Here is a 42,569-nt window from a genome sequence, read left to right as displayed (position 1 = left end):
CCCCCCCCCCCCCCCCCCCCCCCCCCCCCCCCGACTTTTTCATGTGGAAGCCTGTTTTGCAGCCGGCCGTGCGGTCAGGGATGATTCCCTTTGACCTCGCGAAGCCCTAGACTCCTGAAATGACCGAATCAAAATCCATGATCCTCGGCTGTGCCGGGAAAACGCTCACCCGCGAAGAAATCCGTTTCTATCGCAATGAGTGCCCGTGGGCCTTCATCCTGTTCGCCCGCAACATCGGCGAGGCCGAGCAGATCCGCGATCTCGTCGCCGAGATGCGCGATTGCATCGGGCGCCCGGACGCGCTGGTGTTCATCGACCAGGAAGGCGGCAGGGTGCAGCGCCTGCGACCGCCGCTGGCGCCGAACTATCCGGCCGGTGGCGCGCTGGGTGCGCTTTGGCGCGACGATCACGACGCCGGCGCGCGTGCCGCCTGGCTGATGGCGCGGCTGCATGCCTTCGACCTCCTGCGCTACGGCATATCGGCGGATTGCCTGCCGGTGCTCGACGTCCCGATCGAAGGGGCCAGCGATGTCATCGGCGCGCGCGCCTATGGCAAGGATCCGCGTCCGGTCATCGAACTCGGCCGCGCCGCGGCCGAAGGCCTGATGGCGGGCGGCGTGCTGCCCGTGATGAAGCATGTTCCGGGGCACGGCCGCGCGTTTGCCGACACGCATTTCGAGCTGCCTGTCGTCGACGCCTCGCTCAGCGATCTGCAACGGCACGACTTTGCCCCGTTCCGCGAACTCAACCATCTGCCGATGGCGATGACCGCGCATGTCGTCTACAGCGCGATCGATCCCAAGAACCCGGCGACCACCTCCGGCAAGGTCATCGACGAGATCATCCGCCGCGAGATCGGTTTCGACGGGCTCTTGATGAGCGACGACACCTCGATGAAGGCGCTTTCTGGGGATTTCCCGACAAAGGCCGCCTCGATCCTTGCGGCCGGCTGTGATCTGGTCCTTCACTGCAACGGCGTTTTCGAGGAGATGGCGGGGATCGCATCGCGCACTAAAGGGCTTGAAGGCAAGTCGCTGGAGCGCGCCAAGCGGGCAATGACCTATATAAAGACAAGCGACACGGTAGAAGAAACCGAGATACGCGCTGAATTCGCCACCTATTTCGACGCGGTGGCATAGCCAAGGGAAGTGACAGGGCAGTGGCGGAAGCATTGGAAAGCAAGGCTCCGAAGGCCGCACCGATGGATCGCCTGTGGGCCGAGAATGACGATTCACGCGTCACCGGCGATCCGTCGCTGGTCGTCGACGTGGCCGGCTTCGAGGGCCCGCTCGACCTTCTCCTGCATCTTGCCCGTACCCAGAAGGTCGATCTGGCGCGCATTTCGATCCTGGCACTGGTCGAGCAATATCTGACCTTTGTCGAGACGGCGAGGGCGCTGCGGCTCGAACTTGCCGCCGACTATCTGGTGATGGCGGCTTGGCTGGCCTTCCTCAAGTCGAAGCTGCTGATTCCCAAGCAGCCGGGCGAGGAGGGCGAAAGCGGTGAGGAACTGGCGGCGGTGCTGCAGTTCCGGCTGAAGCGGCTCGAAGCCATGCGCGACGCGTCTGCGCGTCTGGTCAACCGCAACCGGCTCGGTCGCGACGTGTTCGCGCGCGGCATGCCGGAAATGGTGATCATCGAGAAGCGCAACGCCTATTCAGCGTCGCTCTACGACTTGCTGACTGCCTATGCCCAGCAGCGGCAGAAGCAGGCGATCAACAACGTGACGATCGCCAGGCGCGGTGTCTGGTCGCTCAAGGACGCACGCGATATCCTGACCCGCCTTGTCGGGGCTGTAAGCGACTGGACGACACTGGAAAGTTTCCTGATCGTGTACATGACCAGCCCCGAGGAAAGGCGCACGGCGATCGCCAGTTCCTTCGCGGCAACGTTGGAACTGGTGCGCGACGGCACGATGGACGTGCGGCAGGATCAGACATTTGCCCCGATCTATTTGCGCGGCCGCACGCAAGCAATCAAGGCAGTCGAGGTGGCATCATGAGCGAACGCGCCAACGCTTCGGTTATCCCGTTCAAGGTCGAGGACGAGCCTGGGCAGGAGTTGTTCTCCGAGGACGTGGCCGAGCAGGTGCAGAACCCGGCCGAGCGTCTGCATATGGCGGAAGCCGTGCGCATGGCGGAGGCGATCGTGTTCGCCAGCGCCGAACCCGTCAGCGAAAAGCAGCTTGCCGCACGCCTTCCCGATGGCATCAATGTCGCGCTAGCCATGAAGGAGCTGCAGCAGATCTACGCCCGGCGCGGCGTCAATCTGGTGCGGGTCGGCGATGCCTGGGCCTTCCGAACCGCCGGCGACCTGGCCTTCCTGATGAGCCGCGATACGGTGCAGCAGCGCAAGCTGTCACGGGCGGCGCTCGAGGTGCTGGCGATCATAGCCTACCATCAGCCGGTGACGCGCGCCGAGATCGAGGACATCAGAGGTGTCGAAACCTCGAAGGGCACGCTCGACACGCTGCTCGAAACGGAATGGGTGCGCATGCGCGGCCGCCGCAAAACGCCCGGTCGCCCCGTTACCTATGGCACCACCGAAACCTTCCTCGACCATTTCGCACTCGAGGAAATCCGTGATCTTCCAGGCATGGAGGAACTGAAGGGCGCCGGCCTGCTTTCGGGCCGCATGCCTTCGAATTTCTCCATCCCGCAACCGCCGGCCGATCCCGACGCGCTGACCGAGGACGAGGATCCGCTGACCGACATCGACCTCGAGGAGCTCGGTCTGCTGACGCCGCGCGTCACGGAAGATTGACCACGAGCGCCTTTCAAAAGCTGCTTTGCGGCTTTACATGCGCCGTTTGGTAGCGGGCCGCATCGCCGAAAATGCGTGACATCCGTCGGCCTTTCATAAACTCTGTCGCGGTTGTGTTTGAATCCCAAAGCGAAAACGCATAGATCATCGCCAGGGAAAACATTCGAGAGAGATTTGGTTATGGGTTCATTTTCGATTTGGCACTGGATGATCGTGCTGGTGATCGTGCTGCTGGTGTTCGGCCGCGGCAAGATTCCCGAGCTGATGGGTGACATGGCCAAGGGCATCAAGAGCTTCAAGAAGGGCATGGCCGACGACGACGTTGCCGACGACAAGCGCACCGTCGAACACCGTGCCGATGAGACCGTTTCGGCCGCGAAGGAAAAGGCCAGCAAGAGCTGAGCCAAAAGTTCTAGTCGGAACAGATTGCCATGTTTGAAGTCGGCTGGACCGAAATGCTGGTGATCGCGATCGTCATGATCGTGGTCGTCGGGCCCAAGGATTTGCCCAACATGCTGCGCACATTCGGCCGCACGACGGCGAAGCTGCGCGCCATGGCCGCCGATTTCCAGAAGCAATTCAACGAGGCCTTGAAGGAAGCCGAGCTCGACGACGTCAAGAAGTCGGTCGACGAACTCCGGGGTCTCAGCCCAGTCGCCGAGATCAAGAAGCAGCTCAATCCGTTCGAGCAGGCGGCAGCCGATGTGCGCGCCGGCGTCGACGCGGCGATGAAGCCGAAGCCGGCCGCCGATCCATCGGCCCCTGCAGCGGCGACGCCCCAGGCGGCCGAGCCGTTGAAAAACGGTGCAACGACCATGCCTGGCGTCAATGGCCCGGAAGTCACGCCCCCAGCATCGATGTTCCCGGCGATGACCGATGAATCGGTGGTGGCGGCTTCCACGGAACCGAAGGCATCCAGGAAAACCGCCAAGGCGGTGCCGGCTTCAAAAGCGCCATCCATTAAGGTGGTGGCGGCAAAAGCCTCACCCGCGGGGGCGGCAAAAACCGCACCCACGCCCAAGGCGTCGACAAAGGCCACGACAGCGGCAGTTCCTGAAACCGCGGCTGTGACGAAGCCTGCCGTCGCCAAGGCGCCTGCAGCCAAGGCGCCTGCTGCCAAGGCGCCTGCGAAAACCGAACCGAAACCTGCTGGGGCCAAGAAGCCGGTAGCCAAAAAGACGGCTGGAGCCGCCAAGTGAGCGTTTCGGACAAGGAAAAGGACGAGATCGAAAAATCGTCGGCGCCTCTGATGGAGCATCTGATCGAGCTGCGCAGGCGGTTGATCTGGTCTCTCGGTGGCTTCTTCGTTGCCTTCCTGGTTTGCTTTTTCTTTGCCAAGAGGCTGTTCAACCTTCTGGTTGTCCCCTTCAAGTGGGCGACGAAATGGGCAGGGCTGGACCCGCACAAGGTCGAGCTGATCTATACCGCGCCGCAGGAATTCTTCTTCACGCAGGTCAAGCTCGCCATGTTCGGCGGCATGGTCATCGCCTTTCCGCTGATCGCCACGCAGATCTACAAATTCATTGCGCCCGGGCTCTACAAGAACGAGCGCAATGCCTTCCTGCCGTTCCTGATCGCATCGCCCATCCTGTTCCTGATGGGCGCCTCGCTGGTCTATTTCTTCTTCACGCCGATGGTGATGTGGTTCTTCCTCGCCATGCAGCAGGTCGGCACCGACGACCAGGTACAGATTTCGCTGCTGCCGAAAGTGTCGGAATATCTCAGCCTGATCATGACGCTGATCTTCTCCTTCGGCCTGGTGTTCCAGCTGCCGGTGGTAACCAGCCTGATGACGCGCGTCGGCATGCTGTCGTCCAAGGCGTTGGCCGAAAAACGCAAATGGGCGATCGTCATCGCCTTCATCGTTGCCGCGGTGCTGACACCTCCGGATCCGATGAGCCAGATCGGCTTGGCCATTCCGACCATCCTTCTCTACGAGGTTTCCATCTGGGCCGCGCGGTGGATCGAGCGCGACCAGGAGAAACAGCGGCTTGCGCGCGAGAAGCAGGAAGCCGGCGAGACCGTGGCCGACAAGGCGCCGGACGAGCCGCCAGCGCCGGCGGCCTCGTAGGGCATCGGCGGCGGCGGAAAACGACAACCGCCGCCCGGCCCATCTTGCATCGATCAAGGATGCGGTTTACGCCCCTCAAACCTAGCTTGAGGACGGATAACCATGCTTGACATCAAATGGATTCGCGACAACCCGAAGGCCCTTGTCGAGGCGCTCACCAAGCGCTCGTGGTCGGCGGATGAGGCGCAGTCCACGGTCGACGGGCTGATCGCCAAGGACGAGGCGCGGCGCGAACATGTCACCGAGCTGCAGACCAGGCAGGAGCGCCGCAACGCCGCCTCGAAGGAGATCGGCAACGCCATGCGTTCGGGCGATGCCGCCCTTGCCGAGAAACTCAAGGCCGAAGTCGGCGAGATCAAGACCTTCATCCAGAACGGCGAGGCGCGCGAGCGCGAGCTTGACAAGGCGCTGAACGATGCGCTGGCGGTGCTGCCGAATGTGCCGTTCGGCGACGTGCCGGTCGGCAAGGACGAGCACGACAATGTCGTCAAGCATGTCGTCGGCAAGGTGCCGACACGGCCGAACTGGGTGAAGGAGCATTTCGAGATCGGCGAAGCGCTCGGCATGATGGATTTCGAGCGCGCGGCGAAGCTGTCGGGCTCGCGCTTCACCGTGCTCAGGAGCGGCCTGGCGCGGATGGAACGCGCCATCGGCCAATTCATGCTCGACCTGCACACGACCGAGCACGGCTATGAGGAAGTGATCCCGCCGCTGATGGTGAAGGACGACGTTCTGTTCGGCACCAACCAGTTGCCGAAGTTCGAGGAGGATCTGTTCTTCACGCCACATGGGGAGGGCAGGCTTGGCCTGATCCCGACCGCCGAAGTGCCGCTCACCAACCTCGTGCGCGAAGAAATCACGGCGCATGAAAAGCTGCCGCTGCGCTTCACGGCGCTGACGCCCTGCTTTCGTTCCGAGGCAGGCTCGGCGGGACGCGATACGCGCGGCATGCTGCGCCAGCATCAATTCTACAAGGTCGAGCTGGTTTCGATCACCGACCAGGAATCCTCACTCGCCGAGCACGAGCGGATGACACAATGCGCCGAGGAAGTCTTGAAGCGGCTTGAGCTGCCGTTCCGGACCATGGTGCTGTGCACCGGCGACATGGGTTTTGGCGCGCGCAAGACCTATGACATCGAGGTCTGGTTGCCCGGCCAGAACGCCTATCGCGAAATCTCGTCCTGCTCTGTCTGCGGCGATTTCCAGGCGCGCCGCATGGATGCCCGTTACAAGGACAAGGATGGCAAGGGCAACCGCTTCGTCAATACGCTGAACGGTTCGGGCACCGCTGTCGGCCGCGCGCTCATAGCTGTCATCGAAAACTATCAGAATGAGGATGGCAGCGTAACCATTCCTGAAGTGCTGCGGCCTTACATGGGTGGGCTGGAAAAGATCGAATCGAAATAATGCGCATTCTTCTGACCAATGACGACGGCATCCATGCCGAGGGCCTGGCGTCGCTCGAGCGCGTCGCCCGCACCCTGTCCGACGATGTCTGGGTGGTGGCGCCGGAACAGGACCAGTCGGGCTATGCGCATTCGCTGTCGATTTCGGAGCCGCTGCGGTTGCGGAAAATCGGCGAAAGGCATTTTGCCGTGCGCGGCACGCCAACCGATTGCGTCATCATGGGCGTCAAGAAGATCCTGCCCGGTGCGCCCGACCTGATCCTGTCCGGTATCAATTCGGGCGCCAACATCGCCGACGACGTCACCTATTCCGGTACCGTCGCCGGCGCCATGGAAGGCGCGCTGCTCGGTATCCGGTCGATAGCGCTCAGCCAGGGCTACAGCACTGTCGGCGAGGATCGCGTCGTCCCCTATGAGACCACCGAAGCGCTGGCGCCGGCGCTGCTGAAGAAGCTCGTCGCGACGCCGCTGCCGGACGGCGTCCTGCTCAACGTCAATTTTCCCAACTGCCTTCCCGAGGAAGTGGCCGGCACGGTGGTCACCACGCAGGGCAAGCTGGTGCACAGCCTGTGGGTCGACGAGCGCCGCGACGGGCGCGGCCTGCCTTATTACTGGCTGCGCTTCGGCCGCGAGCCGGTCGAGGGCAAGCAGGGCACCGATCTCTTTGCCCTGCGCAACAGGCTGGTGTCGGTGACGCCGCTGCAGCTTGACCTTACCGCGCATGAGATCCGTGACCAGCTGAGCAAGGCGCTTGCATGAATCAGGGCTTTCCAATCGATGATCGCGAAGGATTTGCCGCTTTCCTGCTGCGCCTGCGCGGCAGGGGAACGGTGCCGAAGGCGCTGATCGCGGCTTTCGAGGCAACGCCGCGACGCGGCTTCCTGGCAGCGCAATACCACCAGATCGCCTGGTCGGACCGCATGCTGCCGATCGAATGCGGCGAAGCGATCGAAGGGGCGGATCTGCAGGCGGCGGTGATCGCCGCATTGGCCATTGAAACGGGAAACCGCGTGCTCGAGATCGGCACCGGTTCCGGCTACACATCGGCTGTCATGTCGCGGCTGGCGGCGCGGGTCGTGACCGTGGATCGGTACAAGACGCTGGTCGAGCAAGCCAGGCAGCGCTTCGAGGCACTCGGCATCAGCAATGCCATCGTGCGGCAGGCCGATGGTTCCAGCGGATTGCCCAATGAAGGGCCGTTTGACCGCATCGTCGCCTGGGCGGCATTCGACAGCCTGCCGCGCTTCCTGCTCGACCAATTGTCGAGCGGCGGCATCGTCATCGCGCCGATCGGGCCGGAGGAGGGCGAGCAGGTGCTGGCCAAGCTCACCAAGGTCGGCAGCCGTTTCGAGCGCGAGGATATCGGCCTCGTGCGGCTGCAGCCGATCCTGCGCAGCATTGCAGCGGTTATCTAGTTTCCGGCCGGCCGCCGGATCTCTTTCGGGCTCGCCATCGTGCCGCTGATCATCCCCAAATGTTTTAAGAAAATTTTCGTCGGATTCTAATGGGTTAACCGGCCAGTAACATTAACGCGCTTTAATCCTGTCCAGTTGGTGCAGCGTTTGTGCGGGTTAGTGCGATGCAACTCAGTGTTTTGAAGACAAATAGTCGCAATCTGGCGCGGGGCTGCGCTGTTCTGATGATTGCGGGCGCGGCGGCCGGGTGCAGTTCCCAGGCTTCGCGGTTCAACAGTGTCGACGACGTCTTCACGTCCTCGACCAACAATCAACGTGCCATCATCAACAAGCAGGATGCGGTGCAGCCTTATCCGGGCGACGTCTCGGCTGCTCCGCTTGATGGCAGCCACACGCAGTCGGTGAGCCGTTCCAGCCTCGATCCGGTTTCGAGCCGGCCTTTGCCGCCGCCGGCTTCCGCGCAAGCGCAGCCGGCTCCAGCGCTCGCGCCTGCCGCCAATCCGGTGCGTGTCGCATCGGCGCCGGCCTTGGTTCGGCCCGCTCCTCATGTCGACAGGACGACGACCGGCACTGTCGCGCCGGCCGCCAAGCCTTTCAAGAATGCCCAGCCCGACGAGCCGAGGATGGCCCAGGCAGGCACGCCGCACGCGACCGAAATCACCGTCAGGGACGGCGAGAGCATTTCCGGCCTGGCGGCGCATTACAAGGTGCCGGCCGATGTCATCATGAAGGTGAATGGCCTGAGCCCGACCAAGGGGCTGAAGACCGGCCAGAAGATCGTCATCCCGGCCTATGCCTATTCGAGCAAGGCCGAGCCGAAGGTCGCCGACGCAAAGCCGGCAAAGGACGGCAAGCATGATCTGCCGGCCAGCGCGCCGGACAAGGTGGCGGTGCTGCCGCAGCAGCCTAAGCTGAAGGAGGGCAAGTCCGCCGCCCAGGTCGATGCGTCGGCCACGGCGAACCAGCCCAAGGAACCCAAGCCGGCGCAGATGGCCAAGGCAACCGGCGCCGCCGGTACCTATACGGTTCAGTCGGGTGACACGATGTCCTCGATTGCCAGAAAGACCGGCGTCGGCGTGGTCGCGCTGAAGCAGGCCAACGGCATGAAGGACGGCATATTGAAAATCGGCCAGACCTTGAAGGTGCCGGGCGGCGGAACGGCGACGGTTGCCAGCGCCAAGCCGGCCAAGGTCGATCCGGTGACCACCGCGACAACGCAAGTCCCGGCAAAGGCCACGCCTTCGGAAACGCTGGCCTCCTACACGCCGCCGAAGAAGGACGCCAAGGTCATCCAGCAGGCCGAGGACGACGACGCGGTGGCACCCGATGCCACCGGCATCGGCAAGATGCGCTGGCCGGTGCGCGGCCGGGTGATCTCCGGTTTCGGATCCGGCAAGGACGGCGTCGATATCGCCGTGCCCACGGGCACGCCGGTCAAGGCGGCCGAGAACGGTGTTGTCATCTATGCCGGCGACGGCCTCAAGGAGTTCGGCAACACGGTGCTGGTGCGCCACGAGAACGGCCTGGTCACCGTCTATGGCCATGCCAGCTCGATCGAGGTCCAGCGCGGCCAGAAGGTCAAGCGCGGCCAGGAAATCGCGCTCTCGGGCATGAGCGGCACGACGGATTCGCCGAAGCTGCACTTTGAAGTGCGCAAGAACTCCGCCCCGGTCGATCCGTCAGGCTATCTCGAATAGAAGAAAAAAAGCGATATGCGGGCCGCCTGACCTCCAGTCCAGCCCGCCGGCTCAGCCCGTTCCGCAAGGAGCGGGCTTTTTCAGTTCTGTCGAAGGCCGGCCCTCAAGCGCGGAGATGATCACGCAGCGTGTCGGCGATCATGACCTCAAGGCTGCTGGCCTTGATACCGAGAAGCACCTCGGCGTCGGAAGAATCCACCAGCAAGGGGTTCTCGAAAAGATAGCTCATCTCGATGAGCTCATGCATACCCAATGCTTCCATCTCGGCAATCGAATAAGAACGGATTTCTGAGACCTCCTGTCGAAGCATCGCAGCGGTTTTCTGGATGAGCTCCCGGGGTGAGGCGTATTGCGAGGGGACGTGAAACGCCCGTCCCCATTTGCCCGTGTAGCGGGAAGCCGCGACCAGCGTCCTGGCGACGTCCTTGGTGAAGGCCCAGGCATGCGTCGCATCGAGGTTTCCAATGAAAGCGGTAGGCTTCCCTTCGATGATGGAGGGCAGGGCGACCAGCGAGAAGTAGCTGATCGCGCCGTGGCCGAGATAGTCGCTGGACCGCACTTCGATTGCCGGCACGTCGGCACGGGCGGCTCGCTGCCACATGATCGCCCTGGCCGTTCCCTTCTTCGAAGTAGGATCCAGGGACAGGTCGGAACGAAGCGGGCTATCGGCATTTTCCCCATAGCCATAGAGGTTGCCCAACACGATGAGTTTCGCGCCGACCGCTTCGGCCGCGCGCACGGTGCCGTCGATGATGGGGAAAAAATCGGTTGGCCACCTGTGATAGGTGGCCATGGCGCACATGAAGATGGCATCGGCGCCTTGGCAGACACGCGCGAGTTCCGACGCATCGGTAGCATCGGCCTGCATGGGCCGCACGTTCCGCAATGCGTTGGAGCCGACGCTTCGGCTGGTGAGAACGACATCATGTCCTTCCTCGCCAAGAAGGCGAGCGGTTTCGCGACCGACCGGGCCCGCTCCGACAACAACATAGAAACTCATGGTGTAACCTCTCGTCCAAGTTTGATGGAGAGGCGTGAGTACAGGTCGACGGCATTGAAAATCGCGCGGGAATTGCCAAATCTCGGACAGGTTTTGCCATGAATCGAGAGAGAGCATGCAGTCGCAATACGCTCCGGCTCAAGCCGTGTCCGATGTAACAATGGCCTCCCGGCATATCGAAGCCGGAGTCCACCGCCTGTCCCGGGCTCCACACCATCGCATCATGGTGCATGCCAGCGCGGCGACACGCTCCTACTGCGATCAGGTTGGGCGATATTTCGTCAGGCGCGCCGGGGATATCGACCTGGTGCCAGCCGGCCAGGAGGGCGGCTTCGAGGCCGAAACCCCGTTCGACACGATCGAGATTGCGTTGCAGCCAGCGCTGATGGAAAGGGTGGTGGCGGAGCTTGGCGGCAAGGGGCAAGCATTGCGGCTCGACACGCGCCACCTGCTTCGCGACCAGCGCATCGAACATCTCGCCCGGGCGCTCGGGAGCGAACTGAATGCAGATTCGCCGAGCGGCCCTTTGTTTGCCGACAGCATTGGCGCCGCACTGGCGGTGAGGCTGCTTGGCCTTGGTGAACCTGATATCCGCCGAACGAACCGGTTGTCGGATACCCAGCTCAAACGCGTGCTGGAGCACATCGAGGCGTCTCTTCACGAGCCGCTTTCGATTCATCGACTAAGCCGAATTGCCGGCGCGAGCAGCTCGCATTTGCGGACATGGTTCAAAGTGGCGACGGGCGTCACCCTGCACCGCTACGTGTTACGGCGTCGCGTTGAACGCGCACGCGTTCTGCTGCAGCGAGGCGACCTCAGCACAAGCGAAGTAGCTGAAATGACGGGCTTCGCGCACCAGTCACACCTGGCGCATTGGATGCGCCGCGAGATCGGTCAAACGCCGCGCGATTTGCGACGGACGCCGCCGCCCAAATGACGCTGTCGGTCGATCGGGTTGGCGACGCGATCCAACGCCTCAATCCTTCAATGGCTTGCCGAGCCTGCCGGCCAGATCCTGGGTGAACTGCCAGGCGACGCGGCCTGAGCGGCTGCCGCGTGTGGTGGCCCATTCAAGCGCTTCGGCGCGCAACTGCTCGGGGTCGATGTCGAGGCCATGGTGGCTGGCATAGCCGTTGACCATGTCGAGATATTCGTCCTGCGAGCACTTGTGGAAGCCGAGCCACAGGCCGAAACGGTCGGATAGCGAGACCTTTTCCTCGACCGCTTCCGATGGGTTGATGGCGGTCGAGCGCTCATTGTCGATCATGTCGCGCGGCAACAGGTGGCGGCGGTTCGAGGTCGCGTAGAAGATGACGTTGGCCGGACGGCCTTCGACGCCGCCTTCGAGTGCTGCTTTCAGCGACTTGTAGGACGTATCGTCATGGTCGAAGGACAGATCGTCGCAAAACAGGATGACGCGGAAGGGGGCCGCCTTCAGCAGGCCCATCAGCTTCGGCAGCGTGTCGATGTCCTCGCGGTGGATTTCTATCAGCTTGAGCGGCAGGCCGGGCTTCGCCCTGGCATTGATCTGCGCGTGTACGGCCTTGACCAGCGACGATTTGCCCATGCCGCGCGCACCCCACAACAGGACGTTGTTGGCGGCGAAACCGGCGGCGAAGCGCTCGGTGTTGTCGACGAGGATGTCGCGGACGCGGTCGACCCCGCGGATCAGGCCGATATCGACGCGGTTGACCTTGCACACCGGCTCCAGATAGCCCGGATCGGCCTGCCAGACGAAGCAGTCGGCCACGTTGAGGTCGGTTTGAGGCACCGGCGGCGACGCGAGGCGGCTGACCGCCTCGATCAGGCGGTCGAGTTTCTGGTTCAGGGCGTCGATGCTGGTATCGGTCATGTCGGGTCTTTTTTGCTTCGGTTTTTGCGGCGGCAGGTGGACCCGGTTCGATTTCGGCGGTTTCGAAACCGGTTGCAACCATTTGTTCGAGCGTGATCTTTTCCGAAAACCGGCTCGCGGTTTTCGCGATCCTGCTCTAACACGGCTAAACAGGCCGGAAAAGCAGCCGATTTGCCTGGTCGCGCAGTTGCATTGACAACTTTACCGACTATATTCCGGCCAAATTTCTAGGGGCCGCCAAATCCCGCTTGATCGTTTGGTGGCTGTTTTTCAAAATTCAGGAGTACCTCGATGTTCGTGACACCGGCATACGCCCAAGGCATCGGCGGCGCCTCTCCCGATATGTTCATCAGCATTTTGCCGTTTGTCCTGATTTTCGTGATCATGTATTTTCTGATCATCCGCCCGCAGCGCACGCAGCTGAAGAAGCGCGGCGAGATGCTGGCAGCGGTTCGTCGCGGCGACACTGTCGTCACCGGCGGCGGCTTTGTCGGCAAGGTGACGAAGGTGATCGACGACAGCGAGCTGGAGATCGATCTTGGCGGCGGCACCAAGGTGACGGCGCTGCGCTCGACGATCGCCGATGTGCGCGTCAAGGGCGAACCGGTGGCCAACCAGAACGCCAAGAAATAACCAGATTCAAGGCGGAGCGATCCGCGACACGCTCTGACGGACGACGCCCTATGCTTTATTTCTCGCGCTTCAAGATGATCCTGATCTGGCTGGCCGTGGCCGCCACAGTGATCCTCGCCGCGCCCAACCTGTTCCCCGCCAGCACGCTGGCTCAGCTGCCCAGTTGGGTGCCGAAGCGGCAGATGACGCTCGGCCTCGACCTGCAGGGCGGTTCGCACATCCTGCTGGAGATGAACCAGAACGATCTGATCAAGGATCGGTTGGAGACGACCCGCGACGAAATCCGCACACTGCTGCGCGATGCCAAGATCGGCTATACCGGTCTCGCCGGCACCGGCAAGACCCTGCAGGTCCGCATCACCGATCCCGCCCAGCTCGATGCCGCCAAGAAGGCATTGAAGACGTTGACCGATCCTGTCGCCGCCGGCTTGTTCACCGGCGGTTCCATCCAGGAAATGGCGCTGGATGATTCCGAGCCGGGCCTGCTTAAGTTCACCGTCACCGACGCCGGCATCAAATACCGCACGTCGACCGCGTTGGCGCAGTCGATCGAGGTGGTCGAGCGCCGCGTCAACGAACTCGGCACGACCGAGCCTATCGTGCAGCGGCAAGGCGAGGACCGCATCCTCGTCCAGGTGCCTGGCCTGCAGGATCCGCAGCGGCTGAAAGAGATTCTCGGTCAGACCGCGAAGCTGACCTTCCAGATGGTCGACCAGTCGATGCCGGTGCAGGACGCGCTCAAGGGGCGCCCGCCAGCCGGTTCGTCGGTGCTCTATTCCCAGGACGATCCGCCGGTTCCGTACCTGATCGAGAACCGCGTTATCGTATCGGGTGAAAACCTCGTCGACGCACAGGCGACGTACAATTCGCAGAACAACGAGCCGGTGGTTTCGTTCCGCTTCGATTCCAAGGGTGCCGCCCGCTTCGGCCAGGCCACCGCGCAGAACGTCGGCAAGCTGTTCGCCATCATCCTCGACAACCAGGTGATTTCGGCGCCGCAGATCCGTGAACCGATCCTTGGCGGCACCGGCCAGATCTCCGGCAATTTCACGGCGCAAAGCGCCAACGACCTCGCCGTGCTGCTGCGCGCCGGCGCGCTGCCCGCGACATTGACGGTCATCGAGGAGCGTACCGTGGGTCCGGGCCTCGGTCAGGATTCGATCCATGCCGGCAAGGTCGCCGGCATCATCGGTTCGATTCTCGTCGTGGCATTCATGTTCGTCGCCTACGGTTTCCTCGGCTTCCTCGCCAATATCGCGCTGGCGGTGCACGTGGCGATGATCGTCGGACTGCTGTCGCTGCTCGGCGCGACGCTGACCTTGCCGGGTATTGCCGGTATCGTGCTGACCATCGGCATGGCGGTCGATTCCAACGTGCTTATCTATGAGCGTATCCGCGAGGAGCGACGCGCCGGCCGCTCGGTGATCCAGGCGATCGACACGGGCTTCTCGAAGGCGCTGGCGACCATCGTCGATTCCAACGTCACCTCGCTGATTGCCACAGTGGTGCTGTTTTATCTCGGTACCGGACCGGTGAAGGGATTTGCCATCACCTATGCCATCGGCATCCTGACGACGGTCTTCACCGCTTTCACCTTCACCCGCCTGCTGGTGTCGATCTGGCTGCGCCGCGCACGTCCGAAGGAACTGCCGCGCGCGCCGGTGACCTTCGTTCCGCCCGGCACGAAAATTCCGTTCATGGGTATTCGCCGGTGGACGTTCGCGCTGTCGAGCACATTGTCGATACTGTCCGTCGTGTTGTTCATGAGCGTCGGCATCAATTACGGCATCGACTTCAAGGGCGGTTCCCTGATCGAGGTGCAGTCAAAGAGCGGCGATGCCAATATTGGTGACATCCGCAGCCGATTAACGGAACTGAACATCGGCGAAGTTCAGGTGCAGCAGTTCGGCGCACCCAACGACGTGTTGATCCGCGTCGGCACGCAGGATGCCGGTGAAAATGCCGAGCAGACCGTGATCGACAAGGTGCGTGGCGAACTGCAGGATCAGTATAATTTCCGTCGCGTCGAAGTGGTGGGCCCTACGGTTTCAGGCGAACTGGCCAAGCAAGGCACGATCGCCATGATTGTCGCGCTGGCCGGCATACTGATCTATGTCTGGTTCCGCTTCGAATGGCAGTTCGCGGTCGGCGCCATCGTCGCGACGGTGCACGATGTGGTCATGACGCTTGGTTTCTTCGTCATCAGCGGGCTCGAATTCAACCAGTCGTCACTGGCGGCGATCCTGACCATTATCGGTTATTCGCTGAACGACACGATCGTGGTCTATGACCGCGTCCGCGAGGATTTGCGAAAATACAAGCGAATGCCGTTGCCGCAGCTGTTGAACAACGCCATCAACGAGACGTTGTCGAGAACGACGCTGACGTCCGTGACGACCAGCTTGGCGCTGCTGGCGCTGGTGCTGTTCGGCGGCGAAGTGATCCGCTCCTTCACGCTGGCGATGCTGTTCGGCGTCGTGTTCGGCACGTATTCGTCGATCTTCATCGCGGCGCCGTTGCTGATCCTGTTCAAGCTGCGGCCGCAGGCTTCGACCGACGAGGAGAAGCCGGTCAGCGGCGGCAAGGCCGTCGCGACCTGACGCGCGGCCCCGGAGGGGTGACAGAGTGATGGCCGGCAAAGGCATCGTCATCCGCGAGGCGCATTTCCCCGGCCGCGCGCCGATCGAGGCTTATGGCAATGGCGGCTTCCGCTTTGCCGACATGTCGCATCGCGGCTCGCTCATGTGCCTGCCTACGGGCATCCATGGCTGGGAGCCGGCAAATCCCCTGGCGCTGACCGTGGCGGATTTCGACAGGCTCCTGGCCGAGGCCGACAAGGTCGAGATCCTGCTGGTTGGCATGGGTCGGGATCTCAGGCCGTTGCCGGCGGCGCTGCGGGCCGCGCTGAAGGATGCCGGCATAGCATCCGACCCGATGTCGACTGGGGCAGCAGTGCGGACCTACAATGTCCTTCTGGCTGAAAACCGCGCCGTGGCAGCCGCGCTCATCGCTGTCGATTGATATGTCGCAGAATACTGAAATCGTCATGGATGCGGTGCGCGTCGCCGACCATGATCGGTATCTCACCGCGCTCTACGCGCCGGCCGACAAGCGCGAGGCGCTGTTTTCGCTGTACGCCTTCAATGCCGAGATATCAGGCATTCGTGACCGCATCCATGAGCCTTTGCCGGGGGAGGTCCGGCTGCAATGGTGGCGCGATGTCATCGCCGCCGGCGGCGAGGCGGGCGCGGGCCATCCCGTTGCCGAAGCCTTGAACACTACCATTGCGGCGTTCAAGCTGCCGAAACTGGCCTTTGAGAACATGCTCGAAGCACGCATTTTCGATCTCTACGACGATCCGATGCCGTCGCGCACCGATCTGGAAGGCTATTGCGGCGAGACGGCAGCCGCGCTGATCCAGCTTGCGGCAATGGTGCTCGATCCTGTCGAGGCGCCAAGGTTCGCCGAACTGGCGGGCAGGGCGGGCTGCGCGCAGGCAATGACGGGCCTTTTGCTTCTGTTGCCGCTGCATCGCAGGCGCGGGCAGTGTTTTGTCCCGGCTGACATCTTGGCGGCGGCGGGCTCGTCGCCGGAAGAATTCGTTGCGGGCGATGGCGGTCCCGGTGCCCAGCGCGCCGTGGCCGCGATGATCTCGCTGGCGCGCGAACATCTTTCCGCCTTCGAACGGGGGGCTGCCGCGCTGCCGGGGTCGCTGCGTCCGGCATTCCTGCCGCTGGCGCTGTCACGCGCTTATCTCGACAAGATGGAAGGCTCGCGCCGAGCCCCGCTCGGGGGCGTGGCACGGCTGTCGGCGTTGCGCCGGCACTGGCTGCTGTTGCGCCATGCGGGCAAGGGCTGGCCGACACATTGACGTAAACGTCAATCGTGTTAAGAAGTCCGCCTGCCGAGAACTGTCGCCTAAGACGACAGGCTGGCCCGGAGGAGATTCCCGTTAATGAGCTTGCCCGTGCTGGTCGTGATCGTCGTTCTGGGCATCGCGCTGTCGGTAGCCGCCGTGCATTTCACCGGCGGCAGCAATATGGTCACTCTGACCGGCGCGGATCAAGCCACGGGCCGTTTCGCAGAGGACTTTCCCGACGAGATTGTGACCGCGGTTCGACTAACCGCGGACAGCCGATCCGCTTTTCTCGATCTTGCCCATGGCCGCACGGGCATCGTCCACGGTATCGGCGACTGCTTTCTGACCCGCGTCGTGACGCCTCGGGACGTCGTTGTGTCCAAAACTGACGAGACGGACACGATCCAGCTGCGGCTGACGGACTTCACCTGGAAGGGCGGCCGCTTCCGCTTCGCCAATGCCGCCGACGTGCAGGCCTTGCGGAACGCTCTTGGGCCGCGAGACACGAGTTCCGGGAAGGAGGCAGCGTGATGGACAGCTACGAGTTTCCGCAGGTCACCCAACTGGCCATTCCGTTTTTTGTCGCCGCGATCCTGATCGAGCTCTGGCTGGTGCGGACCGGTCGCGCCAAGGGCTCGTTCGAGACCCGCGACACGCTGACCAGCCTGATGATGGGCACCGGCAACGTCGTCGCCGGGCTGCTGCTCGGCGTCGTGTCCTACTGGGCGCTGTTGTGGCTATGGCAGTTCCGAGTCTTCAATCTCGGCCTGTCGGTTTGGGTGTTCCTGGCGGCCTTCCTTCTCGATGATCTGCGCTACTACGTCTACCACCGCATCGCGCACCGGGTGCGCTGGGTGTGGGCGGAGCACGTCAACCACCATTCCAGCCAGCACTACAATTTGTCGACGGCGCTCAGGCAAAGCTGGACCGGCCTGTTCACCTTCATGTTCGTGCTGCAGGCGCCGCTGGTGCTGCTCGGCTTCCATCCGGCGGTGATTGCCTTCACCTTCGGTTTCAACCTGGTCTGGCAGTTCTGGATCCACACCGAGACGATCGGCAAGATGTGGAACTGGTTCGAGTTCATCTTCAACACGCCCTCGCACCACCGCGTCCACCACGCCACCAACCCGCGCTATCTCGACGCCAACTATGCGGGCACGCTGATCATATGGGACCGCATGTTCGGCACCTTCGTCGAGGAGTTGGAAGAGGACCGGCCGCGCTACGGTATCGTGAAAAATCTCGGCACTTTCAATCCGCTGAAAGTGGCGTTCCACGAATGGATCGGCATGTTCAGGGATGCCTTCGCGCCGGGGCTGACAGTGAGCGAGCGACTGAACTACCTGATCAAGCCACCAGGCTGGAGCCATGACGGCTCACGCGAAACTTCGGAGACGCTGAAGGCTGCTTATGTCAGGCGAAATCCTGCGGAGGCGGGCAAGCCAGGCTTGCCGTTAGCGACCGCCGAGCCGGCCGAGTAGCTGTCCGGTCAAGAGGGTTTGTCGCTATCGCGCATCAGCGCTTCGTAGTCGCGGCCGCCGTAGAAGATGTTGACGATGTGAACGACATCGCTTTCGACCACGTAGGCTATAACAGCGGAGTGTTCGAAAGGAACCGTCCTCAGTCCCGGCGCGATGTCATCACGCGGGCGACCGCCACGAGGGACGTTTCCAACGCCCAGGCAGCGTTCCTTGATCCGGTCGACGAAACCGTTGGTGATGCTTTCGCTTCCGCTGCTCTCAAGCACATAGGCGGCGATAGCCTCGAGGTCGGATATAGCTCCTTCGCTAAGAACGACGGCGAGACGCTGAATCATCATTGTCTCGCGCCAGTTGCGAAATGCGGTTCTTTACTCTGTCGATTGCCTCATTGAGCGGAACGGCGGGTCTCGTATCCTCGATCGACGCCTTCACACGCGCCCTGATCGAGGCCATGCGCTCGGCGTGTTCCTCTTCTTCGCGTTGGAAAGCGCGAAGAGCTGCGCGGATAACCTCGCTGGCCGAGCCGAACGAACCGTCCTCGACTCTTTCGCGGATCATGCGTGCCATCGCGGGTGTGACGGTGACGGATAGTTTCTCGGCTGCTTCCATGGAACGGCTCCGCTCGGCGTAAAGTAGGATAGTATCCTACTTTACGCCGAGCGTCCAATCAGGCCGCGAGCTTATTCGGCAGCCTCAGCCGTCTGCGCCGGCACACCCAGCCATTCACGGCAGTCTTGCAGGGCACGCGAGGTGATGGCGTGGCGCTTGGCGACGGTCTTGTCCTTGCCGCGCATGCGCTTGCCCTCGCTCTTCGGCGCCTCGACCGGCGGGAACAGGCCGAAATTGACGTTCATCGGCTGGAAAGAGCGTTTGCCCGGCTCGTCGTCGGAAACGATGTGGCCACCGGTGATGTGGTTGAGCAGCGCGCCGAAGGCGGTGGTAAGCGGCGGTAGCGATGGTGCATGGCCGAGCCGCTCGGCCGCGGCGAAGCGCCCGGCGAGCAGGCCGATGGCGGCGCTCTCGACATAGCCTTCGCAGCCGGTGATCTGGCCGGCAAAGCGCAGGCCGGGTCGCGACTTCAGCTGCAGCGAGGCGTCCAGCAAGGTCGGCGAGTTGATGTAGGTGTTGCGGTGCAGGCCGCCAAGGCGGGCGAAGTCGGCGTTTTCGAGGCCCGGAATGGTGCGGAACACGCGCACCTGTTCGGCGTGCTTCAGCTTGGTCTGGAAGCCGACCATGTTGTAGAGCGTGCCCAGCGCATTGTCCTGCCGCAACTGGACGACCGCATAGGCCTTCACCGTCGGATTGTGCGCGTTGGTGAGGCCCATCGGCTTCATCGGTCCGTAGCGCAGCGTCTCGACGCCGCGTTCGGCCATGATCTCGATCGGCAGGCAACCGTCGAAATAGGGCGTGCCTTCCCATTGCTTGAACTCGGTCTTCTGGCCGTCGACCAGCGCCTGCACGAAGGCGAGGTACTGATCCTTGTCCATGGGACAGTTGATATAATCCTTGCCGGTGCCGCCAGGCCCGACCTTGTCGTAGCGCGACTGGAACCAGCAGGTATCCATGTCGATCGTGTCGAAATGGATGATCGGCGCGATGGCATCGAAGAAAGCGAGCGCATCGGCGCCGGTCGCTTCGGCGATCGACTGGGCAAGCGATGGCGCGGTCAGCGGCCCGGTGGCGATGATCGCCTGGTCCCACTCCGCCGGCGGCAGGCCGGGAACTTCCTCGCGCTCGATGGTGATCAGCGGATGTGCCTCGAGCTTTTTCGTCACCGCGTCGGAAAAACCATCGCGGTCGACGGCCAGCGCGCCGCCTGCCGGCACCTGGTTGGCGTCGCCGGCGCTCATGATCAGCGAGCCGGCCAGCCGCATTTCGGCATGCAGCAGGCCGACGGCGTTGTTTTCGGCGTCGTCGGAGCGGAAGGAATTGGAACAGACGAGTTCGGCCAGGCCATCGGTCTTGTGGGCATCGGTGCCGCGAACCGGGCGCATTTCATGCAGGATGACGGGAACACCGGCCTCGGCCGCCTGCCATGCCGCTTCGGAACCGGCGAGGCCGCCGCCGATGATATGGATTGGATTTTTGCTCATGGCCGCCGGAATAATCGCTTGCCGCGGCGATTGCAATTGTCGCGTGGCGGTAACGCGAAACGCCTGGTCGGGAACACCTGCCCCTGAATACAACAACACCCGCCGGGGGAGGAGGTCCGGCGGGTGTCGTTTTGGGGGTCGACCCTCGGGAGGAGGTGAAGGCCGACCGTATTCGTCATCGCCGGGGAGGAGATCGGCTCAGACGAAATTCTCTTCGCATTTTTAGAGAGGGCGAAACCTCTGGGGCAAAATTCGTTTGTCCCGGGGAAACAGCGCCCGCCGCGGGAGGAGGTGCGGCGGGCGCCGTTTGGGTGGCCAACCTTCGGGAGGAGGTGAAGGTTGGGCCTATTCGTCATCGCCGGGGAGGAGGTCGGCTCAGACGAAATTCTCTTCGCATTTTTACAGAGGGCGAAACCTCTGGGGCAAAATCCTTTTGCCCCGGGGAAACAACGCCCGCCGCGGGAGGAGGTGCGGCGGGCGCCGTTTTGATGGTCAACCCTTGGGAGGAGGTAAGGGCGGACCGAATTCGCTTGGGTCGGGGAGGAGGTCGACCCCAGCGAAATTCCTTGGTTACATCGCCTGGCGGGCGATGATCTTGATTTCGTCGCGGACGATGACGAGATCATGCAGCTGGCGGTTCGAAAGGCGACCCAGCTCGGTAACCGTCTCGCGATAAACGCGCCAGTTACGATAGTTGCGGATCAAGTTCATTGTCGTTCTCTTTTTCAAAACTGGTTCGGACCATTCGCGGCCCGAAGGATTAGACCGCCTTGCGAGCGACGTAAGGGATGTCGCTGCGGCTGATGCCGAGGTCGGTCAGTTCACGGTTGCTCAGGCGGCTCAGCTCGGAGACGGTGTCCCGGTAGCGGCGCCAGTTGCGGTAGTTGCGGATCAGGTTCATGGTAGTTCTCGTTTCGTCTTTCTTGCGGATCATTCCGTTTGTGTACGAACCATAAGTAGGGGGACCCATATCGATTTAAAAGCGCTATGGCTGCATGGCAGCAATGCAAATTGTGCAATGCAACATTAACGCGGCTTCACCGACCCGAGACAAAGAAGCCGAATCAGAAAGTGCCGTGACGTCAACGGTTTGGGCTGATCGGCTGAAAAAAGACCAACTGGGGGAGAAGGGGAATGGCGGGCTATTCATCACGATTAAGGTCCGATATCGCGCGGTGGCGGCAGGCAGGCCTGATCGACGCCGCCACAGCCGATTCCCTGGTCCGTGACGTCGACGCCAACGCCCGCCAGTCGCTCAGCTTCGGCTCGATCCTCGCGATGATGGCGGCCCTGCTCTTTGGAGCGGCCATCCTGATCTTCGTCGCCGCCAATTGGGAAGCGATCCCGCGGCTGGCGCGGGTGGCCGCGCTGTTCGCCGTTATCCTTGGCGGCTATGTCGGCGGGGCGGTGCTGAAGACGCGCGACCATGCGGCGATCGGCGAAGCCCTGTGGGTCGTGGCGGCGGCCGCGTTCGGCGCTTCGATCGCGCTGATCGGGCAGATGTACCATTTGTCCGGCGACGAGGCTTCCGCCCTGGTCACCTGGGGCGCCGGCACGGCATTGGCGGCGGTGGCGCTGCGCTCCAACGCGCTGACCGTGACAGCGATCGGCATCGCCGACGCCTGGCTGTTCCTGAAAGGGTTTGACTATTACAGCCGTAGCGAGTTTCCGCACGCCTTCATCGTCATGGCGGTGGTGCTGTTTGCCGTATCGTTCTGGACCCGCAGCCAGCCGGCGCGGCATCTGATCATCCTGTCGCTGCTTTTCTATGTGGTGCTCCTGGCCATGGATCACGCGACGCTGCCGGTAGCGATCCCTCTGGTCATCGTCTCCGTCGCGCTTTTCGCAGCTGCCGTTCTTGCGCCGGAACCGGTCGACAGGATCGTGCAACTCGGCGGTCGTTTGCCCCTGCACGCGCTGCTTGGCTTCCTCACCGGCCTGGCCATCATCCAGTTCGAACTGGCTGACGAGAGCACCTACAACAGCGGTTTCGCCATCGCTTCGGTCGTCGCATTGGCGGGGATCGTCGCGGCAGTCGTGTTCGCAGGCCGTGAGAGCCGTGGCCTGCGCTGGCTGGCCTATCTCGGCTTCGCCTTCGAACTCGCCATCATTTATGTCGTGACGCTTCAGTCGATGCTCGACACCGCCGGCTTCTTCCTTGCCGCCGCGCTGCTGCTGGGCGTGCTTGCGATCGTCATCATCCGCGTGGAAAAACGCATGAAGGGTCCGGCCATTGGGGGAGCCACGGCATGATGACCGGGAAGAGGCTTGTCATCTCGGCGCTGGTGCTGGCGCTCGTCCAACTCGGTTTTCTCAGTTGGATCATCGCCAGCCGGGCGGCGATCCTGCGTAATGGCAAGGAAGTGCTGCTGAAGATCCAACCAGTCGATCCGCGCGACTTGCTGCGCGGCGACTATATCGTCCTCGGCTATGACATCTCGCGCATACCGGTTAAAATGATCGCCAACATTGCGTCCGACAAACAGTCCAGCGACGACACCTCGATCGTGGTCCGGCTGAAGAAGGGCGCCGACGGCTACTGGACGCCGACCGCCGCCTGGTTCGGCACGGCGCCGACGCCGGCCGCCGCGGACGAAGCCGACATTTCGGGCCATGTCGCCGCAGGTTGGGATCTTCGCGGCGAAGGCATGACGATCGCGCCGGATTACGGCATCGAGCGCTTCTATCTGCCCGAAGGCGAGGGGATGGCGATCCAGAGCGACATGCGGGTGCGCCCGTTCGGGATCAAGCTGGCGCTCGCCGCCGACGGCACGGCGCAGATCAAGGCGCTGATGGATGGCGACAAGACGCTTTTCAAGGAGCCGCTCTATTAGGTCGTGGGACGCGCGATAACGACGCCGGTCCTCTTCGCCAGGTCTCGCAGGACGCTCCTTCGTCTAGCGAGCGTCGGGTGGCCTGCCACCCGACGCTCAAAGCGCGAAAAAGTGGTGCGGGTAGAGGGACTCGAACCCCCACGATCTCTCGCCAGAACCTAAATCTGGTGCGTCTACCAGTTCCGCCATACCCGCGTGGCCCGGCAATCCCATGTAGCCATCATTCTGTCAATGTCGGAGACAAGATGTCGGCTCAGGGCCGGAATGTTGGTTATTCGCCTAAACGCGAAGACTGTTGAAAATTAGGCTCGCCTGTGACAAAAGGCGTGTCAAATGTGACGGAACGCGACGATCCGCTTCTACAAGATGTGATAAGAAGTAGGAAAAACAAGAACTTATTCACATTTTGGAACGCAGTTTGGGAGAGTTTGAGCCGTATTTCCGGTCAAATCGCCAGGTTCCGTACCAAAAGCCATTCCCGGCAAGAATTACCGGCAGGCTGTGAACGGCAGGGAGCCGTTTGGCAGCCTCATTGGTGAAAACAAAGGTTTTACGATGCAGGTCACCGAAACTCTCAATTCCGGTCTCAAGCGCGAGATCAAGATCACCGTGCCGGCCGGTGATATGGAAGCCAAGCTGATGGCGCGGCTGTCGGACGCCCGCAACAAGGTCCGCATCAACGGCTTCCGTCCGGGCAAGGTGCCGGTGCAGCACCTGCGCAAGGTCTATGGCAAGTCGTTCATGGCCGAAGTGGTCAACGAGATCCTCAACGACTCGACCCGCTCGATCATCACCGGGCGCGGCGAAAAGGCCGCCATGCAGCCTGAGGTCATCATGACCGAGGACGAGAAGGAAGCCGAGAAGATCCTGGCCGGCGGCGCCGACTTCGAGTTCCGCCTCAACTATGAGGTCATTCCGGCGATCGAGATCAAGGATTTCTCCGACATCAAGGTGACGCGCCAGGTGTTCGACGTTCCGGATTCGGAAATCGACGACCAGGTCAAGCGCGTCGCCGAATCGGCGCGCAGCTACGAGCCGAAGACCGGCAAGGCCGCCGAAGGCGACCGCGTCACGATCGACTATGTCGGCAAGATCGACGGCGAGGCTTTCGCTGGCGGCGCCGGCAACGACCAGCCGCTGGTGCTGGGCTCCAAGGAGTTCATTCCGGGCTTCGAGGATCAACTGATCGGCGCCAAGGCCGGTGACGAGAAGCAGATCACCGTGACCTTCCCGGAAAACTACCAGGCGGCGCATCTGGCCGGCAAGGAAGCGACCTTCGAGGTCACCGTCAAGGAAGTGTCGAAGCCCGGCGAGCTCGAAATCAACGACGAGACCGCCAAGAACCTTGGCCTGGAATCGCTCGAGCGCCTGCGTGACATCGTGCGCGGCCAGATCGAGAACCAGTTCGGTTCGATGACGCGCCAGAAGGTCAAGCGCCAGCTGCTCGACCAGCTCGATGCGGCCTATTCGTTCGAAGCGCCGTCGAAGCTCGTCGAAGCCGAGTTCAACAACATCTGGGCGCAGGTCAACCGCGACCTGGAAGCCGCCGGCCGCACCTTCGCCGACGAAGAGACGACCGAGGAAGATGCGCGCGCCGAATACATGCGCCTTGCCGAGCGCCGCGTGCGCCTTGGCCTGGTGCTGGCCGAGATCGGCGAGAAGGCCGGCGTCACGGTTTCGGACGAGGAACTGCAACGCGGCCTGTTCGAGCAGGTTCGCCGCTTCCCGGCCAACCAGCAGCAGGAAGCCTTCGAGTTCTATCGCAGTAATCCCGAGGCGCTCAACGCGCTGAGGGCACCGATGTTCGAGGAGAAGGTTGTCGACCACCTGCTAGAACAGATCTCGGTCACTGACGTCAAGGTCAGCAAGGAAGAGCTGATGGCCGACGACGAGGAAGACGAGACCAAGGCCAAGGCGAAGCCGGCCAAGAAAGCCGCGTCGAAGAAGGCCGAAGCCAAGGCAAGCGATGCCGCTGACGAGACGGAAGAGCCGAAGAAAAAGGCCGCGCCGAAAAAGAAGGCCGCCAAGGACGCCGAATAGGCCGCTCATTGCAGCGAATTCCGAAAGGCCGCCTCCGGGCGGCCTTTTTTCGTTGCCAAACTGCAACATCGGATTCGTTCCTGATGGGCACCGGTGGCGATACGAAGCCTTGATCATTATCTGGTTGGTTGGAAGGCCAGAGGTAATTGGTGATGTCGTTGGGGGTGTTCGTGGGAACGAGGCGCGCTGCCGCCACGGTGCTTTTCCTTGCCTTGGCCTGCGGCGCTGCCGGGGCCGGTACGGAGAATTGGCGTTTTGACACGGCCAATGACGGCCTCGTCACGGCGTCGGTCTATGCCACCAACAAACTGATCACCGGAGGCGGCGCGCTGAGCTACAGCCCGGTGCTGACCATCGCTTGCCGGGCTGACGGCGAGCCGGCCTGGACCGAATGGCTGCAATTGAACGACGCGGTCTCCGCAAGCCGGAAAATCACCATGTCGGTGACCATCGACGGCGCCGGCAAATTTGACGAGAGCTGGTCCGTCGGCACGCGCGGCAGGCAGCTGATGCGCGACGGCGCCGATGGCATCAAGCGCCTCGTTCCGGCAAACCGCCTGCTGCTGTCATGGCGCTTCGGATTGTTGTCGGGGCGTGGCCAAGCCGATTTCGACCTCGCCGGCTTCGACGAGGCGGTCAGCCAGATTGCCGGCAGCTGCAAGACTGATCGGCCTTGATTTTAGAAGAGTGGCGATCTTTTGGGCTGTTGCCACTGGAAGATTGATCCGCGAGTGCGCGGCATCAGCATCGTTCTTTCCACAATTGAATGATTTCAAATTCCGGCCAGGATAATCGCCAGCGCCGTGGCGTTGCCGTCTCGCGAATACAAGACCTAGATCAGCAGCAGGCCCTTCATGCTGGAATAGCCCTTTCGCCCGATGATGATGTGGTCATGCACGGAAATGCCCAGCCGCTTGGCGGCTTCGATGATCTCTTTCGTCATCTCGATATCGGCACGCGACGGCGTCGGGTCGCCGGAGGGGTGATTGTGGACCAGGATGATCGCGGTGGCCGACAGTTCGAGCGCGCGCTTGACCACTTCCCTGGGATAGACGGGCGTGTGGTCGACCGTGCCTGTCTGCTGCACCTCGTCTGATATCAGCGCGTTCTTCTTGTCGAGGAAAAGGATGCGGAACTGCTCGCGCGCCTCGAACGCCATGGCCGAGCGGCAATAGTCGAGGAGCTGCTGCCATGACGAGAGGATTTCGCGGCCCTGAACCTCGCCGCGCGCCATGCGCTGGGCGGTCGCCGCGATGACCTTCAGCTCGAGCGCCACGGTCGGGCCGATGCCCGTGACCTCCTGCAATAGGCCGACGGGCGCGCCGAGCACTTCGGCCAACGTGCCGAAGCGGGCCAGCAGCGCCTTCGCGACCGGCTTGGTGTCGGCGCGCGGGATCAGGCGGAAAAGCAGGAGTTCCAGCAGTTCATAGTCGGGCAAGGCATCCGGGCCGGCCGAGGCAAAGCGCTCGCGCAGACGATCACGGTGGCCGAGATAGTGAGGCTTTTCGGCGGGAGCCTGTCTGGCCTTCGTGGCTTGCCGCACTGGCACCTCGGAGAAGAAACTCCGCTCGTCGTCATCGCCCTGTGTCGCCATGTGCCGCCCATCCAGCCCGAGCAATGATCGCTGATCCCCGCGAAACACTAGGACGGCGGGCGGGGGCGGTCGAGGTCTTTTCGGCGGCAAGGAATAAGTTAGCCACCGACCTCGACGCAATGTTGCGGCAATGGGGGTCGCGCAAGCTCACGGCATCGCCATTGATGGCCCCGCATCGGAGAACCAAGATGCCCAGCCTCGTTCGTATCCTGCTGTCCGCCGGGCTGCTTCTGAGCTTCAGCCCTGCAATGGCTGCCCTGGTGATCGATGCCGTACGCGCCGGTAGCCGCTCTGATCAGAACCTCCCGATCCATTTCATCCAATACGATGATCCCTGCACAGACGGCCGTTACAGCGACGGTAAGCCGCATAACTGCCGGGAGCTCCTGCGCATGCTGGACCGCCGGGAGCGTTATCGGGAACGGCACGACAATTACCGGCGCGAACGCTACGATCCCTGCATCAATGGCAGGGTTAGCGATGGCCGTCCGCGCAATTGCCGGGAAATAATGCGCTGGCTACGAGATATGAATGAGGACGAAGACTGGCGGCCGCGCAAACACTGGAAATAGGCCGCTATTCAAGACCCTCGCCACAGCGTCCTAAATCGGCAGGCCGGGGCGGTCGAGCTTTTTGGGCGACAGCGTGAAAATCTCGCAGCCGGTATCGGTCACGCCGATCGTGTGCTCATACTGCGCCGACAGCGAGCGATCGCGCGTCACCGCCGTCCAGCCGTCCGACAGGACTTTCACATGCGGCCGGCCAAGATTGATCATCGGTTCGATGGTGAAGATCATGCCGGCGCGCATTTCCACGCCTTCATTGGCGCTGCCATAATGCAGGATGTTTGGGGCATCATGGAACAGCTGGCCGACGCCGTGGCCGCAGAAATCGCGCACCACGGAGCAGCGCTCCGCTTCGGCGTAGGTCTGGATGGCGGCGCCGATGGCGCCGGTGCGCGCGCCCGGCCTGACCGCGGCGATGCCGCGCATCAGGCACTCATGGGTGACCTCGAGCAGGCGTTCGGCGGCGCGCTTGATCGTGCCGACCGGATACATGCGCGAGGAATCGCCGTGCCAGCCATCGAGGATGTAGGTCACGTCGATGTTAACGATATCGCCATCCTTCAGCGGCTTGTTGTCGGGAATGCCGTGACAGACGACATGGTTGATCGAGGTGCAGGACGATTTCGTGTAACCGCGATAGTTGAGTGTGGCCGGCAGCGCGCCGTTGTCCATGCCGAACTCGAAGACGAAACGGTCGATCGTGTCCGTGGTGACGCCGGGACCGACCATTGGCACCAGCTCGTCCAGGCAGCGCGCGGTGAGGTCGCATGCCTTGCGCATGCCGGCAAAGCCTTCCTCGCCATAGAGGCGGATCTGGCCGGTGTTTCTGAGCGGTGCAGTGGCGGCGTCGAGATAGGTGACCATTTTGTCCATATAGAAGGTGGCGCGCGGCAGGAGTGAGACGCGTAAGTGCCACCAGATTTGGCACTTGGGGGCGAAAGGTTCAAGGAAGAACTGCCTGATGCGGTCTCAGCCGCCCGGATATTCGCTTGCCGAGGCAATGCTTTCCCGTTTTTCGCGGCGTTGCTTTCCACTGCCGGGCCGCCTGGTGCCGGCAGGCTTTGCCTTTGCCGCTGCAGCAAAGCGGCGACTTTCCGCAGTGACGACACATTTCCGTGGCACAAAACGAACGAAGCAACTTTTGACGACGAACGGCGTTGCTTGGGCGATGCCGGTTCGGGAGATGTCGAATGGACAGATTGCAATTCGAGGTGCCGGTGCGCATCGCACCAGGCCCCGGCTTGCCCGTCGAGGAAATCTACAGCGTCGAGCAGGCGCTCGATTTTCTGCAGGATTGGCCGGCACGCCGGCAGGGGCCGGTGTATCAGAAAGCCTTCAATGCCTGTTTCGGTGCCACGGTGGATGTGGTCGAGACCGAAGACGCCTGCCGGGCGTTCATGGCGTTCTGCCGTGTCACCGGACTGATGGCCGGCGACATGATGGTGCCGCGCAAGCGCGGCGGCGAGGCGAGAGCACTGCCGGCCTGAGGGCCGCCGGGTGAACCAGTTCGGGTTCGAAAGTACATGACAATTCGCGTGCGCGACGCATCGGCCGGTCACCGTTAAGCTTCCGTTTCCACCTTCGCTGTTAGCCATTGCTTGTTCGGCAATGGTTGATTCGTTGCGTCAGTTTCATGGTTCGGAAGATGTACCCAGAAAAAGTCCGTGCGTTCCCGATCGATCGTCAGCTATTCTTGGTCAGGGAAGTTGCCGCCAAGCTCGGCAATCTGCATGGCGAGACCGCCACCTCGTTCTGGAAGGCAAAAGCGACGGAGTTGCTCGATCTCGTTGTCGGGACGGGCAGGGACAGAACGGCAGCCAGCGACGAAGTGCGCAGGTTCTTCCTGGCCGTGCAAAGAGAATTGTTGGCTGAGTCGAACAGTGAGTCCGTGCCAGTTCTTTCCGCCTGAAGCGGCGGACGCCGATCAGACGATGGCACCTCCGATCAAACAATGGCACCCCTGATCGAAAATGAGCCTAAGTTTTTAGCCATTCGTTCATATATGCGTGCTTTCTAATTGATCATGGTATTCAACTGCTTCACCCGGATACGGCTGACGGCGGCTGGCATAGGTCGCAGCAGAGCCGCGAACGTCGCCACCATCTTTGCCCTCACCCTGCCGATCGTTGTCGGTGCGGCGGGTTTTGGCGTGGAAACCTCCTATTGGTACTATAACAGCTTGAGACTGCAGGCCACGGCGGATGCCGCGGCCTATGCCGGCGCGCTGGAGCAGATCTCGGGTTCCGATACGCCGACGATCGTCGTGGCGGCGACCCAGTCGGCCGCGACGAATGGGCTTGGCGCAGGCACGATCGTCGTCAATACGCCGCCCGCGTCCGGACCGAACACGGCCAAGAAAGCGGTTGAGGTGATCGTCGGCCAAAAGCTCGATCGGATGTTCACCCTGATCTTCACTCAGACCCAGGTTCCAGAACAGGCGAGGGCCGTGGCCCTCATCACCAATGCTTCGAAGGCCTGCATACTCGCGCTCGATCCGACCGCCTCGCAGGCTGCCCTGTTTTCAGGCAACACCGGCGTGAAGTTCACCGGCTGCTCGGTGATGGCCAATTCGATCGCCTCGGATGCCATCAAGCTTCAGGGATCGGCGGGTCTCCAGGCCGATTGTCTGATAACGGCGGGCGGCGTCTCTCTCAGCAATCCCGTCACCACCGTTTGCGCGGCCCCGATCACCCAGGCGCTGCCTGCCGCGGATCCATTTGCCGGCTTGCCGGCCCCGGCGGTCTCGAACCCCTGCAAGAATATCAATGGCAACAAGACGACGCAAACGATCCAGCCGGGGACCTACTGCAGTGGACTCAGCCTCAGCGGCGATGTCACCCTTTCGCCTGGGGTCTACGTCGTCCAGGGGGGCGATTTCAAAGTGAATGCGAACGCCAACGTCTTCGGTGACGGCGTCACCATCTACCTCGCCGGCGCCTCGCGTGTGTCGATGAACGGCAACGCCACGGTCAATCTGAGCGCGCCGACGTCCGGCAGTTACTCGGGCGTGCTGATGTATGGCGACAGAACGGCCACCGGCGGACAGAGTACCTTTAACGGCACGGCAACCTCGCTGCTGACCGGCGCGCTCTACTTCCCCAGGCAGCAGGTAAACTATCTCGGGAATTTCTCCGGCAAAAGCGGGTGCACTCAGGTTGTCGCCGACATGATCCAATGGTCCGGCAACGCGACCATCAATCAGGATTGCACGAGCCTGGGAATGGGCGATATTTTCGCCGCGCAGTCCGTGATGCTGGTCGAGTAACCTTCCGTGGATCGCCGATCGTACTCAATTCTTAAAGATGAGGTAGGCGCTGCGGCCGTTGAGTTCGCGATGGTGCTGCCCTTCCTGTGCCTGGCGCTGCTCGGCATCGTCGACGGCTGGTCATACGTCACGAGCTCACTGTCGATGCGCGCCGGCGTCAAGACAGCGGCAAACCTGGTGCTGGCTGGGTCGACTGACGATGCGGCAACGCAGGCCGTTGCCCTTTCGAGCTGGGAGAAGCGGCCGGACGACGGACAGGTCACGCTGAGCCGGATCCACAAATGCGGGACGACGGTGGTCGACGCCTCGACGCTGTGCAGCGGACCGAAGTTGTCGGCGGTCTTTGTTCAGATCCAGGCATCGGCCACCTGGACCCCGCCCTTCACCTTCGGCGTCTTTTCCGCCCCCAGCACGATCGGCCACCAGGAGTTGATCCGTGTTCGGTAATGCGAGGGGCTTCAGGGCCGATCGATCGGGCGGAGCCGCGCTCGAATTCGCGCTGATCGCACCGTTCCTCATCATGCTGCTATTCGGAATCTTCGCCTTCGGCTGGTCGATGAATTCGGCCTCAAGCGTTCGGTACACGCTGGAGGCGTCCGCACGGTCCCTGCAGCTTAACAACACGCTGACTCAGGCCGACATCCAGGCGATCGCGACGCAGAAACTGCTTGCGCTGGGTCTGAAGGATGTCAACGTCACGATCGCCATCGATCCCGTGAGCGGCGGCTTTCGCATGGCGCACCTGACCGCTGCCTATGCGTTCGTCATAGACTTCCCGTACTTCAGTGCCTTTCCGATCAATTATGCGACGACCGTTACCGTGCCGCTGGTCGGCAGCTAGACGTGGGCTGTCCCTGCCATGTCGGCGAAGGACGTTTGGAACGGTTCCATTCCGCCCAGTAACAGGCTCTTTTGCCAGCGCGGGATTGTCGAAATTTTTATCCAAGACATCAAGAATCTTTAAACGTGTGCCCTTTACGAAAGCACGTATGGCCTCGTGGCGGAGCGGCTACGCTAGAGACTGCAAATCTCGGAAGCCTCGGTTCGATTCCGAGGCGAGGCCTCCAAAATCCCGATGCGGCTGGATCGTCGGTCCGGGACGGGATTGGAGCCGTCCCTGGTCCATTACGCATTACGCCGAGCGGTTCCGCTTGGGCGCAAAAAGCTCTAACGGAACAGATATCTCGACACCTCGGGGTTGCCGCGGCGCCACATCACGTTATCGAGGAAGTAGTGGTGTACGTTGATGAAAATCAACACGATGAAGAAGAACAGCGACGATCCAAGGACCTCCCGGTCATAGGGGACAATGGCGGTCAGCGCGGTCGGAATCAGCCAGAAGCCCAGACCACCGAGGAGGAGGCCAGCACTGATGAACTCCAGGAGCCGCACTCTGTAGGCCGGACCAAGAATCGACAGGATTCTGGATTGCGGAATTTTTTCGGCATCGCGCACATCACGCTCGACATTGCTCTGATAGCGCCAGACCACCGCCAGGTACTGCAAGGAATGGAGCGCCGGCACTACGAGCAACCAGAGCGGATTTGTCCTTACGATCAGAATCCAAAGATATAGCGACGCGCTGTAGGCGATGATGCCGTTATATGGCAGGCTGCCGCCATTCCTGGTCCAGCGATTGATCAGCATCACAACCGTGGCAGCCGTGGAAGCGGCCGCGGCCGAGAGTGCAATCGCATTGAGCCATGCAGGGGTGGCAAACGTGTAATATTCCAGCCCCAGGTATTTTCCCTGGCTGACCGCCGTGTTCGTCTGAAGCCACGCGAACAGCCAAACGGCATAGCTGTTGACCAGCAGGATTTTCTTGTCCGGATCGGTGAAGAACCGGCGCTTCAGGACGGCATCCACCATCAACATGCCGTAGCCTTGCTTGACGTAGTGCCAACCCACGAAAAAGAACATCGCGTTGGTTGCATTCCCCAAGAGCCGGGCGTTAGCCGTTATCGAGCCATAAGCGAAAAATGCGCCCATGAGCAGGGGAACGACGATGCCGGCGAAGATGTAGCGGATCTGCAGGTTCCTGTCGTATCCGTCGCCACGCAGCTTCCGCCCAAAATTGCGGTAGAAGAGTTGGTAGGAGTGGGCGAAGTGCGGATAGTTGATCAGATAAGCCAGGAAAAGCATCGTCGCCGCAACGAGCCCTTCGTATCTCAGCGGCACGAAATACAGCACCGGCAAAATCAGGAATGCGCTGCCGCCAAGCATCAGAAAGTCCGCGAGCGGACCAAAGAGATGTTTTGGAGGCGTTGCCGCAGGAGCGCGTGTATCCGCCGAAAGGTGAACTGCCATGTGAGCGCTCCCTTACGGTCCATTTAACCACCGGCCCGTTTGCTCGACAAGGTCGAGAATCCGAGCGGTCACCGCAACAGGCTTGAGCATCGGCCGCAACGGACGCCGTGATCCTCAAATTGTCGATTCGGTGCCGCCCTGCCAAATCTGCCGGGCATTCGCTGTGTAGAATCGGGAAGGAGAGACCGAGGCCTGAAAAATCTGGTACGCCCAAGGGGAATCGAACCCCTGTTACCGCCGTGAAAGGGCGGTGTCCTAACCGCTAGACGATGGGCGCGCTCAGACGAAGCGGCTTATACTGGCGTTGCGCGCAACCGGCAACCCGTTAGGTGCCGCCTTGGACAACTTTTTTCCAGCCTGCCAAATCAGCGTTTTCGCGGGGGCGGAAGAGCTTGCGATTTGCGGTGACGTCAGGCGCCCCGGCATCCTCGGGTGTCCGCGATGGAGCTTCGCTCCTGCTCTGCCGGTGGATGTCGAAGTCGGGGACTTCCGCTGGCAGGCTCCAGCCTGCCAAATCGCCGCTAGCCGTCGTCACCGCCGCTGCGCCGGCGGCAGCGCCAGTTCCAGTCACGCTCGGGGCCGACGTCGACATGAACCGATTCGGTGTGGCAGTAGGTGCCGACGCCGCCGCGGCCGGGCATGGTCCTGATGTAATTCGCAAGCTCCCACTTGGAGACGCCGGGCACCTGGATGTCGGCGGCGGCGCAATACATGTGCAGCGAATTCTTGGCGCCGTTGGCGCGACGGTTGCGGGCCGGATCGCGATAGCCCGAGGTCACCATCATCTTGCGGCCGTAATGGCCTTCGATCGTCTTCAGCACGCGCACAAGGGACGGCTTCAGGCAAGCCACGTCGACGCTCTCATTCTGCTTCAAGAGACCGTTGGGCGCGAGCCGAGCCATGCCGGCGGCGGAGGCGACCTGATAGGAGCCGCCCGAGCCTTCGTCCTCGTTGAGGTCGACGTCGCTTTCATCGTCGAGGCCGGATTTGCGCTTGATCTCGAACAGGGCCGTCTGGCGCACGCCGGGCAAGGCGTCACTGCCGGTGATGTGACCGGCATCGCCGCCGAGTGAAGCCAGTTGCAGTGGCTTCTGCGTGGAATCAGCAGAGGCCAAAGTGATGATCGGTTTTGCCGCAGGCGGAGCAGGCTTGGGCTGCACGGCAGGCTGTTCGCCCGATCGGGTGTTGACCAGCGGAGCAGGCGTCGCCGAAGCCGGGGTGGCGCCAAACATCGACGCCAGGAAGCCTTTTTTCTTCGGCGCGTCGGCTTGCGGTGCCTCGCCGGCGGTCACGTACACCGGATTGTTCATCACCGGTGCCGCGGCTGGCGTCGGCGCGGTGGCGGCGGCATCGGCGGCGGCGATCTTCTGGGCGACCGCGTCTGTCTGCTGCGCCGTCTGTACCGGCTGCTGCAAGGACTGCGGCGTCTGTCCCGCGATCGTTTCCGCGCCGGCCGGTATGGTGAGCGGGAAAGTGGCCCCAGGCTTGGCAATCGGTACGTAAGCAACCTTTTCGGGGAGTGCCGTGTCGCTTTCGCTCATCACGGTCGTCTGCTCTGTCGCCACTTGCGACGACGAATCAGCGGCGAGAGGCTTGCCCGCAGAGGCGGCGTGGAGGTCCGATTCGGAAGCATTATAGCCGGGCATTCCAACCGACATTGTCGGATCGCCAGCCGATGTGCAGGAGGCCAGAAGCATGGAGCAGAGCGCTGCCACAATGGCGCGGCGTTCTCCCTTTGCGAGGCTCCATCCTGCTGATTTCAAAGTCAAATTCCCCCTCGGTGTCCGATCGGTATATACCTGGCGCCGACTGGTATTTCCGCGTCAGGTGGACCTTTGTCTCCGATCCGGAAACGAGACCTGTGTCAAATCAGCAAGCCTGTAAGTATTTTTGCAGCGATTGCCGAATTGCGGCCGCTTGATGGTTGACGACACCATTTCGCCCGCTTTTGCGGGGGCGTCAACTCACCAGACATTACAGTCCGTTACACACGCACCTTGACATAGGTCCCGGGAGCATCGCCCAAGGTTTTCATATGCTTGCCGGGTTTGCGGGCAGGCACACGGGTGTTGTCCTTGGCCTCTATCCAGCCTTGCCAGTGCGGCCACCAGGATCCCGGATGGCCGGTGGCGGAGGCTATCCACTGGTCGAAGTCGCCCTTCGGCGGACCGCCGGTCCAGTACTGATATTTGTTGGATGCGGGCGGATTGACGACGCCAGCTATATGGCCCGATCCCGCCATCACGTACTCGACCGGGCCGCCGAAATATTTCGAGCCGAGGAAGACGGACAGAGCCGGCGCGATGTGATCTTCCCGGGAGGCGAGATTGTAGACCGGAATGGTGACATCGCCGAGCGAGATCGTGTGGCCCGCCAGTTGCATCGTGCCGCGCGAGAGGTTGTTCTCGAGATAGCAGTTGCGCAGGTAGAAGGAGTGGTTGGCCGCCGCCATGCGGGTCGAATCGGCGTTCCAGTAGAGCAGGTCGAAGGGCAGGGGGTCCTTGCCGCGCATGTAGTTGTTGACGACATAGGGCCAGATCAGGTCACCCGAGCGCAGCATGTTGAAGGCGGTCGCCATCTTGGTGCCGTCGAGATAGCCCTTTTCGTTCATCGACTTTTCCACCGCCGCGACCTGTTCCTCGTCGACGAACACTTTCAGATCGCCGGCATGGGTGAAGTCGACCTGTGTGGTGAAGAAGGTCGCCGACTTGATGCGGTCGTCGCCTTCCCCAGCCATCAGCGCCAAGGCCGCCGCCAGCAACGTGCCACCGACGCAGTAGCCTATAGCATTGACGTCGCGCTCGCCGGTCGCCTTCTCGATCGTGTCGAGGCCGTATTGCAGGCCTTCCCTGATATAGGCTTCCCAGTTCTTGGCGCCGTGGCGTTCATCCGGATTGATCCAGGAGATGACGAAAACGGTGTGGCCTTGCTCGATCGCCCAGCGGATGAAGGATTTCTGCGGGTTGAGGTCGAGTATGTAGAACTTGTTGATCCAAGGCGGGCAGATCAGCAGCGGGCGCTTCAGCACCGTCTCGGTCGCCGCATCATACTGGATGATCTCGGCGACATCGCTGCGGCCGACCACCTTGCCGGGCGTGGTGGCGATGTTCCTGCCGATCTCGAAGGGTGAATAGTCGGCCTGACGCAGTTTGAGGTCGCCTTTGCCGGCGGCGATGTCCTCAGCCAGCATCTTCATGCCGCGCACCAGGTTTTCGCCGTTGGAGGCGACGGTTTCGCGAAACAGTTCGGGATTGGTCAGGATGAAATTGGACGGCGAGATGGCGTTGGATACTTGCTTGACGTAGAAGCTCGCCTTGTGGCGGGTATGCTCGTCCAGGCCTTCGGCATGGTCGACCAGTTCGGACGCCCAGCGCGAGGTGACCAGATAGGCCTGTTTCAAGAAGTCGAAGAAGGCGTTGCGGCCCCATTCCGGGTCCTGGAACCGCTTGTCGCCGCGCTCCGGCTTGACGGCATCGTCGGCGCCTTCGGCATTGGGGCTGACGCGCTGGATGGCGTTCGCCCAAACCGTCATGTAGCCAGCGAACAGCCGCGTCTGCGCTTCGAGCGCCCGCTGCGGATCGGCGAGCCAGTATTCGCTGAGCTTGGAGAAGGTCTTGACCATGTCGACGACCGGCTCGGCGACCTGGTCGCGCACCTCACCTTTTTCGCGCGGTTCGGCCCATGCGGAAGCCGCCTTGCCAGCCTGCTCGATCATCCGCGCCATGTTCAGCGCGAAGCGTTCCGGGTCCTTCACCAGATATTGCTCGACCGTCGAAGGTCCGCCATCTTCCGCTTTGCCCGAATCGGGTGTTTTGGACATGGTTCGCGGGGTTCCTCCGGAAGCGTTTTCTTGACATATTAACATGGGACATCCGACAGGGTCCAATCTCGCTCTACCCCGGCTGCCAAGGAAACAATATGACGATTAAGTTTGGCGAGACTGTTTTTTTCGGTGCCGGCCACTTTTGCCGCATCAGCGCGGCCCTCATGCTCCTGGCCGTTGCCGGATGCTCGAGCACGAATACCAGCGGTCCGGTGCCGATGGCCACCGACGCGGGCCCGAAGGACACCGGCACCTTTCCGAACCTCAACATCCCGCCGCAGGTGGCGGCGAAACAATTCACCGAGGCCGAGAAGAAAGCCAAGCTCGCCCAGTTGAAGGCCGACGAGAACGGGCAGGGCGCCAAGGGCGGCGGCGCGGCCGTCACCAACCAGGCGGCGCTGACCGATCTCGCCAAGAAACATGGTCCGCAGACCCTGAAGCAGATCGAAGGCAAATGCGACCCCGCCCTCGACCCTACCTGCAAATGAGTATATAGCGCGCGCCCAACGCTCCCTTGCTGTCTGGAACTGCCATGGAAGAATTTCACAAGGTCCGCCGGCTTCCGCCTTACGTGTTCGAGCAGGTCAACCGGCTCAAGGCGAGCGCCCGTTCGCGGGGCGCCGACATCGTCGACCTCGGCATGGGCAACCCGGACCTGCCGACGCCCAAGGCCATCGTCGACAAATTGTGCGAGGTCGTGCGCGATCCGCGCACGCACCGCTATTCCTCGTCGCGCGGGATTCCCGGTTTGCGCCGCGCCCAGGCAAACTACTATGCCCGCCGCTTCGGCGTGAAGCTCAACCCCGACACCCAGGTGGTGGCCACGCTCGGTTCGAAGGAAGGCTTCGCCAACATGGCGCAGGCGATCACCGCGCCCGGCGACGTGATCCTGTGCCCCAACCCGACCTATCCGATCCATGCCTTCGGCTTCATCATGTCGGGCGGGGTCATCCGCTCGCTGCAAGTCGAGCCCGATGACGGCTTCATTCCGGCGCTCGAGCGCGGCGTCCGCCATTCGATCCCGAAGCCGCTGGCGCTGATCCTCAACTATCCATCGAACCCGACGGCACTGGTCGCCTCGCTCGATTTCTACAAGGACGTGGTGGCCTTCGCCAAGAAGAACGACATCATCATCCTGTCCGACCTCGCCTATTCGGAAATCTACTTCGACGGCAATCCGCCGCCTTCCGTGCTGCAGGTGCCGGGCGCCATCGACGTCTGCGTCGAGTTCACCTCGATGTCGAAGACCTTCTCCATGCCCGGCTGGCGCATGGGCTTCGCCGTCGGAAACGAACGGCTGATCTCGGCGCTGACCCGGGTCAAATCCTATCTCGACTACGGTGCCTTCACGCCGATCCAGGTGGCGGCGGCGCACGCGCTCAATGGCGACGGCGCCGATATCGCCGAGGTGCGCGACATCTATCACAAACGCCGCGACGTGATGGTCGATGCGTTCGGCCGCGCGGGATGGACCATTCCGGCCCCCGCGGCCTCGATGTTCGCCTGGGCGCCGATCCCTGAGCCGTTCCGTCATCTGGGCTCGCTCGAATTCTCCAAGCTGCTCATCGAGCACGCCGATGTGGCGGTGGCGCCCGGTGTCGGCTTCGGCGAACATGGCGACGATTTCGTGCGCGTAGCACTGGTCGAGAACGAACACCGGATTCGCCAGGCGGCACGCAACATCAAGCGCTTCCTGTCGGCCAGCGCCAAGCAGCCCAACAATGTGGTGCCGCTGTCCGCCCACCGGTAAATACAAATTCGATCTTATTTGAGGGGCGTCGCCTTCCATGGCTGAAGCACTGCGTGTTGGAATTGCTGGACTTGGCACGGTCGGTGCATCGGTGGCGCGCGTGTTGCGCGACAAGGCGGCGGAACTGACCCGCCAATGCGGGCGCGACATCATCGTGTCGGCGATTTCCGCACGCGACCGGAAACGCGAGCGTGGCATCGATCTGAGCTCCGCGAATTGGTTCGACGATCCGGTCAAGATGGCGCAGACCGCCGAGATCGACGTGTTCGTCGAGCTGATCGGCGGCGATGAGGGGTCGGCGCGCGCCTCGGTGAAGGCCGCGCTCGAAGCCGGCCGCCATGTCGTCACCGCCAACAAGGCGCTGCTTGCCAAGCATGGCGTGGCGCTTGCCGAAATCGCTGAAAAGAAGGGCGTGCTGCTCAATTACGAGGCCGCGGTGGCAGGCGGCATCCCGGTCATCAAGACGATGCGCGAGGCGATGGCCGGCAATTCCGTCACTCGTGTCTTCGGCATCCTCAACGGCACCTGCAACTATATCCTGACCCGCATGGAGGCCGAGGGCGTCTCCTTCGACGTCGTGCTGAAGGACGCGCAGCGGCTGGGTTATGCCGAAGCCGACCCGACCTTCGACATCGAGGGCCATGACACGGCGCACAAGCTGTCGATCCTGACCAGCCTTGCCTTCGGCACCAAAATCGCCGCCAACGACATCTACATGGAAGGCATTTCTAACATTACCCAGGCCGACATCCGTGCCGCCGGCGATCTCGGCTACCGGATCAAGCTGCTCGGTGTCGCCCAGCGCACCGAAAGCGGCATCGAGCAGCGTGTGCACCCAACCATGGTGCCGACTGCTTCGGTCATCGCGCAGGTGCATGGTGTCACCAACGCGGTGGCGATCGAGACCGATATCCTGGGCGAGTTGCTGCTCTCGGGCCCCGGCGCCGGCGGCAATGCCACCGCCTCGGCGGTCATCGGCGACATCGCCGACATCGCCAAGAGCCGGCCCGGCTTTCAGCATGGTCCCGTCTTCGGCCGGCCGGCGAAGGAGCTGAGACCGTATAAGAAGGCGCAGATGCGCAGCCATGCCGGCGGCTACTTCATCCGGCTGACCGTGCACGACCGCATCGGCGTGTTCGCGGCGATCGCCAAGCGCATGGCCGACAACGATATTTCGCTGGAATCGATCGTCCAGCATGCGGTCAGCGGCGAGGCGGCGGCGCAGAAGACGGTGATCCTCGTCACCCACGAGACTACCGAGGCCGCCGTGCGCAAGGCTGTCGACGGCATCACCAAGGACGGCCATCTGACCGACAAGCCGCAGGTCATCCGCATCGAGCGGGCAGGGTAGCAGGCAGCCTCGTTGCCGTGGGCGTAACCACCGGCGGCGTATCTCGGTTCGGTGAGGACGTCCCGCTGCCGCCCGGAACGAATTGGCGTCGGTACCGTTCTCTTGGTCAGCAACCAAGGGAGCCGCTTCATGGCCGATACCAACAAATCCGACGCCCCTGACATCGGCGACATCCAGAAGACGCTGGAAAAGCAGATCGCCGACCTGCGCAAGGAGATCACCAAGATCAACAAGAGCATTTCGCAGCGCAGCGCGGAAATGCTCGATGATGCCAGTGAGCAAGCATCGGATTTCTACGATACTGCCGCTTCCCGCGCCTCGCGGACAGCGCAGCAGTTGCGCAGCCAGGCCCAGTCCGTTTCGGAAGTCGCGCGTGAAAATCCGGGCACGACCACAGCCGTGCTTGGCGTGATCGGCCTGCTCGGCTTTCTGGCCGGGATTGCCGTCGGCCAGTCGATGAACGACACGTCGCGCCGCTGGTATTGACCGCGCCGATATTGAGCCGGCAATGCCGGCTCATTTCTCCGTTTCAGCAAGTCATTTAAGGAGGGCATTATGGCTTCGTCCGTGTTAATCGGCATCCTGATTACATTTCTGGTCATCATTCTCGTTCTCTACCTGGTGCAGCGGCTGCCGCTCGACGCCAGGATGAGGCAGATCGTCCAGGTCATCGTCATCATCATCGGCATTATTTCGCTGCTCAAATACCTCGCGGTTTTCTAGGACCACGAAGACGGCAATTTCTGTTTCGTGCCGGCCCGGTTGATCCCAAACCGGGCCGGCATTGTTTTCAAAAATTCGGTTCAATCGATTGATATTGCTATCCTTTCGATAAACCATCCGGCAGGTCTTGCCGTTGTCATGGTCGTTTGACAAAACAAGCACGCCTCTGGCGGGAGGCGGCATCAAACGAGGATTTGCCGAATGAATGTGGCCCAGAACATCGTCGCCGGCCTTGACCGGATACTCACCATGGAACTGGTGCGCGTCACCGAACGGGCCGCGGTCGCGGCCGCCAGGCTGCGCGGCCGCGGCGACGAAAAGGCTGCCGACCAGGTCGCCGTCGATGCCATGCGTGAGGAGCTCAACCGCCTCGCGATCAAGGGCACGGTGGTGATCGGCGAGGGCGAGCGGGACGAGGCGCCGATGCTCTATATCGGCGAGGAGGTCGGGACCGGCAAAGGGCCCGCGGTCGATATCGCGCTTGATCCGCTCGAAGGCACGACGATCTGCGCCAAGAACCTGCCGAACGCGCTCGCCGTGATCGCGATCGCCGAGAAGGGCAGCCTGCTGTTCGCGCCCGACGTCTACATGGACAAGATCGCGGTCGGTCCCGGTTACGCCGACGGGGTCATCGATATCGACGCCTCGCCGGCCGAAAACGTCGCCAGCCTTGCGCGAGCGAAGGGCGTTGCTGTGTCCGACATCACGGCCTGCATCCTCGACCGTCCGCGCCACGCCAAGCTGATCGATGCCGTGCGCGCCACGGGCGCCGCGATTCGGCTGATCGGCGACGGCGACGTCGCCGGCGTCATCCACACCACGGACGCGGAAGAAACCGGCATCGATATCTATCTCGGCACCGGGGGTGCGCCGGAAGGCGTGCTGGCCGCGGCGGCGTTGCGCTGCACCGGCGGCCAGATGCAAGGCAGGCTGATCCTCGATACGCCGGAAAAGGTCGCACGTGCCGCAAAGATGGGCATTTCCAATCCGAAGCGGATCTATCAAGCGGAAGACATGGCGCGTGGCGACGTGCTGTTCGCGGCCACCGGTGTCACCGATGGCAATATGCTGGCTGGCGTCAAGTTTGGCCGCACATACATCACCACCCACACGATCGTGCTGCGATCGTCATCGCGGACCGTGCGCGAGATCAAGGCCAGGCACCAGGATCTGGATAAGTTCTAGACCTGCTTGCGAAGCCGGGCCGCAGTTGTTAGCCATCTGGCTGCCTCCGATGGCGGCAAGGGTTTAACGATGACACCGCCCGATCGGCATGCGGCCTCTGATGTCTCGGGCGGCCAGCGAACGGGTGCACGGCTGAAAGGCGGAAAGCGTAGTTTTTCTTGAAGTCTCCCGCGGCCTTTGGCTTATCCTGCCGCCAACCATGAGTTGGCAAAGCGCATGATGGGCGAAAGGCGCCTCTTCCTCGATGTCAGGCAGTCGGCAACCGGTCTCTCCTGGGAGCACCGGTTGACCGAACGGCAGGACATGATCGCGCTCGCCATCGCACAGGGTCATGGCGTGCCAGACATCGTCGCGCGCGTTCTTGCCGGACGCGGCGTGGCCGCCGATGAGACCGAGCGGTTTCTCGAGCCGACGATCCGCGACCTGTTGCCGAACCCGGCCTCGCTGACCGATATGGACAAGGCCGCCATCCGCATCGCCGCCGCCGTCATGGCGCGGGAGAAAATTGCGATCTTCGGCGATTACGACGTCGATGGCGCCGCCTCGTCGGCCTTGCTGAAGCGGTTTCTCACGCATTTCTCGGTGCCGTCGGAAATCTATATCCCGGATCGTATTTTCGAGGGCTACGGTCCCAATCCCGATGCCATGCGCGAACTGGTATCGCGCGGCGCGACGCTGATCGTCACAGTCGATTGCGGCACCAACAGCGCCGTTTCGATCGACGCGGCCAATGCCGCCGGCGCCGATGTCGTGGTGCTCGACCACCACCAGGTCGGCGGCGTCTTGCCTGCGGCCATTGCCGTCGTCAATCCAAACCGCGACGACGACCTTTCCGGACAGGGCCATCTCTGTGCCGCCGGT

46 protein-coding genes and 3 tRNA genes (1 of these 49 only partly in view) are annotated in these 42,569 nt (G+C 62.3%); 35 read left to right on the top strand and 14 right to left on the bottom strand.

The features are described 5' to 3' along the window. The first annotated feature begins 119 nt into the window (after nucleotides 1–119). The 10 genes from nagZ to LB524_RS16055 all read left to right on the top strand — a co-directional run bounded on the left by nagZ (nucleotide 120) and on the right by LB524_RS16055 (nucleotide 9,352). Nucleotides 120–1,139 carry a beta-N-acetylhexosaminidase gene (gene nagZ, locus LB524_RS16100; RefSeq protein ID WP_224528112.1) on the top strand — a complete coding sequence of 340 codons (1,020 nt, stop codon included), beginning with the start codon at nucleotides 120–122 and terminating at the stop codon, nucleotides 1,137–1,139. A 62-nt stretch (nucleotides 1,140–1,201) separates the two neighbouring features. Further along, on the top strand, nucleotides 1,202–2,002 hold the full coding sequence (locus LB524_RS16095; protein WP_015317531.1) for a segregation and condensation protein A: 801 nt from the start codon (nucleotides 1,202–1,204) through the stop codon (nucleotides 2,000–2,002). Then, complete coding sequence (scpB, locus tag LB524_RS16090) at nucleotides 1,999–2,763, top strand: SMC-Scp complex subunit ScpB (protein ID WP_224528100.1); 765 nt, start codon at nucleotides 1,999–2,001, stop codon at nucleotides 2,761–2,763. The genes LB524_RS16095 and scpB overlap by 4 nt, the downstream gene beginning before the upstream one ends. 180 nt (nucleotides 2,764–2,943) lie before the next feature. Next, nucleotides 2,944–3,165: a twin-arginine translocase TatA/TatE family subunit gene (locus LB524_RS16085; RefSeq protein ID WP_015317533.1), complete on the top strand. Its 222-nt coding sequence runs from the start codon at nucleotides 2,944–2,946 to the stop codon at nucleotides 3,163–3,165. A gap of 29 nt (nucleotides 3,166–3,194) precedes the next feature. After that, nucleotides 3,195–3,962, top strand: coding sequence for a Sec-independent protein translocase protein TatB (gene tatB / locus LB524_RS16080; RefSeq protein WP_224528079.1), 768 nt, complete (start codon nucleotides 3,195–3,197; stop codon nucleotides 3,960–3,962). Further along, a complete protein-coding gene (tatC, locus tag LB524_RS16075) occupies nucleotides 3,959–4,834 on the top strand; it encodes a twin-arginine translocase subunit TatC (RefSeq protein WP_023769965.1) in 876 nt (291 codons plus the stop codon). Before tatB ends, tatC begins: the two co-directional genes overlap by 4 nt. Nucleotides 4,835–4,936: 102 nt before the next feature. Continuing rightward, nucleotides 4,937–6,241, top strand: a complete 1,305-nt coding sequence (serS, locus tag LB524_RS16070; protein WP_224528065.1) for a serine--tRNA ligase — start codon at nucleotides 4,937–4,939, stop codon at nucleotides 6,239–6,241. Continuing rightward, nucleotides 6,241–6,999 (top strand): 5'/3'-nucleotidase SurE, encoded by a 759-nt coding sequence (gene surE, locus LB524_RS16065; protein WP_015317537.1) that lies wholly within the window; start codon nucleotides 6,241–6,243, stop codon nucleotides 6,997–6,999. The genes serS and surE overlap by 1 nt, the downstream gene beginning before the upstream one ends. Beyond that, nucleotides 6,996–7,655 (top strand): protein-L-isoaspartate(D-aspartate) O-methyltransferase, encoded by a 660-nt coding sequence (locus LB524_RS16060; protein WP_224528063.1) that lies wholly within the window; start codon nucleotides 6,996–6,998, stop codon nucleotides 7,653–7,655. Before surE ends, LB524_RS16060 begins: the two co-directional genes overlap by 4 nt. Before the next feature lie 164 nt (nucleotides 7,656–7,819). Continuing rightward, a complete protein-coding gene (locus LB524_RS16055) occupies nucleotides 7,820–9,352 on the top strand; it encodes a peptidoglycan DD-metalloendopeptidase family protein (RefSeq protein ID WP_140723705.1) in 1,533 nt (510 codons plus the stop codon). Between the two features lie 103 nt (nucleotides 9,353–9,455). On the opposite strand, the gene LB524_RS16050 is transcribed toward LB524_RS16055, so the two are convergent. Beyond that, on the bottom strand, nucleotides 9,456–10,352 hold the full coding sequence (locus tag LB524_RS16050; RefSeq protein WP_224528132.1) for an NAD-dependent epimerase/dehydratase family protein: 897 nt from the start codon (nucleotides 10,350–10,352) through the stop codon (nucleotides 9,456–9,458). A gap of 115 nt (nucleotides 10,353–10,467) precedes the next feature. Between LB524_RS16050 and LB524_RS16045 the strand changes: the two genes are divergently transcribed. Beyond that, nucleotides 10,468–11,289 (top strand): AraC family transcriptional regulator, encoded by an 822-nt coding sequence (locus LB524_RS16045; RefSeq protein ID WP_224528061.1) that lies wholly within the window; start codon nucleotides 10,468–10,470, stop codon nucleotides 11,287–11,289. Between the two features lie 39 nt (nucleotides 11,290–11,328). Here the strand turns inward: LB524_RS16045 and LB524_RS16040 are convergent, their stop codons facing one another. Continuing rightward, a complete protein-coding gene (locus LB524_RS16040; protein WP_224528058.1) occupies nucleotides 11,329–12,204 on the bottom strand; it encodes an ATP-binding protein in 876 nt (291 codons plus the stop codon). Nucleotides 12,205–12,495: 291 nt separating this feature from the next. Here LB524_RS16040 and yajC point away from each other — a divergent pair, with 291 nt between their 5' ends. From yajC to LB524_RS16010, 6 genes are all read left to right on the top strand, one after another. Continuing rightward, nucleotides 12,496–12,837 (top strand): preprotein translocase subunit YajC, encoded by a 342-nt coding sequence (gene yajC / locus LB524_RS16035; protein WP_224528056.1) that lies wholly within the window; start codon nucleotides 12,496–12,498, stop codon nucleotides 12,835–12,837. A gap of 50 nt (nucleotides 12,838–12,887) precedes the next feature. Further along, nucleotides 12,888–15,437 carry a protein translocase subunit SecDF gene (gene secDF, locus LB524_RS16030; RefSeq protein ID WP_224528054.1) on the top strand — a complete coding sequence of 850 codons (2,550 nt, stop codon included), beginning with the start codon at nucleotides 12,888–12,890 and terminating at the stop codon, nucleotides 15,435–15,437. Between the two features lie 28 nt (nucleotides 15,438–15,465). Continuing rightward, nucleotides 15,466–15,858, top strand: coding sequence for an Mth938-like domain-containing protein (locus tag LB524_RS16025; RefSeq protein WP_140724168.1), 393 nt, complete (start codon nucleotides 15,466–15,468; stop codon nucleotides 15,856–15,858). 1 nt (nucleotide 15,859) lies between these two features. After that, nucleotides 15,860–16,708: a phytoene/squalene synthase family protein gene (locus tag LB524_RS16020; RefSeq protein ID WP_224528130.1), complete on the top strand. Its 849-nt coding sequence runs from the start codon at nucleotides 15,860–15,862 to the stop codon at nucleotides 16,706–16,708. A gap of 96 nt (nucleotides 16,709–16,804) precedes the next feature. After that, nucleotides 16,805–17,227: a hypothetical protein gene (locus LB524_RS16015; RefSeq protein WP_224528052.1), complete on the top strand. Its 423-nt coding sequence runs from the start codon at nucleotides 16,805–16,807 to the stop codon at nucleotides 17,225–17,227. Further along, on the top strand, nucleotides 17,227–18,177 hold the full coding sequence (locus tag LB524_RS16010) for a sterol desaturase family protein (RefSeq protein WP_181166278.1): 951 nt from the start codon (nucleotides 17,227–17,229) through the stop codon (nucleotides 18,175–18,177). The genes LB524_RS16015 and LB524_RS16010 overlap by 1 nt, the downstream gene beginning before the upstream one ends. A gap of 8 nt (nucleotides 18,178–18,185) precedes the next feature. Here LB524_RS16010 and LB524_RS16005 read toward each other — a convergent pair whose 3' ends face one another. The 5 genes from LB524_RS16005 to LB524_RS15985 form a co-directional block, all read right to left on the bottom strand. After that, nucleotides 18,186–18,512 carry a type II toxin-antitoxin system RelE/ParE family toxin gene (locus LB524_RS16005; protein ID WP_140661125.1) on the bottom strand — a complete coding sequence of 109 codons (327 nt, stop codon included), beginning with the start codon at nucleotides 18,510–18,512 and terminating at the stop codon, nucleotides 18,186–18,188. Next, nucleotides 18,484–18,786 (bottom strand): type II toxin-antitoxin system ParD family antitoxin, encoded by a 303-nt coding sequence (locus LB524_RS16000; RefSeq protein WP_015317549.1) that lies wholly within the window; start codon nucleotides 18,784–18,786, stop codon nucleotides 18,484–18,486. Before LB524_RS16000 ends, LB524_RS16005 begins: the two co-directional genes overlap by 29 nt. 71 nt (nucleotides 18,787–18,857) lie before the next feature. Beyond that, nucleotides 18,858–20,270 (bottom strand): methylenetetrahydrofolate--tRNA-(uracil(54)-C(5))-methyltransferase (FADH(2)-oxidizing) TrmFO, encoded by a 1,413-nt coding sequence (gene trmFO, locus LB524_RS15995; RefSeq protein WP_140661126.1) that lies wholly within the window; start codon nucleotides 20,268–20,270, stop codon nucleotides 18,858–18,860. Between the two features lie 570 nt (nucleotides 20,271–20,840). Continuing rightward, on the bottom strand, nucleotides 20,841–20,981 hold the full coding sequence (locus tag LB524_RS15990) for a DUF1127 domain-containing protein (RefSeq protein WP_224528040.1): 141 nt from the start codon (nucleotides 20,979–20,981) through the stop codon (nucleotides 20,841–20,843). A gap of 49 nt (nucleotides 20,982–21,030) precedes the next feature. After that, nucleotides 21,031–21,171: a DUF1127 domain-containing protein gene (locus LB524_RS15985; RefSeq protein WP_013531315.1), complete on the bottom strand. Its 141-nt coding sequence runs from the start codon at nucleotides 21,169–21,171 to the stop codon at nucleotides 21,031–21,033. A gap of 233 nt (nucleotides 21,172–21,404) precedes the next feature. Here LB524_RS15985 and LB524_RS15980 point away from each other — a divergent pair, with 233 nt between their 5' ends. Together LB524_RS15980 and LB524_RS15975 are read left to right on the top strand one after the other, a co-directional pair. Then, the gene (locus tag LB524_RS15980; RefSeq protein WP_224528026.1) at nucleotides 21,405–22,523 is read left to right on the top strand and encodes a DUF2157 domain-containing protein; all 1,119 of its coding nucleotides are present in this window, start codon (nucleotides 21,405–21,407) and stop codon (nucleotides 22,521–22,523) included. Next, the gene (locus LB524_RS15975) at nucleotides 22,520–23,104 is read left to right on the top strand and encodes a GDYXXLXY domain-containing protein (protein WP_224528023.1); all 585 of its coding nucleotides are present in this window, start codon (nucleotides 22,520–22,522) and stop codon (nucleotides 23,102–23,104) included. Before LB524_RS15980 ends, LB524_RS15975 begins: the two co-directional genes overlap by 4 nt. Before the next feature lie 112 nt (nucleotides 23,105–23,216). Here LB524_RS15975 and LB524_RS15970 read toward each other — a convergent pair. Beyond that, nucleotides 23,217–23,299: transfer RNA gene (locus LB524_RS15970), tRNA-Leu, on the bottom strand. A gap of 360 nt (nucleotides 23,300–23,659) precedes the next feature. Between LB524_RS15970 and tig the strand changes: the two genes are divergently transcribed. Further along, nucleotides 23,660–25,144 (top strand): trigger factor, encoded by a 1,485-nt coding sequence (gene tig / locus LB524_RS15965; protein ID WP_140661129.1) that lies wholly within the window; start codon nucleotides 23,660–23,662, stop codon nucleotides 25,142–25,144. Nucleotides 25,145–25,296: 152 nt separating this feature from the next. Further along, nucleotides 25,297–25,821, top strand: coding sequence for a hypothetical protein (locus tag LB524_RS15960; RefSeq protein ID WP_224528020.1), 525 nt, complete (start codon nucleotides 25,297–25,299; stop codon nucleotides 25,819–25,821). 155 nt (nucleotides 25,822–25,976) lie between these two features. Here the strand turns inward: LB524_RS15960 and radC are convergent, their stop codons facing one another. Further along, the gene (radC, locus tag LB524_RS15955) at nucleotides 25,977–26,738 is read right to left on the bottom strand and encodes a RadC family protein (RefSeq protein WP_140616103.1); all 762 of its coding nucleotides are present in this window, start codon (nucleotides 26,736–26,738) and stop codon (nucleotides 25,977–25,979) included. A 188-nt stretch (nucleotides 26,739–26,926) separates the two neighbouring features. On the opposite strand from radC, the gene LB524_RS15950 reads away from it, so the two are divergent. Beyond that, nucleotides 26,927–27,310: a hypothetical protein gene (locus LB524_RS15950; protein WP_224528017.1), complete on the top strand. Its 384-nt coding sequence runs from the start codon at nucleotides 26,927–26,929 to the stop codon at nucleotides 27,308–27,310. Between the two features lie 30 nt (nucleotides 27,311–27,340). Here LB524_RS15950 and map read toward each other — a convergent pair whose 3' ends face one another. Further along, nucleotides 27,341–28,168 carry a type I methionyl aminopeptidase gene (gene map, locus LB524_RS15945; RefSeq protein ID WP_140716652.1) on the bottom strand — a complete coding sequence of 276 codons (828 nt, stop codon included), beginning with the start codon at nucleotides 28,166–28,168 and terminating at the stop codon, nucleotides 27,341–27,343. 326 nt (nucleotides 28,169–28,494) lie between these two features. Here map and LB524_RS15940 point away from each other — a divergent pair, with 326 nt between their 5' ends. The 6 genes from LB524_RS15940 to LB524_RS15915 all read left to right on the top strand — a co-directional run bounded on the left by LB524_RS15940 (nucleotide 28,495) and on the right by LB524_RS15915 (nucleotide 31,636). Beyond that, nucleotides 28,495–28,791 (top strand): DUF982 domain-containing protein, encoded by a 297-nt coding sequence (locus LB524_RS15940; RefSeq protein WP_015317559.1) that lies wholly within the window; start codon nucleotides 28,495–28,497, stop codon nucleotides 28,789–28,791. A gap of 158 nt (nucleotides 28,792–28,949) precedes the next feature. Continuing rightward, nucleotides 28,950–29,213 (top strand): DUF6074 family protein, encoded by a 264-nt coding sequence (locus LB524_RS15935; RefSeq protein WP_140661130.1) that lies wholly within the window; start codon nucleotides 28,950–28,952, stop codon nucleotides 29,211–29,213. A gap of 114 nt (nucleotides 29,214–29,327) precedes the next feature. Continuing rightward, nucleotides 29,328–30,569: a TadE/TadG family type IV pilus assembly protein gene (locus tag LB524_RS15930; protein ID WP_224528128.1), complete on the top strand. Its 1,242-nt coding sequence runs from the start codon at nucleotides 29,328–29,330 to the stop codon at nucleotides 30,567–30,569. Between the two features lie 6 nt (nucleotides 30,570–30,575). Then, a complete protein-coding gene (locus LB524_RS15925; RefSeq protein ID WP_140716654.1) occupies nucleotides 30,576–31,016 on the top strand; it encodes a TadE/TadG family type IV pilus assembly protein in 441 nt (146 codons plus the stop codon). Further along, the gene (locus LB524_RS15920; RefSeq protein WP_140661131.1) at nucleotides 31,006–31,410 is read left to right on the top strand and encodes a TadE/TadG family type IV pilus assembly protein; all 405 of its coding nucleotides are present in this window, start codon (nucleotides 31,006–31,008) and stop codon (nucleotides 31,408–31,410) included. The genes LB524_RS15925 and LB524_RS15920 overlap by 11 nt, the downstream gene beginning before the upstream one ends. 150 nt (nucleotides 31,411–31,560) lie before the next feature. Beyond that, nucleotides 31,561–31,636 (top strand) — tRNA-Cys (locus LB524_RS15915). Between the two features lie 100 nt (nucleotides 31,637–31,736). Here LB524_RS15915 and LB524_RS15910 read toward each other — a convergent pair. The 4 genes from LB524_RS15910 to phaC form a co-directional block, all read right to left on the bottom strand. Next, nucleotides 31,737–32,876: a hypothetical protein gene (locus tag LB524_RS15910; protein ID WP_224528014.1), complete on the bottom strand. Its 1,140-nt coding sequence runs from the start codon at nucleotides 32,874–32,876 to the stop codon at nucleotides 31,737–31,739. Between the two features lie 202 nt (nucleotides 32,877–33,078). Next, nucleotides 33,079–33,153 (bottom strand) — tRNA-Glu (locus LB524_RS15905). A 244-nt stretch (nucleotides 33,154–33,397) separates the two neighbouring features. Beyond that, complete coding sequence (locus LB524_RS15900) at nucleotides 33,398–34,645, bottom strand: YcbK family protein (RefSeq protein ID WP_224528011.1); 1,248 nt, start codon at nucleotides 34,643–34,645, stop codon at nucleotides 33,398–33,400. Between the two features lie 215 nt (nucleotides 34,646–34,860). Then, nucleotides 34,861–36,696, bottom strand: coding sequence for a class I poly(R)-hydroxyalkanoic acid synthase (phaC, locus tag LB524_RS15895; RefSeq protein ID WP_015317566.1), 1,836 nt, complete (start codon nucleotides 36,694–36,696; stop codon nucleotides 34,861–34,863). Between the two features lie 98 nt (nucleotides 36,697–36,794). On the opposite strand from phaC, the gene LB524_RS15890 reads away from it, so the two are divergent. The 7 genes from LB524_RS15890 to recJ all read left to right on the top strand — a co-directional run. Then, nucleotides 36,795–37,187, top strand: a complete 393-nt coding sequence (locus LB524_RS15890) for a hypothetical protein (protein WP_015317567.1) — start codon at nucleotides 36,795–36,797, stop codon at nucleotides 37,185–37,187. 44 nt (nucleotides 37,188–37,231) lie between these two features. Further along, on the top strand, nucleotides 37,232–38,449 hold the full coding sequence (locus tag LB524_RS15885) for an LL-diaminopimelate aminotransferase (RefSeq protein ID WP_015317568.1): 1,218 nt from the start codon (nucleotides 37,232–37,234) through the stop codon (nucleotides 38,447–38,449). A gap of 37 nt (nucleotides 38,450–38,486) precedes the next feature. Beyond that, complete coding sequence (locus LB524_RS15880) at nucleotides 38,487–39,800, top strand: homoserine dehydrogenase (protein WP_015317569.1); 1,314 nt, start codon at nucleotides 38,487–38,489, stop codon at nucleotides 39,798–39,800. A 129-nt stretch (nucleotides 39,801–39,929) separates the two neighbouring features. Beyond that, complete coding sequence (locus LB524_RS15875; RefSeq protein ID WP_140723655.1) at nucleotides 39,930–40,286, top strand: hypothetical protein; 357 nt, start codon at nucleotides 39,930–39,932, stop codon at nucleotides 40,284–40,286. A gap of 69 nt (nucleotides 40,287–40,355) precedes the next feature. Further along, on the top strand, nucleotides 40,356–40,523 hold the full coding sequence (locus tag LB524_RS15870) for a Thivi_2564 family membrane protein (protein WP_015317571.1): 168 nt from the start codon (nucleotides 40,356–40,358) through the stop codon (nucleotides 40,521–40,523). Nucleotides 40,524–40,724: 201 nt separating this feature from the next. Next, nucleotides 40,725–41,708 (top strand): class II fructose-bisphosphatase, encoded by a 984-nt coding sequence (gene glpX / locus LB524_RS15865; protein ID WP_140791027.1) that lies wholly within the window; start codon nucleotides 40,725–40,727, stop codon nucleotides 41,706–41,708. Nucleotides 41,709–41,924: 216 nt separating this feature from the next. Then, nucleotides 41,925–42,569 carry the 5' end (the start) of a single-stranded-DNA-specific exonuclease RecJ gene (gene recJ / locus LB524_RS15860; protein WP_224528007.1) on the top strand. Its footprint extends 1,137 nt past the window's final position, so the window shows 645 of its 1,782 coding nt (coding positions 1–645); its start codon is at nucleotides 41,925–41,927; its stop codon lies beyond the right edge, outside the window.

The sequence above is a fragment of the Mesorhizobium sp. ESP6-5 genome (genome assembly GCF_020164695.1).
Taxonomy (GTDB): domain Bacteria; phylum Pseudomonadota; class Alphaproteobacteria; order Rhizobiales; family Rhizobiaceae; genus Mesorhizobium; species Mesorhizobium australicum.
This window is presented reverse-complemented; position numbering and strand designations above follow the sequence as displayed.

Coding starts and splice junctions, on each gene's coding strand:
- nagZ (WP_224528112.1), top strand. CDS start 120: ATGACCGAATCAAAATCCATGATCCTCGGCTGTGCCGGGAAAACGCTC.
- LB524_RS16095 (WP_015317531.1), top strand. CDS start 1,202: ATGGATCGCCTGTGGGCCGAGAATGACGATTCACGCGTCACCGGCGAT.
- scpB (WP_224528100.1), top strand. CDS start 1,999: ATGAGCGAACGCGCCAACGCTTCGGTTATCCCGTTCAAGGTCGAGGAC.
- LB524_RS16085 (WP_015317533.1), top strand. CDS start 2,944: ATGGGTTCATTTTCGATTTGGCACTGGATGATCGTGCTGGTGATCGTG.
- tatB (WP_224528079.1), top strand. CDS start 3,195: ATGTTTGAAGTCGGCTGGACCGAAATGCTGGTGATCGCGATCGTCATG.
- serS (WP_224528065.1), top strand. CDS start 4,937: ATGCTTGACATCAAATGGATTCGCGACAACCCGAAGGCCCTTGTCGAG.
- surE (WP_015317537.1), top strand. CDS start 6,241: ATGCGCATTCTTCTGACCAATGACGACGGCATCCATGCCGAGGGCCTG.
- LB524_RS16060 (WP_224528063.1), top strand. CDS start 6,996: ATGAATCAGGGCTTTCCAATCGATGATCGCGAAGGATTTGCCGCTTTC.
- LB524_RS16055 (WP_140723705.1), top strand. CDS start 7,820: ATGCAACTCAGTGTTTTGAAGACAAATAGTCGCAATCTGGCGCGGGGC.
- LB524_RS16050 (WP_224528132.1), bottom strand. CDS start 10,352: ATGAGTTTCTATGTTGTTGTCGGAGCGGGCCCGGTCGGTCGCGAAACC.
- LB524_RS16045 (WP_224528061.1), top strand. CDS start 10,468: ATGCAGTCGCAATACGCTCCGGCTCAAGCCGTGTCCGATGTAACAATG.
- LB524_RS16040 (WP_224528058.1), bottom strand. CDS start 12,204: ATGACCGATACCAGCATCGACGCCCTGAACCAGAAACTCGACCGCCTG.
- yajC (WP_224528056.1), top strand. CDS start 12,496: ATGTTCGTGACACCGGCATACGCCCAAGGCATCGGCGGCGCCTCTCCC.
- secDF (WP_224528054.1), top strand. CDS start 12,888: ATGCTTTATTTCTCGCGCTTCAAGATGATCCTGATCTGGCTGGCCGTG.
- LB524_RS16025 (WP_140724168.1), top strand. CDS start 15,466: ATGGCCGGCAAAGGCATCGTCATCCGCGAGGCGCATTTCCCCGGCCGC.
- LB524_RS16020 (WP_224528130.1), top strand. CDS start 15,860: ATGTCGCAGAATACTGAAATCGTCATGGATGCGGTGCGCGTCGCCGAC.
- LB524_RS16010 (WP_181166278.1), top strand. CDS start 17,227: ATGGACAGCTACGAGTTTCCGCAGGTCACCCAACTGGCCATTCCGTTT.
- LB524_RS16005 (WP_140661125.1), bottom strand. CDS start 18,512: ATGATTCAGCGTCTCGCCGTCGTTCTTAGCGAAGGAGCTATATCCGAC.
- LB524_RS16000 (WP_015317549.1), bottom strand. CDS start 18,786: ATGGAAGCAGCCGAGAAACTATCCGTCACCGTCACACCCGCGATGGCA.
- trmFO (WP_140661126.1), bottom strand. CDS start 20,270: ATGAGCAAAAATCCAATCCATATCATCGGCGGCGGCCTCGCCGGTTCC.
- LB524_RS15990 (WP_224528040.1), bottom strand. CDS start 20,981: ATGAACTTGATCCGCAACTATCGTAACTGGCGCGTTTATCGCGAGACG.
- LB524_RS15985 (WP_013531315.1), bottom strand. CDS start 21,171: ATGAACCTGATCCGCAACTACCGCAACTGGCGCCGCTACCGGGACACC.
- LB524_RS15980 (WP_224528026.1), top strand. CDS start 21,405: ATGGCGGGCTATTCATCACGATTAAGGTCCGATATCGCGCGGTGGCGG.
- LB524_RS15975 (WP_224528023.1), top strand. CDS start 22,520: ATGATGACCGGGAAGAGGCTTGTCATCTCGGCGCTGGTGCTGGCGCTC.
- tig (WP_140661129.1), top strand. CDS start 23,660: ATGCAGGTCACCGAAACTCTCAATTCCGGTCTCAAGCGCGAGATCAAG.
- LB524_RS15960 (WP_224528020.1), top strand. CDS start 25,297: ATGTCGTTGGGGGTGTTCGTGGGAACGAGGCGCGCTGCCGCCACGGTG.
- radC (WP_140616103.1), bottom strand. CDS start 26,738: ATGGCGACACAGGGCGATGACGACGAGCGGAGTTTCTTCTCCGAGGTG.
- LB524_RS15950 (WP_224528017.1), top strand. CDS start 26,927: ATGCCCAGCCTCGTTCGTATCCTGCTGTCCGCCGGGCTGCTTCTGAGC.
- map (WP_140716652.1), bottom strand. CDS start 28,168: ATGGTCACCTATCTCGACGCCGCCACTGCACCGCTCAGAAACACCGGC.
- LB524_RS15940 (WP_015317559.1), top strand. CDS start 28,495: ATGGACAGATTGCAATTCGAGGTGCCGGTGCGCATCGCACCAGGCCCC.
- LB524_RS15935 (WP_140661130.1), top strand. CDS start 28,950: ATGTACCCAGAAAAAGTCCGTGCGTTCCCGATCGATCGTCAGCTATTC.
- LB524_RS15930 (WP_224528128.1), top strand. CDS start 29,328: ATGGTATTCAACTGCTTCACCCGGATACGGCTGACGGCGGCTGGCATA.
- LB524_RS15910 (WP_224528014.1), bottom strand. CDS start 32,876: ATGGCAGTTCACCTTTCGGCGGATACACGCGCTCCTGCGGCAACGCCT.
- phaC (WP_015317566.1), bottom strand. CDS start 36,696: ATGTCCAAAACACCCGATTCGGGCAAAGCGGAAGATGGCGGACCTTCG.
- LB524_RS15890 (WP_015317567.1), top strand. CDS start 36,795: ATGACGATTAAGTTTGGCGAGACTGTTTTTTTCGGTGCCGGCCACTTT.
- LB524_RS15885 (WP_015317568.1), top strand. CDS start 37,232: ATGGAAGAATTTCACAAGGTCCGCCGGCTTCCGCCTTACGTGTTCGAG.
- LB524_RS15880 (WP_015317569.1), top strand. CDS start 38,487: ATGGCTGAAGCACTGCGTGTTGGAATTGCTGGACTTGGCACGGTCGGT.
- LB524_RS15875 (WP_140723655.1), top strand. CDS start 39,930: ATGGCCGATACCAACAAATCCGACGCCCCTGACATCGGCGACATCCAG.
- LB524_RS15870 (WP_015317571.1), top strand. CDS start 40,356: ATGGCTTCGTCCGTGTTAATCGGCATCCTGATTACATTTCTGGTCATC.
- glpX (WP_140791027.1), top strand. CDS start 40,725: ATGAATGTGGCCCAGAACATCGTCGCCGGCCTTGACCGGATACTCACC.